21 protein-coding genes (1 of these 21 running past the window's edge) are annotated in these 57,671 nt (G+C 73.0%); 11 read left to right on the plus strand and 10 right to left on the minus strand.

What is annotated here, in order from left to right; all coding sequences use genetic code 11:
- From ACZ601_RS35785 to abc-f, 3 genes are all read left to right on the plus strand, one after another.
- The coding region (locus ACZ601_RS35785) for an adenosylhomocysteinase (protein WP_469545709.1) at window positions 1-381 on the plus strand (381 nt) is incomplete at its 5' end.
- 122 nt (window positions 382-503) lie between these two features.
- Window positions 504-1,325, plus strand: a complete 822-nt coding sequence (locus tag ACZ601_RS35790) for an AfsR/SARP family transcriptional regulator (RefSeq protein ID WP_440578677.1) — start codon at window positions 504-506, stop codon at window positions 1,323-1,325.
- Between the two features lie 207 nt (window positions 1,326-1,532).
- On the plus strand, window positions 1,533-3,188 hold the full coding sequence (gene abc-f / locus ACZ601_RS35795) for a ribosomal protection-like ABC-F family protein (protein ID WP_440578679.1): 1,656 nt from the start codon (window positions 1,533-1,535) through the stop codon (window positions 3,186-3,188).
- Here the strand turns inward: abc-f and ACZ601_RS35800 are convergent.
- The 10 genes from ACZ601_RS35800 to ACZ601_RS35845 all read right to left on the minus strand — a co-directional run bounded on the left by ACZ601_RS35800 (window position 3,178) and on the right by ACZ601_RS35845 (window position 13,256).
- Window positions 3,178-4,170, minus strand: a complete 993-nt coding sequence (locus ACZ601_RS35800; protein WP_469545712.1) for a Gfo/Idh/MocA family protein — start codon at window positions 4,168-4,170, stop codon at window positions 3,178-3,180. The two genes, abc-f and ACZ601_RS35800, sit on opposite strands and share 11 nt — an antisense overlap.
- Window positions 4,171-4,214: 44 nt before the next feature.
- On the minus strand, window positions 4,215-5,648 hold the full coding sequence (locus ACZ601_RS35805; RefSeq protein WP_469545714.1) for an NDP-hexose 2,3-dehydratase family protein: 1,434 nt from the start codon (window positions 5,646-5,648) through the stop codon (window positions 4,215-4,217).
- Window positions 5,638-6,420 carry a thioesterase II family protein gene (locus ACZ601_RS35810; RefSeq protein ID WP_469545717.1) on the minus strand — a complete coding sequence of 261 codons (783 nt, stop codon included), beginning with the start codon at window positions 6,418-6,420 and terminating at the stop codon, window positions 5,638-5,640. The genes ACZ601_RS35805 and ACZ601_RS35810 overlap by 11 nt, the downstream gene beginning before the upstream one ends.
- Window positions 6,417-7,016, minus strand: a complete 600-nt coding sequence (locus tag ACZ601_RS35815; RefSeq protein WP_469545720.1) for a dTDP-4-dehydrorhamnose 3,5-epimerase family protein — start codon at window positions 7,014-7,016, stop codon at window positions 6,417-6,419. Before ACZ601_RS35815 ends, ACZ601_RS35810 begins: the two co-directional genes overlap by 4 nt.
- Window positions 7,000-8,046: a dTDP-glucose 4,6-dehydratase gene (rfbB, locus tag ACZ601_RS35820; RefSeq protein WP_469545722.1), complete on the minus strand. Its 1,047-nt coding sequence runs from the start codon at window positions 8,044-8,046 to the stop codon at window positions 7,000-7,002. The genes ACZ601_RS35815 and rfbB overlap by 17 nt, the downstream gene beginning before the upstream one ends.
- A gap of 46 nt (window positions 8,047-8,092) precedes the next feature.
- Window positions 8,093-8,998 carry a glucose-1-phosphate thymidylyltransferase RfbA gene (gene rfbA, locus ACZ601_RS35825; protein ID WP_469545827.1) on the minus strand — a complete coding sequence of 302 codons (906 nt, stop codon included), beginning with the start codon at window positions 8,996-8,998 and terminating at the stop codon, window positions 8,093-8,095.
- A gap of 55 nt (window positions 8,999-9,053) precedes the next feature.
- Window positions 9,054-10,193 carry a DegT/DnrJ/EryC1/StrS family aminotransferase gene (locus tag ACZ601_RS35830; protein WP_440578796.1) on the minus strand — a complete coding sequence of 380 codons (1,140 nt, stop codon included), beginning with the start codon at window positions 10,191-10,193 and terminating at the stop codon, window positions 9,054-9,056.
- Window positions 10,190-10,636 (minus strand): sugar 3,4-ketoisomerase, encoded by a 447-nt coding sequence (locus tag ACZ601_RS35835; RefSeq protein WP_440578795.1) that lies wholly within the window; start codon window positions 10,634-10,636, stop codon window positions 10,190-10,192. Before ACZ601_RS35835 ends, ACZ601_RS35830 begins: the two co-directional genes overlap by 4 nt.
- Before the next feature lie 53 nt (window positions 10,637-10,689).
- Window positions 10,690-11,952, minus strand: a complete 1,263-nt coding sequence (locus ACZ601_RS35840; RefSeq protein WP_469545727.1) for a cytochrome P450 — start codon at window positions 11,950-11,952, stop codon at window positions 10,690-10,692.
- Between the two features lie 74 nt (window positions 11,953-12,026).
- Entirely contained in the window at window positions 12,027-13,256 is a 1,230-nt protein-coding gene (locus tag ACZ601_RS35845; RefSeq protein ID WP_469545729.1) for a macrolide family glycosyltransferase, read from the minus strand.
- Between the two features lie 346 nt (window positions 13,257-13,602).
- Here ACZ601_RS35845 and ACZ601_RS35850 point away from each other — a divergent pair, with 346 nt between their 5' ends.
- The 8 genes from ACZ601_RS35850 to ACZ601_RS35885 form a co-directional block, all read left to right on the plus strand.
- A complete protein-coding gene (locus tag ACZ601_RS35850; protein ID WP_469545732.1) occupies window positions 13,603-14,814 on the plus strand; it encodes a cytochrome P450 in 1,212 nt (403 codons plus the stop codon).
- 100 nt (window positions 14,815-14,914) lie between these two features.
- Window positions 14,915-27,844: an SDR family NAD(P)-dependent oxidoreductase gene (locus ACZ601_RS35855; RefSeq protein WP_469545734.1), complete on the plus strand. Its 12,930-nt coding sequence runs from the start codon at window positions 14,915-14,917 to the stop codon at window positions 27,842-27,844.
- Window positions 27,841-33,747 (plus strand): type I polyketide synthase, encoded by a 5,907-nt coding sequence (locus ACZ601_RS35860; RefSeq protein ID WP_469545737.1) that lies wholly within the window; start codon window positions 27,841-27,843, stop codon window positions 33,745-33,747. Before ACZ601_RS35855 ends, ACZ601_RS35860 begins: the two co-directional genes overlap by 4 nt.
- A 31-nt stretch (window positions 33,748-33,778) precedes the next feature.
- The gene (locus tag ACZ601_RS35865; RefSeq protein WP_469545740.1) at window positions 33,779-44,881 is read left to right on the plus strand and encodes an SDR family NAD(P)-dependent oxidoreductase; all 11,103 of its coding nucleotides are present in this window, start codon (window positions 33,779-33,781) and stop codon (window positions 44,879-44,881) included.
- A gap of 29 nt (window positions 44,882-44,910) precedes the next feature.
- On the plus strand, window positions 44,911-49,689 hold the full coding sequence (locus ACZ601_RS35870) for a type I polyketide synthase (protein WP_469545743.1): 4,779 nt from the start codon (window positions 44,911-44,913) through the stop codon (window positions 49,687-49,689).
- An 81-nt stretch (window positions 49,690-49,770) separates the two neighbouring features.
- Entirely contained in the window at window positions 49,771-55,335 is a 5,565-nt protein-coding gene (locus ACZ601_RS35875; RefSeq protein ID WP_469545745.1) for an SDR family NAD(P)-dependent oxidoreductase, read from the plus strand.
- A gap of 13 nt (window positions 55,336-55,348) precedes the next feature.
- The gene (locus tag ACZ601_RS35880; RefSeq protein WP_469545747.1) at window positions 55,349-56,551 is read left to right on the plus strand and encodes a cytochrome P450 family protein; all 1,203 of its coding nucleotides are present in this window, start codon (window positions 55,349-55,351) and stop codon (window positions 56,549-56,551) included.
- Window positions 56,552-56,630: 79 nt separating this feature from the next.
- Window positions 56,631-57,671, plus strand: the 5' portion of a protein-coding gene (locus ACZ601_RS35885; RefSeq protein ID WP_469545750.1) for an activator-dependent family glycosyltransferase. It continues 267 nt past the right edge of the window; 1,041 of the gene's 1,308 nt are visible here — the first part of the coding sequence; the start codon lies at window positions 56,631-56,633; its stop codon lies beyond the right edge, outside the window.

Genomic DNA, 57,671 nt, shown 5'->3' on the forward strand with positions numbered 1-57,671 from the left:
ATGGCGGGCCTCGCCGCCATCGACGGCGTCGTCAAGGACGAGGTCAAGCCCCAGGTCCACACCTGGACCTTCCCCGACGGCAAGGTCCTCATCGTCCTCTCCGAGGGCCGCCTGCTGAACCTCGGCAACGCCACCGGCCACCCCTCCTTCGTCATGTCCAACAGCTTCGCCGACCAGACCCTCGCCCAGATCGAACTCTTCACCAAGCCCGAGGACTACCCGACCGACGTCTACGTGCTCCCCAAGCACCTCGACGAGAAGGTCGCCCGCCTCCACCTCGCCGCACTCGGCGTGAAGCTCACCACGCTGCGCCCGGAGCAGGCCGCGTACATCGGCGTCGACGTCGACGGCCCGTACAAGCCCGACCACTACCGCTACTGACCTGGAAATAGAGACCGGCTCGACAGGCGCTGGAGAAATCCGGGTCCGCCCCCGGTGCTTCGTTAGCGTTCGTCGGTGAAGCCAGAAAATCGATGCGAACTCGACCACGTACGGAGGAAACCGTGAGGATTCAGGTTCTGGGTCCGTTGAGTGCCGAGGTCAACGGGGGCTCGATTGTTCCGACGGCAGGGAAGCCGCGCCAGATCCTGGCTCTTCTCGCGTTGTACCCGGGACGGGTGATCCCCGTGCCGACGCTCATGGAGGAGATCTGGGGAACCGGGCTCCCGCAGAGCGCCCTCACCACCCTGCAGACGTACATCCTTCAACTGCGCCGGCGGCTGGGCACGGCCATGGGGCCGGGCGCTCCCGGCGGGGCCAAGGATGTGCTCGCCACCCGCCACGGCGGCTACCTGATGCAGATCGCCCCCGAGACGGTCGACGTGCACGAGTACGAAGGGCTGGTCGCCAAGGGGCAGCGGGCCTTCGAGGACGGCGAGGACCAGCAGGCCGCCGGTCTGCTGCGCAAGGCGCTCGCCCTGTGGCAGGGCCCGGCGCTGGTCGACGTGCGCGTCGGCCCGATCCTGGAGATAGAGGTCATGCGGCTGGAGGAGAGCCGGCTGGTGACGGTGGAGCGCCGGATCGACGCGGACCTCCGCCTGGGCCGGCACACCGAACTCATCGTCGAGCTGGCAGAGCTGATAGCCCGTCACCCGCAGCACGAGGGCCTGCACTCCCAGGCCATGGTGGCGCTCTACCGCTCCGGCCGCCAGGCGTCCGCGCTCGACGTCTACCGGCGTCTGCGCACCCGGCTCATTGAGGACCTCGGCGTCGAGCCCTCACCACAACTCCAGCGCCTGCACCGGGCGATGCTCATGGTGGACCCCGCACTGGACATGGCCTCCGGACCGCGCCGCAGCTCCACGTTCGACCTCTACGCCGCCTAGTACCTGCGCCCGGCACGGCGTGGTCTTGCGGGAGGAGGGCCATGCGGAAGATCCTCGGTGAGTGCGCCGAGGACGGCGCGGGCCCGTACCTACGTCAGGGAGGCACTCGGCCGCAACAACACCGCGACGTTCAACCTCGCCAAGCAGTTCGCGGAGAGTCCGGTCCCCGCTCTCCGACCCCGCACCACCAGGAGTACGCATATGCGCATGTCCTCGCCCACGGCATCACGGGCGCATTCCCAGCTCACGCTGGAGGAGGTCATCAAGCGGTACGACGACCACGTCGTGCTCGACCGGGTGTCCCTCACCGTCAAGCCGGGTGAGAAGGCCGGCGTCATCGGTGACAACGGCTCGGGCAAGTCCACCCTGCTCCGGCTGATCGCCGGGGCCGAGGCCGCGGACAACGGCGAGGTGACGGTCACCGCCCCCGGCGGTGTCGGATACCTGCCGCAGCGCCTGGACATGCCGGCCGGAGCCACCGTCAGAGATGTCCTCGACCGCGCCTTCGCGGACCTGCGTGCCGTGGAGAAGCGCCTCCACGAGGTCGAGGACGCGCTGGTGGACGACGACCCGGAGCTCCTGGCCGAGTACGGGAACCTGCTCGCGGAGTTCGAGGACCGCGGCGGCTACGAGGCCGACGCGCGGGCGGACACGGCCCTGCACGGCCTCGGGCTGCCCGGCCTCGACCGGGACCGCCCGGTGGACACCCTCTCCGGCGGCGAGCGTTCCCGGCTGGCGCTGGCCGCCACCCTGGCCGCCGCCCCCGAGCTGCTGCTCCTCGACGAGCCCACCAACGACCTCGACGACCAGGCCGTGGACTGGCTGGAGAAACGGCTCCAGGACCATCGCGGCACCATCGTCGTCATCACCCACGACCGCGCCTTCCTGGAGGCCGTCACCTCCGCCATCCTGGAGGTCGACCCCGACCGGAAGACCGTCAACCGGTACGGCAACGGCTACCAGGGCTACCTCGCCGCCAAGGCCGCCGCCCGCGCCCGCTGGGAGCGGGAGTACGAGGAGCACCTCGCCGAGATCGAACGGCAGGAGACCCGCGCGGCCACCGCGGGACGGATGCTGGCCTCCATCGCGAAGAAAGGCCCCTGGGCCTTCAGCGGTTCCGAGCACCACCGGGCCAGGTCCTCCTCCTCCTCGACCTCCAGCAAGGCCCGCAACGCCAACGAGCGGCTGAACCGCCTCCACACCGACCCGGTGCCGAAGCCGCCCGAGCCGCTGCGCTTCACCGCCGACATCGTGGTGGGCGACGAGACCGCCGAGGTCCCGGAGGGCCCCCTCACCGAGGTCTCCGGCTTGCGCGTGGACGGCCGGCTCGCACTCGACTCGCTGTCTCTCGCCCATGGCGAGCGGCTGCTGATCACCGGCCCCAACGGTGCGGGCAAGAGCACCCTGCTGCGGGTGCTCGCCGGCGACCTGGAGCCCGACGCGGGTACCGTCCGGCGGGCCGGGCGGATCGGCTGGCTGCGCCAGGACGAACTGCCCAAGGACCCCCGGCGCTCGGTGCTCGCGGAGTTCGCCGACGGACGCCTCGGCCACGCCGACGAGTACACCGAACAGCTGCTCTCCCTCGGCCTGTTCCGGGAGTCCGAGTTCAGCCTTCCGGTCGGCTCCCTGTCCGTGGGCCAGCGCCGCCGCATCGACCTGGCGCGCCTGGTCACCCGGCCCGTGGACCTGCTGCTCCTGGACGAGCCCACCAACCACCTGTCCCCGCTGCTCGTCGAGGAGCTGGAGCAGGCTCTGGTGGACTACACGGGGACCGTGGTGGTCGTCACGCACGACCGGCGGATGCGCCGGGCCTTCCGCGGCTCGCACCTCGAACTGAGCGGGAAAGCCGCCGTCACCGGCTGACGCGGACCGCCGCCGCGCGGATCTCGTCCAGCAGCCCGGCCTGCCGCCGCGACTCCTCACCGAGGAGCGGCAGGCCGGGCCGCTGCGCGTCCGGTGCGCGCACGGACGCGGTGAAGAACCGCAGTACGGCCTCGAAATGGTCCTCGGCGGGCACCCGGATCTCCGTCCGACCGGTGCCGGTGGCCAGCCGGACCACCGGCTCGTGATCGGGCGCCGTCGTGTACACGTGGTCCACGGACAGGGTGCCGGCGCTGCCCTGGATCTCGTACCAGGACCGGTAGTGGTGCTCCATGCCGAACCGGAGCTGCGCCACCGCGCCCCCCGGGGCGGCCAGCAGCACGGCCCCGGACACGTCCACGCCGTGCTCCTCGTCGGTGCGCAGCACCGCGCCGGCCACGGTCAGGCCGCTGCCGAGGAAGCGCAGGGCGGCCCGCAGCGGGTAGACCCCGCTGTCGAGCAGGGCCCCGCCGCCGGTCGCAGGGTCGTAGCGGGTGTCACCCGGCGGGCGCGGCGGGATCGTGAACGCCGCCGAGACAGCGCGCACCTCGCCCAGGACCCCGTCCGCGAGGAGGCCCGCGACCCGCCGCTGGGTGCCGTGGTGGAGGAACATGAAGTTCTCCAGCAGCACCAGGCCGCGCTCCCGCGCCAGCCCGTACAGGGTCTCGGCCTGCGCACCGCAGGTCGCGAGCGGCTTCTCCACCAGGACGTGCTTGCCGGCGCGCAGGGCACGTTCGGCCCACGCGGCGTGGTGCATGGTGGGCAGGCAGAGGTAGACGGCGTCCACCTCTGCCCGCCCGAGCAGGTCCTCGTACGAGGGTGCGGGGGTGCCCCCGAACCGGTCCGCGAAGGCCGCGGCCCGCGCGGGGTCGCGTGCGGCGGTGGCGGCCAGTTCGAGTCCGGGGGTGCGCAGCAGCGCGGGCAGGGTGCGGCGCGCGGCGATGTCGCCGCAGCCGAGGAGTCCCAGGCGCAGGGGAGCGGGCATGACGTCCTCGGTGGGAGGGGCGGTGGCGGTCGCTACGGGGGCGGTCAGTACAGGGTGTGGGCGCAGACGACGAGTGTGCGCAGTTCGACGTTGAGGTAGTTGCCGTGCGCCATCAGCTCGGTGAGCTGGGAGAAGGTCAGCCAGGCGTAGTCGCGCGGCACGTCCTCGCTGAACTCCTCCGGCACCTCCAGGATCGTGTACCTGTTCTCCGCGTGGTAGAAGCGGCCGCCCTCCTCGGACTGCACCGCGTCGTAGCGGATCCGCGCCGTCGGGGCGGCCAGCACGTCGGCGAGGAACGGCGGGTACGGGTCGGTCCCCGGGCCCGTGTGGTCGGCCGGCCGGCAGTGCACGGTGGGCGCCAGCTCGGCCACGTTCAGGTGCCCGACGTCGACCCGGGCCTGCACCAGGGCGTGCAGGGTGCCGTTGATCCGCTTGACGATCAGGGCCATCAGGCCCGGCACCTGAGGCTGGATCAGGGGCTGGGTCCAGGAGGCGACCTCGCGGTTGCTGGCCGAGATGTCGGCCCCGATCACCCGGAACCGGCGTCCGCCGGCGTGCCCGATCTCCTCGTCGGTGAACGTCCAGCCGTCCTCTGCGACCTCGGCGAGCGGCACCCGGCGCTGGACCAGCTCGCGCAGGGCCCGTATGCCGGTGAGCCAGCTGAGCACCTCGCCCGTGTCGTGCACCGAGGGGGCCGACAGACCGTGGAAGGAGCGCAGGACCGGGTCCAGGTCCACGCCGTCCGGTTCGGCGCCCGCGGTGGGCAGGCAGGCAAGGATGGAGCGGGTGTCCATGTTGACCACGTTGTCCAGCCGCAGCAGGCGCAGCAACTGTCCGAAGGTCAGCCAGCGGAAGCCGTCACCGATGTCCCCGGTGCTGGTGTCCTCGTCGATCTCGATGATCATGTTGCGGTTGCGCTTGGCCAGGAACCAGTCGGCCTGCTCGGACTGGAGCACGTCCACGAGGACCCTCGCCCGTCCCCGTTCCAGGAACAGGTCCAGGAACGGGATGCCGAGCCCCTGGTGGACCCCGGTGAAGTTGCTGCGCGTGGCCTGCACGGTGGGGGAGAGCTGGAGGGTGTTGATGTTGCCCGGCTCCATTTTGGCCTGCATCAGGAAGTGCAGGACGCCGTCGATCTCCTTCACGACGATGCCGAGCAGGCCGACCTCCGGCTGCACGATGATCGGCTGCTTCCAGCCCCGCTCCGGCAGCCCGTCCGCGGTGACGTGCAGGCCCTCCACGGCGAAGAAGCGGCCCGACTCGTGGCGCAGGTTGCCGTCACCGTCGAAGTACCAGCCCCGCAGCGCGGCGAACGGCACCCGGGTGACCCGGAAGCTGCCCGCGCGGGCCTGTTCGTCCAGCCAGCCCAGCACCCGGTCCATGGGCGTGACCGCGCTGTCTGGGGTACGGGCCGACACCAGCAGGCGGTGCGCGGTGTCCGTTCGGTCTGCGGTCCGGGCCAGGGTGTCAGCGGACATGGTCCAGCGCCTCCTCGATGATGTGGCAGACGGGTTCCGAGCGGTCGTTGAGGAAGAAGTGCCCGCCCGGAAGCACGCGCAGGTCCACCGGACCCCCGGCCACCTCCGACCAGCGCCGCGCGTCGTCGACGGACACGTTGGGGTCGCTGTCCCCGGTGAGGACCGTCAGCGGCACGGACAGCGGCGCTCCGGCGCGGTGCCGGTAGGCGCCCGCCACCCCGTAGTCGTTGCGGAGCGCCGGCAGCACCATCCGCAGCAGCTCCTCGTCCTGGAGGAGCGCCGGATCGGTGCCCTGCAGCGCGGAGATACGGGAGATCAGGGCCCGGTCGTCCAGCAGGTGCGCGGTGTCCGTGCGCGGCACGGTGGGTGCGCGACGGCCGGATACGAACAGGTGCACGGGCTCCTCGTCCGATCCGGTCAGCCGGCGCGCGGTCTCGTACGCGAGGGTGCCGCCCAGGCTGTGCCCGAACAGGGCGAACGGGCAGCCGGTCCACTCCCGCAGCTCCGGCAGCACCGCCTCCACCAGGGCGTCGACGGACTTGATGAAGGGTTCCCCGCGCCGGTCCTGGCGGCCCGGGTACTGCACCGCCAGCACCTCGACGCCGGAGTCGGCGAGACGGTCGGCGAAGCCCAGGAAGGCGGTGGCCGAGCCGCCGGCGTGCGGGAAGCACACCAGCCGGACGGCCGGGTCCTCGACGGGCCGGTAGCGGCGCAGCCACACGCCGGAGGGGGAGGAGGGGGAAGAGGCGGCGCGGGTGGCGGGAACGGTCATGGCCGGATCAGCTCCCCGCCCGCCGGTACGTACCGCGGCAGCCTGCCGGATGCCACGACCTCCGCGAGGGAGGGTGCGGCCGCGTCCTTGGCGGAGCGCACCGGCGGATCCGCGAGTTCCCACGGCAGGCCCAGCTCGGGGTCGAGCGCGTCGAGGTCGACCATGGCCCCGGGCACGTACTCCGCGGACAACAGGTAGTTGACGCAGGTGCCGTCCTCCAGGGCGAGGAAGGCGTGGCCGATGCCGCCGGACATGTAGAGGGCGATGCCGTCCCCGGCGTCCAGCCGGTTCACGGCGTACCGGCCGAAGGACGGCGAGCCCTGACGGAGATCGACCATCACGTCGAGGATCGAGCCCCGGACACAGGTCACCAGCTTCCCGGCGTCGGCCGGTACGTCGTTGCAGTGCACCCCGCGCAGGACACCGCGCCGCGAGACGGAGTTGTTGACCTGGCGGACCTCGAAGGGCAGCCCGGTCGCCGCCGTCAGCTCACTGGGCCTGGCGGCTTCGTAGAAATGGCCGCGCTCGTCCTCGAACCGCTCCGGCAGCAGCCGGTACGTGCCGGGTATTCCGGTCTCGTCAATGCGCACGGGCACCTGCCGGCTGCTCCGTGCCCCGCCCGGCGGCGGCCGGCCCCGGGAGCGCGGCACGCTCCTTGAGGGGCTCCCACCACGCGCGGTTCTCCCGGTACCAGGTCACCGTGGCCGCCAGGCCCTCGGCGAAGGGCACCCTCGGTTCGTATCCCAGCTCGCGGGAGATCTTCGAGATGTCCACCGAGTACCGGCGGTCGTGCGCGGCCCGGTCGGTGACCCTGCGCACCGCCGACCGGTCCCGGCCGCACAGCTCCAGCAGGTGGTCCGTCAGTTCCAGGTTGGTCAGCTCCGTGCCGCCGCCGATGTTGTAGACCTCGCCGGCCCGGCCCTTCGCCGCGACCAGGGCGATGCCCCGGCAGTGGTCGTCCACGTGCAGCCAGTCGCGGCTGTTGAGGCCGTCGCCGTACAGGGGCACGTCGAGCCCGTCGACCAGGTTGGTGGTGAACAGCGGGATCGCCTTCTCCGGGAACTGGTACGGACCGTAGTTGTTGGAGCAGCGCGTCACGCACACCTCCAGCCCGTGCGTGCGGTGGAAGGCCAGCGCCATCAGGTCCGAGGAGGCCTTGGAGGCCGCGTACGGGGAGTTGGGCAGCAGCGGGTGTTCCTCCGGCCACGAGCCCGAGTCGATCGACCCGTACACCTCGTCCGTGGAGACGTGGACGAACCGCGCGACCTCCGCCTCGACGGCCGCCTGCACGAGGGTCTGGGTGCCGAGCACATTGGTGCGTACGAACGCGGAGGCGTCGGCGATGGAGCGGTCCACGTGCGACTCGGCCGCGAAGTGCACCACCATGCCGGTCCCGGCCATCAGCCGCCCGACCAGCTCCCTGTCGCAGATGTCGCCGTGGACGAACTCCAGCCCCGGGTGGTCGCGGACCGGGTCGAGGTTGGCGGGGTTCCCGGCGTAGGTGAGGGCGTCCAGGACCACCACCCGTGACCCGTCGAGGTCCGGATAGGCCCCGGACAGCAGTTCTCTGACGAAGTGCGAGCCGATGAAGCCCGCACCTCCGGTCACCAGGACTCGCATCGTCAACTGGCCTTTCCGGGGAAGGGGACGGGACGGTGGGTTCGGTGGGTGGTCAGGCAGCCGAGGAGTCGGCGGTCCGGCCCTCCGCGGCGGCCCGGCGGGCGATCTCCCGCACGTAGTCGCCGTAACTGGAAGCCCCCAGGTCGCTGCCGAGGGCGAAGCACTGCTCCGGGCTGATGAAACCCGTCCGCAGGGCGATCTCCTCCACGCAGGCGATCCGCTCGCCCTGGCGCTGCTCCAGCAGCTGTACGTACTGCCCGGCCTGCAGGAGCGAATCGTGGGTCCCCATGTCCAGCCAGGCGAACCCTCGGCCCAGCGGGTTCAGCCGGGCCCGGCCCTGGGCCAGGTACACGCGGTTGACGTCGGTGATCTCCAGCTCGCCGCGTGCCGAGGGCGTCAGCCGGCGGGCGATGTCCACCACGTCGTTGTCGTAGAGGTACAGGCCGGTCACCGCGAGGTTGGAGCGCGGCTTGACCGGCTTCTCCACCAGGGAGAGCAGGGAGCCGTCGGTGTCGATCTCGCCGACCCCGTACCGCTGGGGGTCCTTGACCGGGTAGCCGAACAGCTCACAGCCGTCCAGTCGGGCGGCGGCCTGCGCGATCAGCTGGGAGAAGCCGGGACCGTGGAAGACGTTGTCCCCGAGGATCAGTGCCACCGGGCTGTCGCCGATGTGCTCCTCACCGATGAGGAAGGCCTCCGCGATGCCGTGGGGCTCCTCCTGCTGGGCGTAGCTCAGTCGGATGCCGAGCTGGCTTCCGTCGCCGAGCAGCGCGCGGAACATCTCCAGGTGGTCCTTGGCGGAGATGATCTGGATGTCGCGGATTCCCGCCAGCATCAGTACCGACAGCGGGTAGTAGATCATCGGCTTGTCGTACACCGGCAGCAGCTGCTTGGACAGCGCGCCGGTCAGCGGGCGCAGCCGGGTGCCGCTGCCGCCGGCCAGGACGATGCCCTTCATCGGACGGCGGGAGGCGGGGTCGCCCAGTGCCGAGAGGGCCGGGACCTTCATGACGTCAGACATGGCTGTTCTCCGTGGCGTGACGGACCGCCGCGATGACGGTCTCCGCGTCCCGCGCGATCAGCTGCGGGCCCATGGGCAGGCTCAGCACCTGAGCCGCCAGCCGCTCGGAGCGGGGCAGCGGCTCGGACCGGGTGCCCGCGTAGGCGCCGGATCGGTGGACGGCGATCGGGTAGTGGACCAGGCTCTCCACCCCGGCCCCGGTCAGGGCCTGCCGCAGCTCCTCGCGGTGCGCGGTGCGCAGCACGTACTGGTGCCAGACGGGCTCGGCCCAGGACCGGACGGCCGGCGGGACGACCCCCGGCAGGCCGGAGAGGCCCTCGGTGTAGCGTGCGGCGATCGTGCCCCGGTGCGCGTTCCACGCGTCGAGGTACGGCAGCTTCGCCCGCAGCGCCGCCGCCTGGATCTCGTCCAGGCGGGAGTTGGTGCCGCGCACCTCGTGCCGGTACTTCTCGCGGGAGCCGTAGTTGCGCAGCAGCCGGATCTGCCCGGCGAGCTCCGGATCGGAGGTGACCACGGCGCCGGCGTCGCCCAGCGCGCCCAGGTTCTTGCCCGGGTAGAAGCTGAACGCCGCCGCGTACCGCGAGCCGATCCGCCGGCCCTTGTAGCGGGCCCCGTGTGCCTGGGCCGCGTCCTCCACGACCGGGATGCCCCGGGGCGCGGTGACGGCCTCGATCGCGTCGAGGTCCACCGGGTGCCCGTACAGGTGCACCGGCATGACCGCCCTGGTCCGCGGGGTGATCGCGGCCGCGAGGCGGTCGGGGTCGATCAGGTACGAGCCGGCCTCCGGCTCCACGGGGACCGGGCGGGCCCCCGTGGCGGACACCGCGAGCCAGCTCGCGATGTACGTGTGCCCGGGGACGATCACCTCGTCGCCCTCACCGATGCCCAGCGCCCGCAGCGTCAGCTCCAGGGCGCCCAGTCCGCTGCCGACGCCGACGCAGTGCGCGTTCTCGCAGTACCGGGCGTACTCCTCCTCGAACGCCTCCAGTTCGGGGCCGAGGAGGTAGCGTCCGGAGCGCGACACCCGCAGCACGGCGGCGTCGATCTCCGCCTGCACACCGCCGAGGGCGTGCAGGTCCCGCAGGTCGTGGAAGGGGACGCGTGCCGGGCGGGCCGGCGCCGGGGCCGTCACAGCCCCCTCCTCGCGTCCCGCAGGAACTCCTCGTAGTCGCGGTAGTAGTCCGACTCGTCGTAGTGCCGCGAGGCCAGGACCACGCTGACCGCGTCCTTCGAGAAGTCGCTCAGGTTCCGCCACACCATCGGCCCGATGTACAGGCCCCGGCCGGCGTCGTCGAGACGGTGCTCCGCCTGGTTGACCCCGTCGTCCAAGGTGATCGTGAAACTTCCGTGGACGGCGATGACGAGCTGCTCCAGGGCCCGGTGCGCGTGCCCGCCGCGGGACGAGCCGGTGTCCAGACCGTGCAGGTAGTACACCCGCTCGATCGGGAAGCCCGCCGTCCACTCGGACTCGACGACCGACAGGTTGCCCCGTGCGTCGTTGTGCTGCTCCAACTCGATGAAGGCACAGGGCTTGACCCTGCCCACCTTCGGTTCTGTGATGATGCCCACCGACATGCGATCGCGCTCCCTGGTTGCCCTGTCCGGCCGGTGCCTCAGGCGCGGCTGGATCAGCCGCGGACGACGGAGACGGGGAGGTGACGCGGGGTCAGCTGATCCGCCTCGTAGAACTCCGCCCCGTCCAGGTCGACCTTGAACGACGAGAAGGCGTCGAAGACCAGGTCGAGGAAGACCTTCGCCTCCATCCGGGCCAGGAACGCGCCGAGGCAGTGGTGGATGCCGTGGCCGAAGGCCATGTGCTTGTTCGCGGTCCGGCGGACGTCGAAGACGTCCGGGTCCGGGAACTGCCCGGCATCGCGGTTGGCCGAGGCGCTCCACGCCGTGACCATCTGACCGGCCTTCATCGGGACGCCGAGGATGTCGGTGTCCTCCTTCAGCAGCCGGAAGATGTTGTTGAAGGGGCTGCGGTAGCGCAGCGTCTCCTCCACCGCGCCCGAGATCAGCGAGCGGTCGGCCCGCAGCGCCGCCTGCGCCTCGGGGTGCTGGTCCAGCACGATGAACAGGTTGCCGAGCAGCGTCGCGCTGGAGATGTGGCCCGCCGTGAGCAGCAGCGCCACGATGTTGACGATCTCCTCGTCGGTGAGGCGGCGGCCGTCGACCTCGGACTCGATGAGCCCGCTCATCAGGTCGTCGGACGGCGTGGCCCGCTTCTCGGCGATCTTCGCGTACAGGTACGCGGCCCACTCCTTGATGGCCGGACCCATGGTCTCCGCGAAGTCGGCCGGGAGATTGGGGTACTCCATGCCCTCGTTGTTGAGGATGACGTCGACCCACTCGCGGAACAGGTCCTGGTCGGAGGCCGGGACGCCCAGCAGCTCTGCGATCACCGTCACCGGCAGCGGGTACGCCAGGTCCGTCACCACGTCGATCTCGGTCCGGTCACCGAAGTCGGCGAGGAGCTTGCGGGTGATCTCCGCGATACGGGGCTCCAGCGCGGCCATCCGGCGCGGGGTGAACGCCTGGCTGACCAGCTTGCGCAGCGGGCCGTGCTTCGGCGGGTCGATGCCGCCGAAGGTGCCCGGCCCCATCAGCAGAGCCAGCTCCTCCGGCACCGGGAAGACCGGCGAGAAGTCCGAGGAGAAGATCTGCGGGTTGGTGGAGACGGTGTTGTAGTCCTCGTACGAGAACACCTGCCACGCGAAACGCGTCGAGTCCCAGAACACGGGGGCCTCGGCGCGGCAACGCGCGAACCACTCCAGCAGCCCCTCGGCGTCGGCCTCGGCCGGCTGCGCCAGCGGGTGCGGCGCCTCGGTCTCCGGGATGTCCACGGCCACGGCCACGGCGTCTGTGTCCTCGGCGATCTGTGTCGTCATATCGGCTTCCTCAGCTGGTATTCGGCAAGAAGTCTGGAAAGGGGAGGAGGAGAGGGGGGGCGGGCGGAGTGGGTTCAGCCGACGGCGGGCGCCGGTACCAGGAGCCGCTCGACCGCGTCGGCGGCCGCGGTCGGGCCGCCCGCGGACTTGATCTCCTGCCGCAGCCACGCCACCTTCGCCGCAACGGACTCGTCGGCGGCCAGGGCGAGCACGGTCTCGCGGATCTTCTCCGGGGAGATGTCCTTGCGCAGGATCTTGGCGCCCACGCCCAGCTGCTCCACCCGGGTCGCCGTCGCGTGCAGCTCCGCCATCTGCGGCACCGAGATGACCGGGACGCCCTCGGAGACGGCCTGGAGCACGGTGCTCGTACCGCCGTGATTGATCATCAGGGACGCGTGCTTGAGCACGGCGCCCTGCGGCACGAAGGAGTGCACCTGCACATTCGGCGGCAGCTCGCCGAGACCGCCCTCCGCGACCCCGCCGGCGTGCGCGATCACCACGTCCCAGTCCAGGTCCGCGAAGGCGTCGACGCAGGCGCGGAAGAACTCCGGCTGCTTGTTGTACAGGGTGCCCAGGCTGACCAGCGCGAGCGGGCGGCCCGTGGCGGGCGCCTCCCAGTCGCCGTGGAAGCTGTTGTCGCTGGTGCACGGGCCGACGAAGGCGACCTCCTCACCGAAGGTCTCGCCCGCGTACTGGAAGGAACGCGGCAGGTAGACCAGCGCGGGACCCGAGTGCACGTCCTGCGCGAACTCCCCGATGCTCTTCTCGACGCCGTGCTCCGCCAGCAGGCCGGCGACGGTCTCGAACAGCTCCCCGGTCTCCGGGTCCTGCTGCTGCTCCTCCGCCGTGTCGACCGGCGGGTGCAGGGACCAGTGCTCGTTGGCCACGTACGTCGGGGTGCTGCGGATGACCGGCACGCCCCACTTCGCCGCCAGGACGGCCCCGCTCCAGAAGGAGGACGGGTCGCACACGAACACGTCCGGACGGCCCTCGGACTCGAAGTGCTCCTCGAACCGAGGAAGCGTCTGCCGGGTCAGCTCCAGCATCCACTTCATCATGTTCACGAACTCCTGCTGGTCCGTGTACTCGGCGGAGTCCTGCTGCGGCACCATCGTGGCCAGGAAGCGGTCCTGGTCCATCGGGTAGGGGACGAACTCCGCCCCCGTCGCGAGCACCCGCTCGCCGTAACTCTCGGACAGGGCGTAGGTGACCCGGTGGCCGCGCGCGACGAGTTCCCGTGCGACGGACAGCGTCGGGTTGACGTGACCGGCCGCAGGGAGAATGAAGAAGGCGATATGTGCCATCGGGGCAGCCTTTCGAGGCAAAACGGATACGGCTTTTCGATACGGCTTTTCGGTGCAGCTTTTCGCGCAGGTCTTCGGTGCAGCTCTTCGGTGCAACGGAAAATTACGGCCCCCCACTTGTGCGGCGCAAGGGGAGACCTGACACAGTCGTCTGTGTTTCTCCATTCTGGCCCGGCCGTGTCGCGCCCAGCTCAAATCGCTGTCGCGCTCCGCTTGCACACCGCTAAAATCCGACTCGAATTTCCTGGCCAATTCGCGATGACTTGACACAATCAAAAACGCGCCGGTGGCAACGGTGCGGTGCTGCTGTTCGGTGTCAGGGTCCGCGTACAGAGGAGATTCAGTCATGACCTGCCCTCATGCCGTCGCCGGATCCGTCCGGACCTATCCGTTCGGCGACCGAGTAGATCTCGCGCTCGACCCCGCGTACGCCGAACTCCGGTCCGGTGAGCCCGTGGCACGGGTCCGCATGCCCTACGGCGGCGAGGCGTGGCTCCTGACACGGCACGCGGACATCAAGAAGGCCTCGGCCGACCCCCGGCTGAGCATGCACGCGGGCGCCGACAAGGACGTACCCCGCGCCGCCCCCCGCGGACTCGACTCCGTCGGCCTCATGGGCATGCCCCCCGAGGACCACGCCCGGCTGCGCCGGCTCGTCTCCCGCGCCTTCACCGCCCGCCGCGTGGCAGCGATCCGCCCCCGCATCGCCGAGATCACCCACGCCCTCGTCGACGAACTGGTCGCCGACGGCGGGCCCGCCGACCTCGTCCAGAAGCTCGCACTGCCCCTGCCCACCTCGGTCATCTGCGAAATGCTCGGCATCCCCCACGAGGACCAGCACATCTTCCGGGCCTTCACGGAGGCCCTGATGTCCGCCAGCCGCTACACCGACGAGCAGGTCGGCCAGGCAGCCGAGGAATACGCCGACTACCTGCGCGGATACGTGGTCAAGCGGCGCGCGCAGCCCGAGGACGACCTCCTCAGCGCCCTCGTCCTGGCCCACGACGAGGGCGAACGCCTTTCCGAGAACGAACTGCTCATGCTCACCGGCGGCATGCTCATCGGCGGCCACGAGACCACCGCCAGCCAGATCGCCGGCCACGTCCTGGTCCTCCTGCGGGACCGCAGCCGCTACGAGCGGCTGTGCGCCGACCCCGAACTCGTGCCCGCCGCCGTGGAGGAGCTCCTGCGCGTCGTCCCGCTGTGGAACAGCGTCGGACCCACCCGCGTCGCCACCGAGGACGTCGAGCTCGGCGGCGTGACCATCCGCGCCGGCGAGGCCGTCGTCTACTCCCTCGCCTCCGCCAACCACGACGGGACCGTGTTCGAGGACGCCGCCGGCGTCGTCCTGGACCGTGAGCCCAACCAGCACCTCGCCTTCGGCCAGGGCCCGCACTTCTGCCTCGGCGCCCCGCTGGCCCGCGCCGAACTCCAGTGCGCCCTGGAAGTCCTCACCGGCCGTCTGCCCGGACTGCGCCTCGCCGTGCCCGCCGACGAACTCGCCTGGCACCGGGACATGCTCGTCCGCGGACTCGTGGAGCTCCCCGTCACGTGGTGACGGTGCCCCGGCACCCGGCTTTCCCGGCAGTACCGACCCCTCCGGGTCTTTCGAACCGCTCGTGGATTTCCCGCACCTCATCTCTGGCTATGGAGAATTAATGACCCCCAAGACCGGTGAACAGCTCGTGGGTGACAACGACATAGCCGTCGTGGGCATGGCGTGCCGACTTCCCGGAGCCGATACGCCCGAGGAATTCTGGCAGCTCCTCCGAACCGGAAACCACGGCATCACCCGGCAGGAGGACGGCACCTGGCGGGCCGCCCTGGAGAACCACGGCGAATTCGAAGCGGAATTCTTCGGGATGAGCCCGGCACAGGCCGCCGCCACCGACCCGCAGCAGCGCCTCGTACTCGAACTCGGCTGGGAGGCCCTGGAGCACGCCGGAATCGTCCCCGGCCGGCTCTCCGGCACCCGCACCGCCGTGTACGTCGGCGTCGCCTCCGACGACTACGCGGCCCTCTCCCACGCCCACGCCGAAGCCACCGGCGGCTACAGCGCGGCCGGCCTGCACCGGGCCATGACCGCCAACCGGCTCTCGTACCACCTCGGACTGCGCGGCCCCAGCATGGCCGTCGACACCGCCCAGTCCTCCTCGCTCGTCGCAGTCCACCTCGCCTGCGAGGGACTGCTCCGAGGCGAGAGCGACCTCGCCGTCGTCGCCGGCGTCAACCTCATCCTGTCCGGCCACAGCACCACCACCATGGAGCTGATGGGCGCCCTCTCTCCGGACGGCCGCTGCCACACCTTCGACGCCCGCGCCAATGGTTACGTACGCGGGGAGGGCGGCGTCTGCGTCGTCCTCAAGCCGCTGCGCCAGGCCCTCGCCGACGGCGACCGCGTCCACTGCGTCGTCAAGGGCGGCGCCATCAACAACGACGGCGGCGGCCCCAGCCTGACCACCCCGCACCGGGACGCCCAGGAGGCCGTCCTCCGCGAGGCGTACGAGCGCGCCGGCGTCCGCCCCGAGGACGTCCACTACGTCGAACTCCACGGCACCGGCACCCGCGCCGGCGACCCCGTGGAGGCCGCGGCCCTCGGCGCCGTCCTCGGCACCGCCCGCACCCCCGGCACCCCGCTCGTCGTCGGCTCCGCCAAGACCAACGTCGGCCACCTCGAAGGCGCCGCCGGCATCGTCGGCTTCCTCAAGACCGCGCTCGCCGTCCGAGAGGGCGAACTCCCGCCCAGCCTCAACTACGCGACCCCGAACCCCGACATCCCGCTCGACGAGCTGAACCTCACTGTCCAGACCGACCTGCGGACCTGGCCGACGGACGAGACGGACGGCTCCCGGCCGCGCCGGGCCGGCGTGTCCTCCTTCGGTATGGGCGGCACCAACGCGCACCTGGTGCTGGAGCAGGCCCCGGCCCCGCGCCCGGCCGAGCCCGCCACCCGTACCCTCCCCGTCCTCCCCGTCATCGTCACGGGCCGCACCGCGGAGGGCCTGCGCGACCAGGCCGCCCAGCTCAGCGCCCGCATCGAACACGGCCCGGAGCACGGCCTCCTGGACGTGGCCTGGACCCAGGCCGCCGCCCGCACCGTCTTCGGCCACCGCGCCGTGGTCCTGGCCGGCGACCGCGAGGAACTCCTCACCCGACTGGAGCGCTCCGCCGTCCACGGGGTCGCGGGCGAGACGGGTCGTGGGGTGTTGGTGTTTCCGGGTCAGGGGACGCAGTGGGTGGGGATGGGTGCGGGGCTGTTGGAGTCTTCGCCGGTGTTCGCTGCTCGGTTGCGTGAGTGTGCGGATGCGTTGGCGCCGTTTGTTGATTTTGATGTGGTGGAGGTGGTGGCTGCGGGGGGTTCGCTGGACGATGTGGGTGTGGTGCAGCCGGTGACGTGGGCTGTGATGGTGTCGCTTGCCGAGCTGTGGCGCTCGTTTGGTGTGGTGCCGGATGCGGTGGTGGGGCATTCGCAGGGTGAGATTGCGGCGGCTGCGGTGTCGGGGGCGTTGTCTTTGGAGGACGCGGCTCGTGTGGTGGCGTTGCGGGCGGGGGTGATCAGCCGTGAGCTGGCTGGTTTGGGTGGTATGGCGTCGATCCCGCTGCCGCTGGCCGAGGTTGAGGGACGTCTTGCCGGTGGCGAGTGGAGCGGCCGGTTGAGTGTGGCGGCGGTGAATGGTCCGTCGAGCACGGTGGTGTCGGGTGATGCCGATGCGATTACGGAGATCGTGGCCGCGTATCAGGGTGAGGGGGTGCGGGCTCGTCAGGTTCCGGTCGACTACGCCTCGCACTCCGCGCATGTGGAGCGGATCGAGGCCGAACTTCTTGATGTGCTGGCTCCGGTTACGCCGCGTCGTTCGGAGATTCCGTTCTATTCGACGGTGACGGGTGAGCTGACTGACACGACGGTGCTGGACGCGTCGTACTGGTACCGCAATCTCCGGCAGACGGTTCGTTTCGAGGAGACGGTCCGGCTGCTCCTGGAGCGGGGCTTCGGCACGTTTGTCGAGTCGAGTGCGCATCCGGTGCTTGGTATCGGTGTTCAGGAGTGTGCTGATGCGGCCGGGCTCGATGTGGTTGTCAGCGGTTCGTTGCGGCGGGAGGAGGGTGGCTGGGAGCGGTTCCTGACCTCGGCCGCCGAGTTGTTCGTCCGTGGCATCGACATCGACTGGACGGCTCTCTTCGAGGGCACCGGGGCCAGGATCGTCGACCTGCCCACCTACGCCTTCCAACGCAGCCGCCACTGGATCACCGAGGACGGCTCTGCGGAGCAGGGCCAGACATCCGAGGCCGATGCCGACGAGACCCTGCTCAGCCGCGAGCTGCGCGGTCGTTCCGAGGCCGAACAGCTCGACCACGTGCTGGAGCTGGTGCGCGTCCACGCCGCCGCTGTACGAGGCCGGGCCACCGGCGACTCGATCGCACCCGAGAAGACCTTCAAGCAGCAGGGCTTCGAGTCCGTCAACGGTATCGAGCTGCGCAACCGGCTGCGGGCCGCGACCGGCGTACGTCTGCCCGCCACCCTGATCTACGACTGCCCGACCCCGCTGGCCGTCGCCCAGCTGATTCGCGACGAAGCCGCCGAGGCCGCCACCGCGGCTCCGGCCGAGGTCCCGGCCCGCCGGGAGCAGCCGGCCTCCGGCCAGAACGAGGACGCCATCGCGATCGTGGGGATGGCGTGTCGCTTCCCGGGTGGAGTGGGTTCGCCGGAGGGGTTGTGGGAGTTGGTGTCGTCTGGGGTGGATGCGGTGTCGCCGTTCCCGGGTGACCGTGGTTGGGGTGTGGAGTCGCTGTTCGATCCGGAGCCGGGTGTTGCGGGGCGTTCGTATGTGCGTGAGGGAGGTTTCCTTCACGATGCGGGTGGGTTCGATGCCGGGTTCTTCGGTATTTCGCCGCGTGAGGCGGTGGCGATGGATCCGCAGCAGCGGTTGTTGCTGGAGACGTCGTGGGAGGCGTTGGAGCGGGCGGGTGTCCCGGCCGACTCGCTGAAGGGCTCCCGTACCGGCGTCTTCGTCGGCGCCATGACCCAGGAGTACGGGCCGCGCCTCTACGAGAACGCCCAGGGATCCGAGGGCTACTTGCTCACCGGCAACACGGCCAGCGTCATGTCCGGTCGTATCTCCTATGCGCTGGGTCTCGAAGGCCCGGCGGTGACGGTCGACACGGCTTGCTCCTCCTCGCTTGTGGCGCTCCACCTCGCCGCCCAGTCGCTGCGCTCGGGCGAGTGCGACTTCGCTCTGGCCGGCGGCGCCTCGGTGATGGCGAGTCCTGGCATGTTCGTGGAGTTCTCGCAGCAGCGTGGGTTGGCTTCGGACGGTCGGTGCAAGGCGTTCGCGGAGGGTGCGGACGGTACGGGGTGGGCCGAGGGTGTGGGTGTGCTGTTGGTGGAGCGGCTGTCGGACGCGGTGGCCCGGGGGCATCGTGTGCTGGCTGTGGTGCGGGGTTCGGCGGTGAATCAGGACGGTGCGAGTAATGGTCTGACGGCGCCGAATGGTCCTTCGCAGCAGCGGGTGATCAGGGCGGCTCTGGCCAATGCCGGTCTGGGGGCTGCGGATGTGGATGCGGTGGAGGCGCACGGGACGGGGACCCGGCTCGGTGATCCGATTGAGGCGCAGGCACTGCTGGCCACCTACGGGCGGCGTCCGGCGGAGCAGCCTTTGTGGCTGGGTTCGTTGAAGTCGAACATCGGTCATGCGCAGGCCGCCGCAGGTGTCGGCGGCGTCATCAAGATGGTGATGGCGTTGCAGGAGGGTGTGCTGCCGGCGACGTTGCATGTGGATGCCCCGTCCTCGCAGGTGGACTGGGACGCGGGTGCGGTCGAGCTGCTGACCGAGTCGCGTGCGTGGCCGGAGACCGGGCGTTCGCGTCGTGCGGGGGTGTCCGCGTTCGGTGTGAGCGGGACCAATGCCCACGTGATTCTGGAGCAGGCTCCTGTGCCGGATGTGGTGGCGGAGTCTGTGGTTCGTGAGTTGCCGGTGGTTCCGTTGGTGGTGTCCGCGAAGTCGGCGGCCGCTCTGGAGGCGCAGTCCTCCCGGCTGCGGGCCCGGATGCAGACGGATCCCGTGCTGCGTCCGCTCGATGTGGGTCTGAGTCTTGCTGCCGGGCGTTCGCACCTGGAGCACCGCTCGGTCTCCTTCGGTGATCTGAAGGTCGAGGGTGTGGCCGGGGAACCGGGTCGTGGGGTGTTGGTGTTTCCGGGTCAGGGGACGCAGTGGGTGGGGATGGGTGCGGGGCTGTTGGAGTCCTCGCCGGTGTTTGCTGCCCGGTTGCGTGAGTGTGCGGATGCGTTGGCGCCGTTTGTTGACTTCGACGTGGTTGAGGTGGTGGCTGCGGGGGGTTCGCTGGACGATGTGGGTGTGGTGCAGCCGGTGACGTGGGCTGTGATGGTGTCGCTTGCTGAGTTGTGGGCTTCGTTTGGTGTGGTGCCGGATGCGGTGGTGGGGCATTCGCAGGGGGAGATCGCGGCGGCTGCTGTTTCGGGGGCGCTGTCTTTGGAGGATGCGGCCCGTGTGGTGGCGTTGCGGGCGGGTGTGATCGGCCGTGAGCTGGCTGGGTTGGGGGGTATGGCGTCGATCCCGCTGCCGCTCGTGCAGGTTGAGGAACGCCTTGCCGATGCCGAGTGGACCGGCCGGCTGAGCGTGGCCGCCGTCAACGGGCCTTCCAGCACGGTGGTGTCGGGTGATGCCGACGCGATTACGGAGATTGTGGCCGCGTATCAGGGTGAGGGGGTGCGGGCTCGTCAGGTTCCGGTCGACTACGCCTCGCACTCCGCGCATGTGGAGCGGATCGAGGCCGAGCTTCTTGATGTGCTCGCTCCGGTTACGCCGCGTCGTTCGGAGATTCCGTTCTATTCGACGGTGACCGGTGAGCTGGTTGATACGACGGTGCTGGACGCCTCGTACTGGTACCGCAATCTCCGCCAGACCGTTCGCTTCGAGGAGACCGTCCGGCTGCTCCTGGACCGGGGCTTCGGCACCTTCGTCGAGTCCAGTGCCCACCCTGTGCTGATCATGGGTATCCAGGAGACCGCCGAGGGCAAGGATGTCCTGACCAGTGGTTCGCTGCGGCGTGAGGAGGGCGGCTGGGAGCGGTTCTTGACCTCGGCCGCCGAGTTGTTCGTCCGTGGCATCGACATCGACTGGAGTGCCCTCTTCGAGGACACCGGGGCCAGGATCGTCGACCTGCCCACCTACGCCTTCCAGCACGAGCACTACTGGCTGGAGCCCTCTGCCCAGCCCGTCCCCGCCGCCAAGGCCTCCGGTACGGACTCCTGGCGCTACCGCACCACCTGGAAGGGTCTGAGCGCCAAGAACCCCGCCGCCCGCCTCTCCGGGCGCTGGCTGCTCGTCCTCCCCGAAGGCACCGCTGAACTCGCCGACGCGGCCGAGGCCACCCTCGTCCGGCACGGCGCCCGCACCGAACGCCTGACCCTGGACACCCTCACCGCCACCCGCGAGACCCTGGCCGGCCGGCTGGACTCGTACCGGACCGAGGGCGAAACCTTCGACGGAGTACTGTCCCTCCTCCCGCTGGCAGGAGGCACGGAGGCGGTTCTCGCCTCCCTCGCGCTCCTACAGGCCGCTGCCGACACCGACCTCGCCCCGGCCGGGGTGTGGGCCCTGACCAGGCAGGCCGTGTCCGTCGCCCCCGGCGAGCTGCCCGAGGACTCCGGGGCGCAGGTGTGGGCCCTCGCCCGCGTCGCCGCGCTCGAACTGCCCGCCCTCTGGGGAGGTGTCGTCGACCTGCCCGCGCAGCCCGACGCCCGCGCCTTCGACCGGATGGCCGCCGCGCTGGCCCAGGGCGGCCGCCCCGGCGCCGAGGACCAGGTCGCCGTCCGCGCCTCCGGCTCCTACGGCCGCCGGGTGACCCGTGCGGGTCAGTCCGCCGGGACGGCCGAGGGCGCCCGCTGGACGGCCCGTGGCACTGTCCTGGTGACGGGTGGCACGGGTGCTCTCGGTGCTCATGTGGCCCGGTGGCTCGCCGGGGCCGGGGCGGGGCATCTGGTGCTGACCGGGCGTCGTGGTCCGGATGCTCCGGGGGCTGCCGGGCTGGCCGAGGAACTGCGTGCCCTGGGCGCCGAAGTCACCCTCGCCGCCTGTGACGTCTCCGACCGTGAGGCGCTGGCCGCCCTCCTCGACGCCCACCCGCCCACCGCCGTCTTCCACACCGCAGGCGTGCTCGACGACGGGGTGATCGGTTCCGTTACCGCCGAGGCCTACCGAGGGGTCCGGGCCCCGAAGGCCGAGGCGGCGCACCACCTGCACGAACTCACCCGCGACCGAGGCCTGGAACTGGATGCCTTCGTCCTCTTCTCCTCCGTCACCGGCACCTGGGGCAACGGCGGACAGGCCGCCTACGCCGCGGCCAACGCCTCCCTCGACGTCCTCGCGGAACAGCGCCGCGCCGAGGGCCTGCCCGCCACCTCCATAGCCTGGGGCCTGTGGGGTGGCGGCGGCATGGCCGAGGGCGCCGGCGAGGAGAGCCTGAGCCGCCGAGGCATCAGGGCCATGGACCCCGACGAAGGCATCGAGGCCCTCCACCGCGCTCTCGACCTGGGCGATACCTGCGTCACCGTCCTGGACGTCGACTGGGCCGACTTCGCCCCGCGCACCGCCGCGCTGCGCCCCGGGCCCGTCTTCGACACCGTGCCGGAAGCCCGGCACGCGCTGGAGGAGGCGCGGCAGCAGGCCCCCGCCGGGGCCTCCGTGGGCCCCGCCGACGGACTGGCCCAACGGCTCGCCGCACTCCCCGAGGCCGAACGGACCCGGACGCTGGTCGAGCTCGTGCGCGGCGAGGCCGCAGCGGTGCTGCGGCACCCGAGCACCGACGCCATCCGCGCCGACCGGGCGTTCAAGGACACCGGCTTCGACTCCCTCACCGCGCTGGAGCTGCGCAACCGCATCGCCGGTGCCACCGGTCTGCGGCTGCCCGCCACCGTCGTGTTCGACCGCCCCAACCCGGGCGCACTCGCTGCTTACCTGCTCGGCAAGCTCCTCGGAGACACCCCCGCAGCGGCTCCCGCCCCGGCCCCCGCCGTTCGAGCGGCCGGGGACGCCGAGGACCCGATCGTGATCGTGAGCATGGCCTGCCGCTTCCCCGGCGAGGCCGACACCCCCGAGGCGCTGTGGGACCTGGTCATGGCCGAGCGCGACGTCATCGGCGCCGCGCCCACCGACCGCGGCTGGAACCTCGACGAGGTCTACGAGCCCGACCCGGAGTCGGGCCGCCGCGGCACCACGTATGTCCGCGAGGGCGGGTTCCTCCACGAGGCAGCCGAGTTCGACGCCGAGTTCTTCGGGATCTCGCCGCGCGAGGCCCTGGTGATGGACCCGCAGCAGCGGCTCCTGCTCGAAACCTCCTGGGAGGCCCTGGAGCGGGCCGGCATCGACCCACTGTCCCTGCGCGGCACCCGTACCGGTGTGTACGTGGGCCTCACCCACCAGGAGTACGCCTCCCGGCTGCACGAGGCGTCCGAGGAGCACGAGGGCTACCTGCTCACCGGCAAGTCCGCGAGCGTGGTCTCCGGGCGCATCTCGTACGTGCTCGGCCTCGAAGGCCCCTCCGTCTCCGTGGATACCGCCTGCTCCTCCTCCCTGGTCACCCTGCACATGGCCGCGCAGGCCGTTCGCGCGGGGGAGTGCGACCTCGCTCTCGCCGGCGGTGTGACGGTCATGGCCGCCCCCGGCCTGTTCGTGGAGTTCTCCCGGCAGCGCGGGCTCGCCGTCGACGGCCGCAGCAAGGCCTTCGCCGACGCCGCCGACGGCACCAGCTGGGCCGAGGGCGCGGGCATGGTCGCCGTCGAGCGGCTGTCGGAAGCCGTCCGCCAGGGCCACCGGGTGCTCGCCGTCATCCGCGGCGACGCCGTCAACCAGGACGGCGCCAGCAACGGCCTCACCGCCCCCAACGGCCCCTCCCAGGAGCGGGTCATCCGCCAGGCCCTGGCCAACGCCGGTCTGGGAACCGCGGACGTGGACGTGGTCGAGTCGCACGGTACGGGGACCAGGCTCGGTGACCCGATCGAGGCGCAGGCACTGCTGGCCACCTACGGGCAGCGCCCGGCGGAGCAGCCGCTGTGGCTGGGCTCGTTGAAGTCGAACATCGGCCACCCGCAGGCCGCCGCTGGTGTGGGTGGTGTCATCAAGATGGTGATGGCGCTCCAGGAGGGTGTGCTGCCACGGACGTTGCATGTGGATGCGCCGTCCTCGCAGGTCGACTGGGACGCGGGTGCGGTCGAGCTGCTGACCGAGACCCGACCGTGGCCGGAGACCGGGCGTCCACGTCGTGCGGGCGTGTCCGCGTTCGGTGTGAGCGGGACCAACGCTCACGTCATCCTGGAACAGGCCCCCGTGCCGGATGCGGTGGCGGAGTCCGTGGTTCGTGAGTTGCCGGTGGTTCCGTTGGTGGTGTCCGCGAAGTCGAGGCCGGCGCTCAAGCTCCAGGCTGAGCGGTTGCGGGCCCGTCTTGGGGCGGAGGGTGCGCCGGGTCTGTTGGATGCCGGGTATTCGCTGGTGACGTCGCGGTCGGTGTTCGAGCACCGTCAGGTCGCGCTTGGTGACCGGGTCGTCGAGGACTCGGTGGGTCCGGTGGGCCGTCGGGTGTTGGTGTTTCCGGGTCAGGGGACGCAGTGGGTGGGGATGGGTGCGGGGTTGTTGGAGTCTTCGCCGGTGTTTGCTGCTCGGTTGCGTGAGTGTGCGGATGCGTTGGCGCCGTTTGTTGATTTCGATGTGGTGGAGGTGGTGGCTGCGGGGGGTTCGTTGGACGATGTGGGTGTGGTGCAGCCGGTGACGTGGGCTGTGATGGTGTCGCTTGCTGAGTTGTGGCGTTCGTTTGGTGTGGTGCCGGATGCGGTGGTGGGGCATTCGCAGGGGGAGATTGCGGCGGCTGCTGTGTCGGGGGCGTTGTCTCTGGAGGATGCGGCTCGTGTGGTGGCGTTGCGGGCGGGTGTGATCGGCCGCGAGCTGGCGGGTTTGGGGGGTATGGCGTCGATTCCGTTGCCGTTGCCGGAGGTTGAGGAACGTCTTGCCGGTGGCGAGTGGAGCGGCCGGTTGAGTGTGGCGGCGGTGAATGGTCCGTCGAGCACGGTGGTGTCCGGTGACGCCGATGCGATCACGGAGATCGTGGCCGCGTACCAGGGCGAGGGGGTGCGGGCTCGTCAGGTTCCGGTCGACTACGCCTCGCACTCCGCGCATGTGGAGCGGATCGAGGCCGAACTTCTTGATGTGCTCGCACCGGTCACGCCGCGCCGTTCGGAGATTCCGTTCTATTCGACGGTGACCGGTGAGCTGGTTGATACGACGGTGCTCGACGCCTCGTACTGGTACCGCAATCTCCGCCAGACCGTTCGCTTCGAGGAGACCGTCCGGCTGCTCCTGGAGCGAGGCTTCGGCACCTTCGTCGAATCCAGTGCCCACCCTGTGCTGATCATGGGTATCCAGGAGGCCGCCGAGGGCAAGGATGTCCTGGCCGGTGGTTCGTTGCGGCGTGAGGAGGGTGGCTGGGAGCGGTTCCTGACCTCGGCCGCCGAGCTGTTCGTCCGTGGCATCGACATCGGCTGGACGGCTCTCTTCGACGGCACCGGGGCCAGGACCGTCGACCTGCCCACCTACGCCTTCCAACGCAGCCGCCACTGGGCGCCGACCTCGCCCGCAGGCGTCGGCGATGCCGCGGCCGCCCGCTTCGGCATGGTGTGGGAGACCCACCCGCTGCTCGGCGGCGCGCTGCCGGTCGCCTCGACCGGCGAGACGGTGTTCGCCGGCCGGATCTCGCTCACCGAGCACCCGTGGATCGCTGACCACGCTGTCCGAGGCCGGACCCTGTTGCCCGGCACGGCCTTCGTCGAGCTCGCCCTGCACGCCGCAGCCGCGACCGGCTGCGCCACCGTGGAGGAGCTTTCCCTGGAGGCTCCGCTCGTCCTCGACGGCCACCGCGCCGCGCAGGTCCAGGTGCGCGTGGAGACCGCAGACGAGCAGGGCCGCCGGCGGCTGACCATCCACTCCCGCCCCGAGGACACCGCCGGCACCGAAGAAGCCGCGTGGACCCGGCACGGCGAGAGCCTCGTTGCCCCCGCCGCCCCATCCGCCCCCTCGGCCGCCGTGGACTGGGCCACCTCCTGGCCGCCCACAGGCGCCGAGAAACTCGAACCCGCCGACGTATACGGGCAGTTCTCGGATCTCGGCTACGAGTACGGCGAGGTCTTCGCCGGCATCGAGGCCCTGTGGCGCGGTGACGGCGAGGTGTTCGCGGAGATCCGGCTGCCCGCTCGGGCTCGGGCCGACGCGGCCGGCTACGGCGTGCATCCCGCGCTGCTCGACGCGGCTCTGCAACCCTGGCTGGCCGGTGGGCTGCTCGACGTGCCGGACGGCTCCGTGCTGCTGCCGTTCGCGTGGAAGGGCGTCACCCTGCACGCGGCGGGCGCGGACTCGCTGCGCGTGCGCATCACCCCTGCTGGGGAGGGCGCGGTACGCCTTGAGGCCACGGACCTCACCGCGGCCCCCGTCCTCACCCTGGACGCCCTCGTGATGCGGCCCCTGGCGCAGGACCGCCTGGACGCGCTGCTCGGCGCCGCCGCCGACAGCGGGTTCCCCCTCTACCGCGTGGCCTGGCAGCGGACCGCCGGCCGCCCCTCGGCCGAGTCGCCGGCCCGACTGGCGGTACTCGGCACCGACGGCTTCGGTCTCGCCGCCGCAGGCCTCGCCGGAGCCGGGGTGCACGCGGACGCGGCGGCACTGCGCGCCGCCGTCGACGCGGGCGCCGCCCCGCCGGACGCCGTGGTCGCGCAGTTCCCGGCCGATCCGGAGACCAGGCCAGAAGACGTGCGCGCCCTCACCGCCCGGGGCCTGGCGCTGGTGCAGGACTGGCTCGACCAGGACGGGCCCCTCGCGGAGGTCCCCCTGACCGTGCTGACCGGGCAGGCGCTCGCGGCCACCGCGGACGACACCGTGGACGGACTCGCGGCTGCCGGCCTCTGGGGGCTCGTACGGTCCGCCCAGACCGAACACCCGGGCCGGTTCGTGCTCGTCGACACCGACGGCACGCCCGCCTCGGCGGACGCGCTCGCGGCGATGCCCGCCACCGGCGAGACCCAGTTCGCCCTGCGGTCCGGCGAGGTACTCGTACCGGCCCTCACCCGCGCGACGACCACCGGGACCGAGACCGGGGGCGGGGCCGAGACCGATCACACCGGGGCCGCGTTCGACCCCGAAGGGACCGTGCTGGTCACCGGGGCGACCGGCACCCTGGGCCGGCTGCTCGTTCGCCACCTCGTCATCGCCCACGGCGCCCGCAGACTGCTGCTCGTCAGCCGCAGCGGCCGGAACGCGGCCGGAGCCGCCGAGCTGGAAGAGGAACTGACCGCGCTCGGCGCCCGCGTCGAGATCGCCGCCTGTGACATGGCCGATCGCCCCGCCGTCGCGGCCCTGCTCGCCGCCCTTGACCCGGCGCACCCGCTGACCGCCGTCATCCACGCGGCCGGCGTGCTCGACGACGGGGCGCTCACCGCCCTCGACGCCGAGCGGCTGAACACCGTACTGCGGCCCAAGGCCGATGCCGCTCTGCACCTGCACGAGCTGACCCGCGGCCTGCCGCTGTCCGCCTTCGTGCTGTTCTCCGGCGCCGCCGGCCTCCTCGGCCGCCCCGGCCAGGCCAACTACGCCGCAGCCAACACCTTCCTGGACGCCCTGGCGCAGCACCGCCGCGCGACCGGGCTGCCCGCAGTCTCCCTGGCCTGGGGACTGTGGGGCGAGGCCAGCGGAATGACCGGGCACCTCTCCGAGGCCGACCTGCGCCGTATGCGACGCTCCGGCATCGCCCCCATGACCAACGAGCAAGGTCTCGCCCTCTTCGACCTGGCCTTCGCGAGTCAGGGAGACCCGGACGGCGACGCCCTCCTCGTACCGCTGCGCCTGGACGCTCAGGCCCTGCGGCGTGAGCGGGCCGCGCACGGCCCCGAAGCCGTCCCCGCCCTGCTGCGTGAACTGGTCCCGGCGCCCGCCGCCCCGAGGGGCGCGGCCGTCGCACCGGCAGCCGCGTCGGCCACCGCGGCCGCCACCGGCTCCAGCTCCGGTGAGAGCGCCGCCCAGGCGCTGACCCGGCGCCTCGCGCCGCTCGGCGCCGCCGCCCGGGGCCGGGAGCTGCTGGCCCTGGTCCGGGCCGAGGTGGCCGCCGTACTCGGCTTCGCCGGGCCCGAGGCGGTCGAACCGGCCCGCGCCTTCCGCGAGATCGGCTTCGACTCCCTGACCGCGGTCGAACTCCGCAACCGGCTCAACGCCGCGACCGGACTGCGCCTGGCCGCCTCCCTGGTCTTCGACCACCCCACCGCCCAGGCCGTCGCCACGCACGTCGGCGAGGAGCTGGACACCGCCGCGGGCGGCGGCCGGGAGGCCGGCGAGGCCGCCCTCGCCGGACTGGAGGCACTGGAGGCCGCCGTGACCGGGCTCGCCGAGGACGACATCCGCCGCGAGGTCGTCCACCGTCGGCTGGCCGCCCTGGTCACCGTCCTGGGCGGGCACCCGGCCGGCACGGCCGCCACCCCCGAGCCGGCGCTCGAACTCGCCGACGACGAACTTTTCGCCTTCATCGAGGAGCAGTTGTGACGGGAAGCGCCGCCAACGGCACCAGCACCAGCACCGACGACGCCGGCAGCACCGACAGGATCCGCGACTACCTCAAGCGGGTGACCGCGGAGCTCGTCACCACCCGCACCCGGCTGCGCGCCGCCGAAGAGGCCGCAGAGGCCGCCCGGGAACCGATCGCCATCGTCTCGATGAGCTGCCGCCTCCCCGGCGGCGCCGACACCCCCGAGGCGCTCTGGAAGCTCCTGGAGTCCGGCACCGACGTCGTCTCCGCGCTGCCCGAGGACCGCGGCTGGGATCTGGAGGCGCTCTACGACCCGGACCCGGACGCGCACGGCACCAGCTACGCCCGCGAAGGCGGATTCCTCTACGACTGCGCGGAGTTCGACCCGGAGTTCTTCGGGATCTCCCCGCGCGAGGCCCTCGCCATGGACCCGCAGCAGCGGCTCCTCCTCGAAACCTCCTGGGAGGCCCTGGAGCGGGCAGGGCTCGATCGCGACGCCGTGTGCGACAGCCGTACGGGCGTGTACGCGGGCGTGATGTACGACGACTACGGTGCCCGTGTCCCGCACGTTCCCGGTGGCCGCATACCCGAGGGCCTTGAGGGCTACCTCGTCAACGGCAGTGCCGGCAGCGTCGCCTCCGGCCGGATCTCCTACACCTTCGGACTGCGCGGCCCCGCCGTCACCGTCGACACCGCCTGCTCCTCCTCGCTCGTCGCCGTCCACCTGGCCGCGCAGGCCCTGCGCGCCGGGGAGTGCGACCTCGCGCTGGCGGGCGGCGCGACCGTCCTGTCCACGCCGACGATGTTCATCGACTTCTCCCGGCAGCGCGGGCTCGCCCCGGACGGCCGCTGCAAGGCGTTCGCCGACGGCGCCGACGGCACCGGATTCGGCGAGGGCGCCGGCATGCTGCTGCTCCAACGGCTCTCCGACGCCCGGCGCGAAGGCCGTACCGTCCTGGCCGTCATCCGGGGTTCCGCCGTCAACCAGGACGGCACCGGAGCGGGCCTCACCGCCCCCAACGGTCCCGCCCAGCAGCGGGTCATCCGCGCCGCCCTGGCCAGTGGCCGGCTCACCGCCGACCAGGTCGACGCCGTCGAGGCACACGGCACCGGCACCAGTCTCGGCGATCCCATCGAGGCACAGGCCCTGCTCGCCACGTACGGCCAGGGCCGGCCGGCCTCGTCGCCGCTGCTGCTCGGCTCCCTCAAGTCCAACATCGGGCACACGCAGGCCGCCGCGGGCGTCGCGGGCGTCATCAAGACCGTGCTGGCACTGCGGCACGGCGCCCTGCCCCGGACCCTCCACGCCGAGGCGCCGTCCACCCGGATCGACTGGTCGGCCGGCGCGGTCTCGCTCCTCAGCGAGCACACCCCATGGCCCGAGCGGCCGGGCGAGCCCCGCCGGGCCGGAGTCTCCGCGTTCGGCGCCAGCGGCACCAACGCCCACGTCATCCTGGAGGAGGACCGGGCACCGGCCGAGCCCGCACCGGCTGGGACACCGGTTGTCCCCGCACCGACCGGGGCACCCGCCGAGCCCGCACCGACCGGGACACCGGCCGTCCCCGCACCGGCCGTCCCCGCACCCACCCCCGCCCCCGAGGACGGGGAGGACCCGGCGAACCGCCCGGCCTCCGGCAGCCTCGCCTGGGCTCTTTCCGCCCGCGACGGGGTCGCCCTGCGCGCCCAGGCCCGGCGGCTCGCCGGACACCTCGCCGCCGCCGACCGCGCCGGGAACCCGGCCGACCCGGCCGCCGTGGCCTCCGTACTCGCCCACTCCCGCACCGCGTTCCCCCAGCGCGCCGTGGTGCTCGGGGCGGATACCGGTGAACTACTGTGCGGGGTCGAGTCCCTGGCCGCCGGCGAGGGCCTCGACCCGGCCCGCGTGGTCACCGGCCGCGCAGCCGCCGGCCGCCGCACCGCCTTCCTCTTCACCGGCCAGGGCAGCCAGCGCCCCGGCATGGGACGCGAACTGTACGAGTCCCAGCCGGTGTTCGCCCGCAGCCTCGACGAGATCTGTGCCGCGTTCGACCCACACCTGCGGCGTCCGCTGCGCGAGGTGATGTTCGCCGGGCCCGGCTCCGCCGACGCCGCGCTGCTCGACCGCACCGAGTACACCCAGCCCGCGCTGTTCGCCCTGGAGGCCGCCCTTTACGCCCTTGTCACCTCCCGGGGCCTGCACCCGGAGGCCGTGGCCGGGCACTCCGTCGGCGAGATCACCGCCGCCCATGTCGCCGGCGTGCTCACCCTCGCCGACGCGGCCCGACTGATCGCCGCCCGGGGCCGCCTCATGGACGAGCTGCCCGGCGGCGGCGCCATGGGTGCCATCGCCGCGAGCGCGGAGGAGATCGCGCCCCAACTCGTCGGGCGCGAGGCCGAACTCGACCTCGCCGCCGTCAACGGACCCAACGCCGTCGTCGTCGCCGGGGACGGGGACGCCGTCGGCGAACTGGTCGAGCACTGGAAGAGCCGCGGTCGAGCCGCCAAGCTCCTGAAGGTCAGTCACGCCTTCCACTCGCCGCACATGGACGGCATGTTGACACAGTTCGAAACGATCGCTCGCGGTCTCGAATACAGACTGCCCAAGATTTCTGTCATGTCGAACCTGACCGGAGAGATCGCGGAAGGCGACGTGCTGGGCGCGGACCACTGGGTCCGCCACGCGCGCCGCCCGGTGCGGTTCCTCGACGGTCTGCGCGCCCTGCGCGCCGAAGGCATCGACACCTTCGTCGAACTCGGCCCCGAGGCCGTCCTCACCGCGATGAGCCGCGCCGTCCTCGACACCGACGAGCCGGACCGGCGGCAGGCGGGCCCGGCCCCCGTCAGCTTCTCCGTACTGCGCCGGGGCCGCCCCGAGGCCACCGCCTTCGAGCAGGCCATGGCCACCGCCCACGTGCACGGTCTGCCCGTGGCCACCGCCCCCGCGCCGAGCCCCGGTACCGGTACCGCCCTGGCAGCCCAACTGCCCACGTACGCCTTCCAACGCAGCCGCTACTGGCTCGACGCCCCCGCCCCGCAGGCCCCCCTGTCCGCCGCCGGCCTCTCCCCGGCCGGCCACCCCCTGCTGGCCGCCGTCGTCGCGCTCCCCGACGCCCGGGGCACCGTGTGGACGGCCACCCTGTCCACCCGCACCCACCCGTGGACCGCGGACCACACCCTCGCGGGCCGGCCGGTGCTCCCCGGCACCGCCCTCCTCGAACTCGCCCTGACCGCCGCCGGCGAGGACGGCGTCGCGGAACTCGCCTTCGAGAACCCGCTCGTGCTGCCGGAGGACGCGCCCGTACGGCTGCGCCTGTGGCACGGCCCGGCCTCCGCCGACGGCACCCGGCCGGTCGCCGTCCACTCCGCCCCGGCCGGTGACCGGGCCGAGGACCCCGCCGACGACGGCTGGACCCTGCACGCCACCGGCCGCACCGAGCCCGCCGCCCGGCCCGCCGACGGCCCCGACCTCACGGGCCTGACCGGCACCTGGCCGCCCGAGGGCGCCGAACCCGTCGCACTCGACGGGGAGTACGAGCGGTTCGCCGAGGCCGGCATCGGCTACGGCCTCGCCTTCCAGGGCCTGCGCGCCGCCTGGCGGCTCGGCGAGGACGTCTACGCGTACGCCGCCCTGCCCGAGCCCGAGACGGCCGAGGCGCCCGGATACGGGATCCACCCCGCCCTCCTCGATTCCGCCCTGCACGCCGTCACCGCCACCCGCGAGGACGCCCACGGGCTCGTCCCCTTCGCCTGGACCGGCGTCACCCTGTACGCAGCGGGCGCCGACGCCCTGCGGATCCGGATCTCCCCGGCCGGCCCCGACTCCGTCGCGGTCACCGCCGCCGACCCCGGAGGCCGGGCCGTTTTCGCCGCCCGGTCCCTCGCCATGCGCCGCGTCTCCGCCGACCGCGTCTCCGCCGACCGCGTCGCGGCCGAACTGCTGCTGCGCCCCGACTGGAGCCCACTGCGAGCCGCGCCCGCCACCGGGGCGGCCACCGTCCAGGGCACCGACTGGTACCTCCTGGGCGACCACGACCCGGCTGTGGCCGAGGCCCTGACCGCCGCCGGCACGCGCCCACGGCACTGCGCCGACCTGACGGACCTGGACGGCGTACACGCCGAGGACGGCACACCCGTCCAGGTGCTCGCCGACCTGCGCGGAGCACAGGACCCGCACGAGGCTGGGGCCCGCGCCCTCGCACTCGCCCGGTCCTGGCTCCTGGCCGCACACCTCGCCGGGGCCCGCCTGACCCTGCTCACCCACGGCGCCGTCGACTGCGCCGGTCCCGTCACCGACCCCGCGGCCGCCGCGGCCTGGGGCCTGCTGCGCTCCGCGCGGACCGAACACCCCGGTCGTCTCGCCCTCGTCGACCTCGACACCGCCCCGGCCTCGTACGCCGCCCTGCCCGCCGCCCTCACCCGCGGCGACGCACCCGGCCAGCTCGCCCTGCGCGACGGCACCCCGCACACCCCGACCGCTGTCCGCGCCGAACCCGGCACCGGCACTGGCACTGGCACCGGCCGCGAAACCGGCACCGGCAGCGAACCCGGCACCGGCACCGTCTGGAATCCCGAGGGCACCGTCCTGGTCACCGGCGGCACCGGCGGCCTCGGCTCCGTCGTCGCCCGCCACCTGGTCCACCGGCACGGCGTACGCCGACTGCTGCTGACCAGCAGGCGCGGCCCGGACGCCCCAGAGGCGGCCCGGCTCACCGCCGAACTCACCGAGGCCGGCGCCTCCGTCCGCGTCGCCGCCTGCGACGCCGCCGACCGCGAGGCCCTCGGCGCGCTCCTCGCGGAACTGCCCGCCGCCCACCCCCTGACCGGCGTGGTCCACACCGCGGGCGTCCTCGACGACGGCCTGGTCACCGCCCAGGACGCCGACCGCCTCGCCGCCGTACTGCGGCCCAAGGCCGACGCCGTCCGGGTCCTGCACGAACTCACCCGCGACCGCGACCTCGACGCGTTCGTGCTCTTCTCCTCAGCGGCCGGGTTCCTCGGCAGCGCCGGGCAGGCCACCTACGCCGCCGCCAACGCCTACCTGGACGCCTTCGCCTCCTGGCGGCGCGCCCAGGGCCTGCCCGCCCTATCCCTCGCCTGGGGCCCCTGGGCCGGCGAGGGCATGGCCGGCGAACTCTCCGGGGCCGACGCCGCCCGGCTCCGCCGCAGCGGGCTCGTCCCCCTCTCGCACCCGGAGGCCCTCGCCCTCTTCGACGCGGCCTGCACCCGCGAGGAACCGGTCCTGATGCCCCTGCGCATCGACCCCGCCGCGGCCCGCGACGCGGGCAGCGCACTGCCCGAGGTCCTGCGCACCCTCACCGGATCCACCCCCCGCCGCCCGGCCGCGCGCACCGCGCGGCCGACCGCCGGGACCACGGACACGGAGCGGCCCGCCGGGTTCGCCGACCGGGTCGCGGCACTGCCCCGGGCCGAACGCGCCGCGTTCCTCCTCGATCTCGTACGCACCGAGGTGGCGGCCGTGCTCGGTCATGCCGGCCCGGCCGAAATCGTTCCGAACCGCAGCTTCAACGAAGCCGGCTTCGACTCGCTCACCGCCGTGGAGCTGCGCAACCGGCTCACGGAGGCCACCGGACTGCGGCTGACCGCGACCCTGGTCTTCGACCATCCGACGCCCCTGGCCCTCGCTGAACACCTCGACGGGGAACTGCCGGGCGCAGAGGCCTCCGTACTCGCCCTGCTCGACCAGCTCACCGAGGCCGCGAGCCGGGCCGGCAGTCTGCCGGACCTCGGAGAAGAGGCCCGGCAGACCATGGCCGACCGCCTCGCGGCACTGCTCGCCGACCTCGGCACCGCCGCCGCGGACCCGGCCGGACACACCCCGGATCCGGACGCCCCGGACACCGGCGACGTCACCGAACTACTCCATTCCGCCTCCGACGACGAGCTGTTCCAGCTGTTCGACAATGACTTCCGCACTGCCTGAAGTCCGGCACCGACACCTCCAGGGGAGAGCTGTGTCTGCTAACGACACCCACAACGACGCCACCGGCAGCGAGGGCAGGCTCCGCGACTATCTGCGCCGTGCCATGACCGAGCTGCACGAGACCCGAGAGAAGCTGCGCGCGGTCGAGGAGCGCGGCAGCGAACCCATCGCGATCGTGGGGATGGCGTGTCGCTTCCCGGGTGGAGTGGGCTCGCCCGAGGGGCTGTGGGAGTTGGTGTCGTCCGGAGTGGACGCGGTGTCGCCGTTCCCGGGTGACCGTGGCTGGGATGTGGAGTCGCTGTTCGATCCGGAGCCGGGTGTTGCGGGGCGTTCGTATGTGCGTGAGGGAGGCTTCCTTCACGACGCGGGTGGGTTCGATGCCGGGTTCTTCGGTATTTCGCCGCGTGAGGCGGTGGCGATGGATCCGCAGCAGCGGTTGCTGCTGGAGACGTCGTGGGAGGCGTTGGAGCGGGCGGGTGTCCCGGCCGACTCGCTGAAGGGCTCCCGCACCGGCGTCTTCGTCGGATCGATGTACCACGACTACGGCACCGACCGGGCCGCCCCCGGAGAGGACGCGGGCGGCTTCGGCGGCACCGGCAGCTCCGGCAGTGTGGTCTCCGGTCGTATCTCCTATGCGCTGGGTCTCGAAGGCCCGGCGGTCACGGTCGACACGGCTTGCTCCTCCTCCCTGGTGGCCCTTCATCTCGCCGCCCAGTCGCTGCGCTCGGGCGAGTGCGACCTCGCCCTCGCCGGCGGCGTCACCGTCATGGCCACACCCAGCACCTTCGTGGAGTTCTCGCAGCAGCGGGGGTTGGCTTCGGACGGTCGGTGCAAGGCGTTCGCGGAGGGTGCGGATGGCACGGGGTGGGCCGAGGGTGTGGGTGTGCTGTTGGTGGAGCGGCTGTCGGACGCGGTGGCCCGGGGGCATCGTGTGCTGGCTGTGGTGCGGGGTTCGGCGGTGAATCAGGACGGTGCGAGTAATGGTCTGACGGCGCCGAACGGTCCGTCGCAGCAGCGGGTGATCAGGGCGGCTCTGGCCAATGCCGGTCTGGGGGCTGCGGATGTGGATGCGGTGGAGGCGCACGGGACGGGGACCCGGCTGGGTGATCCGATCGAGGCGCAGGCGTTGCTGGCCACGTATGGGCGGCGTCCGGCGGAGCAGCCTTTGTGGCTGGGTTCGTTGAAGTCGAACATCGGTCATGCGCAGGCCGCTGCTGGTGTGGGTGGTGTCATCAAGATGGTGATGGCGTTGCAGGAGGGTGTGCTGCCGAGGACGTTGCATGTGGATGCGCCGTCCTCGCAGGTGGACTGGGACGCGGGTGCGGTTTCCCTCCTCACCGAGTCGCGTCCGTGGCCGGATACCGGGCGGTCGCGTCGTGCGGGGGTGTCCGCGTTCGGTGTGAGCGGGACCAATGCCCACGTCATCCTGGAACAGGCCCCCGTTAGGGAACCCGCCGAGGACGACACCCTGGTCCGTGAACTGCCGGTGGTTCCGTTGGTGGTGTCCGCGAAGTCGGCGGCCGCTCTGGAGGCGCAGTCCTCCCGGCTGCTGGCCTGGCTGGAGGCCGATCCCGCGCTGCGTCCGCTCGATGTGGGGCTGAGCCTTGCTGCCGGGCGTTCGCACCTGGAGCACCGCTCGGTCTCCTTCGGTGACCTGAAGGTCGAGGGTGTGGCCGGGGCGCCGGGTCGTCGGGTGTTGGTGTTTCCGGGGCAGGGGACGCAGTGGGTGGGGATGGGTGCGGGGTTGTTGGAGTCTTCGCCGGTGTTTGCTGCTCGGTTGCGTGAGTGTGCGGATGCGTTGGCGCCGTTTGTTGATTTTGATGTGGTTGAGGTGGTGGCTGCGGGGGGTTCGTTGGACGGTGTGGGTGTGGTGCAGCCGGTGACGTGGGCTGTGATGGTGTCGCTTGCTGAGTTGTGGGCTTCGTTTGGTGTGGTGCCGGATGCGGTGGTGGGGCATTCGCAGGGGGAGATCGCGGCGGCTGCTGTGTCGGGGGCGTTGTCTTTGGAGGACGCGGCTCGTGTGGTGGCGTTGCGGGCCGGGGTGATCGGCCGCGAGCTCGCCGGGCTCGGTGGCATGGCGTCGATCCCGCTGCCGTTGGCGGAGGTTGAGGAACGCCTCGCTGGTGGCGACTGGACCGGTCGGCTGAGTGTGGCCGCCGTCAATGGGCCTTCCAGCACGGTGGTGTCCGGTGATGCCGATGCGATCACGGAGATCGTGGCCGCGTACCAGAGCGAGGAGGTGCGGGCTCGTCAGGTTCCGGTCGACTACGCCTCGCACTCCGCGCATGTGGAGCGGATCGAGGCCGAACTCCTCGACGTGCTCGCACCGGTCACCCCGAGGAGTTCGGAGATTCCGTTCTATTCCACGGTGACCGGCGAGCTGGTCGATACGACGCTGCTCGATGCCGCGTACTGGTACCGCAATCTCCGCCAGACCGTGCGCTTCGAGGAGACCGTCCGGCTGCTCCTGGACCGGGGCTTCGGCACATTCGTCGAGTCCAGCGCTCATCCGGTGCTTGGTATCGGTGTTCAGGAGTGTGCTGACGCGGCCGGGGTCGATGTCCTGACCAGTGGTTCGTTGCGGCGTGAGGAGGGTGGCTGGGAGCGGTTCTTGACCTCGGCCGCCGAGTTGTTCGTCCGTGGCATCGACATCGACTGGACCGCCCTCTTCGACGGCACCGGGGCCAGGCTCGTCGACCTGCCCACCTACGCCTTCCAGCACGAGCACTACTGGCTGGAGAAGGCGGCCGCTCCCGCAGCAGTCGCCGCCGAGGCCTCCGGTCCCGAAGCCTGGCGCTACCGCACCACCTGGAAGGGTCTGAGCGCCAAGGACCCCGCCGCCCGCCTCTCCGGGCGCTGGCTCCTCGTCCTCCCCGAGACACTGACCGGTTCCGCTGCCGCCGAGTCCGCCCGACAGGCCCTCACCGCCCGGGGCGCCACCGTCGAACCGTTCACCGTGGACCCGGCCACCGCCGACCGGTCCCTGCTGCGGGCCCGGCTCGCCGAGTCCGCCGACCGGGCCGGGGCCGAGCCGCTCACCGGCATTCTGTCCCTCCTCGCCCTCGCGGAGGGCACGCACCCCGACCACCCGGCCGTCCCGCTCGGCCTGGCCGGCACCCTCACCCTCGCCCAGGCCGCCGCCGACGCCGGCACCGAGGCCCGGCTGTGGGCCGTCACCTTCGGTGCCGCGGCCGTGTCCCCCGCCGAGACCCCGTCCCCCGTACAGGCCCAGGTCTGGGGCCTCGGGCGGGTCGCCGCACTCGAACTCCCCGTCTGCTGGGGCGGACTCGCGGACCTGCCGGCCGACGCCGAGGCCCGCGCCTTCCAGCAGCTGGCCGGCATCCTCGCCGCCCCGGGCACCGACGACCAGGTCGCCGTCCGCGGCTCCGGCACGTACGGCCGCCGCCTGATCCAGGCGCCCGCCGCACCGGCCACCGCCGTGACCCGCCCGCGCGGCACCGTCCTCGTCGTCGGCGACATCGCCGCCGTGGCCGGTCCCCTCGCCCGCCGCCTGCTGACCGGCGGCGCCGAGCGGATCGTCCTCGCCGGGCTCACCGGCTCCCTCACGGACGAGATCGCCGGGACCGAAGGGCCGCTCGCCGGACTGGCCGACCGCACCACCGTCGTTCCCTGCGCGCTCGACGACCAGGACGGGCTGCGCGCACTCCTGGCCGCGCACACCCCCACCGCCGTCTACGTTGCCCCGCCGACGACCCCCCTCACCCTCCTCACCGAGACCACGATGGAGGGCTTTGCCGCCTCCGTCGAAGCCAAGACCGACCTCGCCACCCGTCTCGACGCCCTGCTGGCGGACGCGGAACTCGACGCGTTCGTCGTCTTCTCCTCCGTCGCCGGAGTCTGGGGCGGCGCGGGCCAGGGCGGCTACGCGGCCGGTACGGCGTACCTCGACGCCCTCGCAGAGGGCCGCCGCGACCGAGGACTGCCCGCCGCCTCCGTGGCCTGGACCCCCTGGCAGAGCGTCGCCGCGGGGCCCGCCGCCGAGCAGCTGTTCCGTACCGGCCTGTCCTTCCTCGACCCGGAGCGCGCCCTCGACGTGCTCGACGGGATCGTCGGACGCGGCGAGACCGGCATCGCCGTCGCCGACATCGACTGGGAGCGCTTCGAGCCCGCGTACACCGCCGCCCGGCCCTCCGCCCTCCTCGACGAACTCCCCGCCGTCCAGCGGCTCCGGGCCGCGGAGCGGGCCGCCGCGGACGAGCGGGACACCACCGGCACCGGCCTCGCGGCCGCCCTGCGCGACAAGACCGGCCAGGAACGGCAGCGCGAGCTGGTGCGCCTCGTGCGCACCCACGTCGCCGCCGTGCTCGGCCACGCGACCGGCGACGGCATCGCCTCCGAACGGCCCTTCAAGGAACTGGGCTTCAACTCGGTCACCGCCGTCGAACTCCGCAACCGGCTCCGGGAAGCCACCGGCCTGAGCCTGGCCCCCTCGCTCGTCTTCGACCACCCCACCACCGCGGCCGTCGCCCGCCACCTCGGCGAACTGGCCGGCGGGGTCCGGGAACCCGACACCGCGGCCCCGTTCGCCACCGCGCCCGCCGGCGGCGACAGCGAGCCCATCGCCATCGTCTCCATGGCCTGCCGCTTCCCCGGCGGCATCAACACGCCCGACGAACTGTGGCAGCTCGTGACCCACGGCGGCGACGCCATCACCACCTTCCCCACCAACCGGGGCTGGGACCTCGACGGGCTGTACGACCCGGACCCCGAGGCCCAGGGCCGCACCTACGTCCGCGAGGGCGGATTCCTCCACGAGGCCCCCGACTTCGACCCCGAGTTCTTCGGGATCTCCCCGCGCGAGGCCCTCGCCATGGACCCGCAGCAGCGGCTCCTGCTCGAAACCTCCTGGGAGGCCTGCGAGCGCGCCGGATTCGACCCGAACCTCCTGCGCGGTACCCGCACCGGAGTGTTCGTCGGCACCAACGGCCAGCACTACATGCCGCTGCTGCAGAACAGCGAGGAGGACTTCGACGGCTACCTCGGTACCGGCAACTCCGCCAGTGTCATGTCCGGCCGCCTCTCGTACGTCTTCGGCCTCGAAGGCCCCGCCGTCACCGTCGACACCGCCTGCTCCGCCTCGCTGGTCGCCCTGCACCTGGCCGTCCAGTCGCTGCGCCGCGGCGAGTGCGGCATGGCCCTGGTCGGCGGCGCCACCGTCATGTCCACCCCGGAGATGCTGGTCGAGTTCTCCCGCCAGCGCGTCATGTCCCCCTCCGGGCGCTCCCGCGCCTTCGCGGCCGGCGCCGACGGCGTCGCCCTCGGCGAGGGCGCCGGCATGCTCCTCGTCGAACGGCTCTCCGACGCCGAGCGCAACGGGCACCCGGTGCTCGCCGTCATCCCCGGCTCCGCCGTCAACCAGGACGGCGCCAGCAACGGCCTCACCGCCCCCAACGGCCCCTCCCAGCAGCGCGTCATCCGCCAGGCCCTGGCAGATGCCGGACTGCGCCCCGAGGACATCGACGCCGTCGAGGCGCACGGCACCGGAACCGAACTCGGTGACCCCATCGAGGCCCAGGCCGTACTGGCCACCTACGGCGAGGCCCGGCCCGCCGACGCCCCCCTGTGGCTCGGCTCGGTCAAGTCCAACATCGGCCACACCCAGGCCGCCGCAGGTGTGGCCGGCGTCATCAAGATGGTCCTCGCCCTGCGCGGCAGCACACTGCCCCGCACCCTCCACGTGGACGAGCCGACCCCGCGGGTCGACTGGACCACGGGAGCGGTCTCCCTGCTCACCGACGACGTGCCCTGGCCCGAGCGCGCCACCCCGCGCCGCGCCGCCGTCTCCGCCTTCGGCATCAGCGGCACCAACGCCCACGTCATAGTCGAGGAGGCACCGCGCTCCGACACCACGGCCGGCCCCGCCGACGACAGTGCCCAGGACGGCGACCAGGCCACGGACTGGTGGGACGAGGTCACCGTCCCGCTGCTGTTCTCGGCCCGCTCCGACTCGGCCCTGCGCGCCCAGGCCGCCCGGCTGCGCGCCGGGCTCGTCGAGCACCCCGGCCTGCACCCCGCCGACGCCGGCTACACCCTGGTGGCGGCCCGCTCCCGCTTCGAGCACCGGGCGGCCGTCATCGGCGAGAGCCGGGAGGAACTCCTCGACGCCCTCAACTCCCTCGCCCAGGACCGGCCGCACTTGGCCGTGCTCCGGGGCACCGCCGGTCCCGGCGACCGGATCGCGTTCGTCTTCCCCGGCCAGGGCTCCCAGTGGCCCGCCATGGCCGAGGGTCTGCTCGACCGCTCGCCGGCCTTCCTTGAGTCCGCGCAGGCCTGCGACGCCGCCCTGCGTTCGTACCTCGACTGGTCCGTCATGGACGTGCTGCGGCAGGTGCCCGGCGCCCCCGCGCTCAGCCGCGTCGACGTGGTCCAGCCCGTGCTGTTCACGATGATGGTGTCCCTGGCCGAGGCCTGGCGGGCCATCGGGGTGCACCCCGACGCCGTCGTCGGCCACTCCCAGGGCGAGATCGCCGCCGCGTACGTCTCCGGCGGCCTCTCCCTCGACGACGCCGCCCGGATCGTGGCCCTGCGCAGTCAGGCCTGGCTGACCCTGGCCGGCAAGGGCGGCATGCTCGCCGTGTCCCTGCCCGCAGAGCAGATCCGCGTCCGCCTGGCACGGTTCGGCGACCGGCTGTCCGTCGCCGCCGTCAACAGCCCCGGCACCGCCGCCGTCGCGGGCGACCCCGAAGCCCTCCGTGAACTCCTGGAGGAGCTCACCGCGGAGGGGGTCCACGCCCGCGCCATCCCCGGCGTCGACACCGCCGGGCACTCCGCCCAGGTCGACGCCCTCAAGGACCACCTCATGGAGGTCCTTGCACCGGTGTCCCCGAGCACCGGGCAGATCCCCTTCTACTCCACCGTCACCGGCGGACTCCTCGACACCGCCGCCCTCGACAGCGCGTACTGGTACCGCAACATGCGCGAGCCCGTCGAGTTCGAGCTGGCCACCCGCTCCCTGATCGCGGACGGCTACGAGGTCTTCCTGGAGCCCAGCCCGCACCCGATGCTCGCCACCTCCGTGCAGGAGACCGTCGCCGACGTCGGCGGCCGGGCCGCCGTACTCGGCACCCTGCGCCGGGAGAAGGGCGGCGCACGCTGGTTCGGCGCCGCGCTCGGCATGGCCCACATCAGCGGCGTCGAGATCGACGCCGACGCCCTCTTCGGCACCGACTCCCGCCGCGTCGATCTGCCCACCTACCCCTTCCAGCGCCAGCGGTACTGGTACCACGCGCCCGCCCGCCGCGGCGACGCCGCCGGCATCGGCATCCGCGAGGCCGGCCACCCGCTGCTCGGCGCCGGCGTCGAACTCCCCGAGTCCGGCTCGGTCGCCTACACCGCCCGGCTCGGCTCCGACACCCAGCCGTGGCTGGCCGACCACGCCCTCATGGGTACGGCCCTGCTGCCCGGCGCCGCCCTGGTGGACCTCGCCCTGTGGGCGGGCCGCCAGCACGACTGCCACCGCCTCGACGAGCTGATCCTGCAGGCACCCGTGGTCCTCCCCGACAACGGCGCCGTCGAGCTGAGCCTGCTCGTCACCGCCGCCGACGACGACGGCAGGCGCACCCTCACCGTCCACTCCCGCGAGGCCGGCGCGGACCCGGGCTCCCCGTGGCGCCGCCACGCGGAGGCCGTCGTGGCGCCCGCCGAGGACGGGCCCGCCCCCGCAGGCCCGGCCGTATGGCCCCCGGCGGCCGCCCGGCCCGCCGACACCGACCCCGACACCTTCTACGAACGGTTCACCGACCGGGGCTACGACTACGGCCCGCTCTTCCGGGGCTTCCGCACCGGCTGGGCCGAGGACACCACCGTCCACGCGGAGGTCGCCCTCCCGCCGCAGACCGGCGACGCCACCGCCGGCTTCGGACTCCACCCCGCGCTCCTGGACGCCGCCCTGCAGGCCATGAACCTCGGCTCGTTCTTCCCCGAGGACGGCAAGGCCCGCATGCCGTTCGCCGTCCGAGGCGTCCGCCTGTACACCGAGGGCGCCGCCCGGCTCCGCGTCAGCATCTCCCAGGCCGGTGCGGAGGCGGTGCGCCTGCTGTGCACCGACGACTCCGGCCGCCCCGTCCTCTCCGTCGACGAACTCGTCGTACGGACCGTCTCCGACGACCAGTTCGCCGTCGGTCCCGAGGGCCGCGCCAAGCGCAACGGCGCCCTGTACGAGGTCGACTGGCAGCCGCTGCCCGCCGCCCTGACCCTGCCGGTACGCCGGATCGCCGTCGTCGGTGACGACCACGCCAAGGTCGCCTCCGCGCTGGAGACCACCGGCACCTCCTGCGACTGGTACCCCGGCCCGGCCGAACTGTTCGAGGCCGCCGCAGCCGGACAGGCGCCGGACACCGTCGTCGTCTCCTTCCCGCACCTGCCCCGCTCCGACGCCCCATCCGCGCACACCACCGCCCACCGGGCCCTGGACCTCGCCCAGACCTGGCTGGAACACGGCAGCGCCCTCACCGGCACCACCCTCGTCCTGGTGACCCGAGGCGCCGTCGCCGCGGGCGCCGACGACGAACTCGGTGACCCCGCCGCAGCCACCGTCTGGGGACTGATCCGCTCCGCCCAGTCCGAGGAACCCGGCCGCTTCGCCCTGCTCGACGTGGACACCGACTCCGTCAACGGCACCGCCCTGGCCGCCGCCCTCGCCTGCGGCGAACCCCAGGCCGCCGTCCGAGGCACCACCCTCCGCGTCCCCAGGCTCGCCAGGCCCGACACCGACGCCGCCCGGGGCGACAACCTCGTACCGCCCGTCGACACCACCGCCTGGCGGCTCACCACCAGCGGCACCGGAACCATGGAGGGCCTGCGCCTCGCAGAGGCGCCCGACACTCTGGGCGAACTCCAGGACGGCCAGGTACGCGTCTCCGTACGCGCCGCCGGCCTCAACTTCCGCGACACCCTCATCGCCCTCGGCATGTACCCGGGCGAGGGCGTCATGGGAGCCGAGGGCGCCGGCGTCGTCACCGAGGTCGGGCCCGGCGTGACCGGACTCGCCCCCGGCGACCGCGTCCTCGGCATGTGGACCGGCGGCTTCGGCCCGTACACGATCGCCGACCACCGCATGGTCGCCCCGATCCCCTCCGGCTGGACCTACGCCGAGGCCGCGTCCGTGCCCGCCGTGTTCCTCACCGCCCAGTACGCCCTGACCCGCCTCGCCAAGGCCGCACCCGGCCAGAGCGTGCTGATCCACGCGGCCGCCGGCGGCGTCGGCATGGCAGCCCTCCAACTGGCCCGCCACCACGGACTGACCGTGTACGCCACGGCCAGTACCGGCAAGTGGGACACCCTGCGCCGCCTCGGCCTGGGCGACGAGGCCATCTCCGACTCCCGCACCCTGCGGTTCGCCGACGAGTTCCTCGCCCAGACCGGCGGCAAGGGCGTGGACATCGTCCTCAACTCCCTCGCCGGCGAGTTCGTCGACGCCGGCCTGCGGCTGCTCCCCGGAGGCGGCCACTTCCTGGAGCTCGGCAAGGCCGACGTCCGCGACCCCCGGCAGATCGCCGCCGACCACCCCGGCACCGTCTACCAGGCCTTCGACCTGGTGCAGGCCGGTCCGGAGACCGTCGGCGAGATGCTTCACGAACTGCTCGCCCTCTTCGAGGCGGGGGCCCTCGAACCCCTGCCGCTGACGGCCTACGAGATCCGGCACGCCCGCGAGGCGTTCCGCACCCTCAGCCAGGCCCGCCACACCGGAAAACTCGTCCTGACCCTGCCGCCGTCCTTCGGGCCGTACGGCACCGTCCTGGTCACCGGAGGCACCGGCACCCTCGGCAGCATCGTCGCCCGCCACCTGGTCGTCGAGCACGGCGTCCGCCACCTCGTGCTCGCCGGCCGCCAGGGCATCGAGGCCGAGGGCGCCCGCGACCTCGCCGCCGAACTGACCGCCCTGGGCGCCGAGGTCGCCGTACGGGCCTGCGACGCGGCCGACCGCGAACAGCTCGCCGCACTCCTCGCGGACATCCCGCCGGACCAGCCGCTGACCGCTGTGGTCCACACCGCCGGCGTCCTCGCCGACGGCACCCTGCCCACACTCACCCCCGAGGGACTGGACACCGTCCTGCGCCCCAAGGTCGACGCCGTGCTCAACCTGCACGAACTGACCCGCGACCTCGACCTGTCCGCCTTCGTCCTCTACTCGTCCTCCTCCGCGCTCTTCGGCAGCCCCGGCCAGGGCGGCTACGCGGCGGCCAACGCCTTCCTCGACGCCTTCGCCGGCTACCGCCGCTCCCTCGGCCTGCCGGCCGTGTCCCTCGCCTGGGGCCTGTGGTCCAGCAGCAGCCGCATGGCCGGACACCTCGACCAGAGCGGAATGCACCGACGGCTCGCCCGAGGCGGCGTCATGCCCCTCACCGACGCGGAGGGACTCGCGCTCTTCGACGCCGCACAGGCCGTCGACAGCCCCCTCCAAGTACCGATCCGCCTCAACCACGCGGCCCTGCGCGCCGCCGGACCCGTTCCCGCCTTCCTCGGCTCGCTCGTCGGCGGCACGGACGCCCGGACCGACCGGCGCGACCAGGACAGGCCGGAGCAGACCCTCGCCGAGCGGCTCGCCGGCCTGGCCCCCCAGGAGCAGCAGGAACTGGTCCTGGAGACCGTACGCATCCACGCCGCGGCCGTACTCGGCCACGGCGGACCGGAGGGCATCATCGTCGACCGGGCGTTCAAGGTGCTCGGGTTCGACTCCCTCACCGCCGTCGAGATGCGCAACAGGCTGGCAGAGGCCACCGGTCTGCGCCTGGTGGCCACCCTGGTCTTCGACCACCCGACCCCGGCGGCCCTCGCTGCGCACCTGTGCCGCGAACTGGCGCCGGAAGGGACCGCGTCCGGGGCCGCCCCGGCGCCCGACGCGCGCGGCACCTCCGTCATGGCGGAACTCGACCGCCTGGAGGTCCTGTTCGGCGCCCTCGCCGGACAGACCGCCGACGGCACCGCCACCCCCGACGAAACGGCGCACAAGGAGATCGCCAACCGGCTCACGGCCCTCACCGGCCTGTGGGGCGGCATCGGCGGCGGACCCGGCACCACGCATCCCGCGGACCCGAAGGCCGAATCAGTGGCCGAGTCCATCGAGGACGCCGACGACGACGAGATCTTCGCATTCATCGACGAGCGGTTCTGAACCGCACAGCACGTGACGGGTGACGAGACATGGCGAATGAAGAGAAGCTCCGCGAGTACCTGAAGCGGACCACGACCGAACTGCACCGCACCAGCGAGCGCCTCAAGGAACTGGAGGCACGGGCCCACGAGCCGATCGCGATCGTCGGCATGGCCTGCCGCTTCCCCGGCGCAAGCTCCCCCGAGGACCTGTGGGACCTCGTGTCCGGCGGCACCGACGCGGTCTCGCCCTTCCCGGGCGACCGGGGCTGGGACGTCGAGGGGCTTTACGACCCCGACCCGGACGCGGCCGGTCGCTCGTACTGCCGCGAAGGCGGCTTCCTCGGATCCGCCGGGGCCTTCGACCCGGCGTTCTTCGGGATCTCGCCGCGCGAGGCGGTGGCGATGGACCCGCAGCAGCGGCTCCTGCTCGAAACCTCCTGGGAGGCCCTGGAGCGCGCCGGGATCGACCCCCGGTCCCTGGCCGGATCCCGCACCGGCGTGTTCGTCGGCGCCTGGGACGGCGGCTACACCTCCGGAGTGCACGAGCCCTCCGCACAGCTGGAGGGCGACCTGCTCACCGGCGGGGTCGTCAGCTTCACCTCCGGCCGCATCTCCTACACGCTCGGCCTCGAAGGCCCGTCCGTCTCCGTGGACACCGCCTGCTCCTCCTCCCTGGTGGCCCTCCACCAAGCCGCCCAGTCACTGCGCTCGGGCGAGTGCGACCTCGCTCTCACCGGCGGCGTCACCGTCATGTCCACGCCCGCCGTCTTCGTACAGTTCTCCCGCCAGCGCGGCGTGGCCGCCGACGGACGCTGCAAGGCCTTCGCCGAGGCCGCCGACGGGTTCGGCCCCGGAGAAGGCGCCGGCATCCTCCTGGTGGAACGGCTCTCCGACGCCGTGCGCAAGGGACACCGCGTCCTCGCGGTACTGCGAGGCTCGGCCGTCAACCAGGACGGCGCCAGCAACGGCCTCACCGCCCCCAGCGGCGCCGCCCAGCAACGCGTCATCCGCCAGGCCCTGGCCGACGCCCAGGTCACCGCCGGCGACGTGGACGTGGTCGAGGCGCACGGTACGGGCACCAAGCTCGGCGACCCCATCGAGGTGCACGCCCTGATCGACACGTACGGCAGCGCGCACACCCCCGAACGACCGCTGTGGCTGGGCTCGTTGAAGTCGAACATCGGCCACACCCAGGCCGCCGCCGGTGTCGGCGGTGTCATCAAGATGGTGATGGCACTTCAGCAGGGCCTGCTGCCCCGGACGTTGCATGTGGATGCCCCGTCCTCGCAGGTCGACTGGGAGGACGGCGTGGTCTCCCTCCTCACCGAATCGCGTCCATGGCCGGAGACCGGCCGGTCGCGTCGTGCGGGCGTCTCCTCCTTCGGTGTGAGCGGGACCAACGCGCACGTGATTCTGGAGCAGGCTTCTGTGCCGGATGCGGCGGAGGAGTCTGCGGTTCGTGAGTTGCCGGTGGTTCCGTTGGTGGTGTCCGCGAAGTCGAGGCCGGCGCTCAAGCTCCAGGCTGAGCGGTTGCGGGCCCGTCTTGGGGCGAAGGACGCACCGCGTCTGTTGGATGCCGGGTATTCGCTGGTGACGTCGCGGTCGGTGTTCGAGCACCGCCAGGTCGCGCTCGGTGCCTGGGTCGTCGAGGACTCGGTGGGTCCGGTGGGCCGTGGGGTGTTGGTGTTTCCGGGTCAGGGGACGCAGTGGGTGGGGATGGGTGCGGGGCTGTTGGAGTCCTCGCCGGTGTTTGCCGCCCGGTTGCGTGAGTGTGCGGATGCGTTGGCGCCGTTTGTTGACTTCGACGTGGTGGAGGTGGTGGCTGCGGGGGGTTCGCTGGACGATGTGGGTGTGGTGCAGCCGGTGACGTGGGCTGTGATGGTGTCGCTTGCCGAGCTGTGGCGCTCGTTTGGTGTGGTGCCGGATGCGGTGGTGGGGCATTCGCAGGGGGAGATCGCGGCGGCTGCTGTGTCGGGGGCGTTGTCTTTGGAGGACGCGGCTCGTGTGGTGGCGTTGCGGGCGGGTGTGATCGGCCGTGAGCTCGCCGGGCTCGGTGGCATGGCGTCGATTCCGTTGCCGTTGGCGGAGGTTGAGGAGCGTCTTGCCGGTGGCGAGTGGGCGGGTCGGCTGAGTGTGGCCGCCGTCAACGGTCCGTCGAGCACGGTCGTATCCGGTGATGCCGACGCGATCACGGAGATCGTTGCCGCCTACGACGCGGAGGGGGTGCGGGCTCGTCAGGTCCCGGTCGACTACGCCTCGCACTCCGCGCATGTGGAGCGGATCGAGGCCGAGCTTCTCGACGTGCTGGCTCCGGTTACGCCGAGGAGTTCGGAGATTCCGTTCTACTCGACGGTGACCGGCGAGCTGACTGACACGACGCAGCTGGACGCCTCGTACTGGTACCGCAATCTCCGCCAGACGGTCCGTTTCGAGGAGACCGTCCGGCTGCTCCTGGACCGGGGCTTCGGCACCTTCGTCGAGTCCAGTGCCCACCCGGTACTTGGTATCGGTGTCCAGGAGTGTGCTGATGCGGCGGGCCTTGATGTTCTGACCAGTGGTTCGCTGCGGCGTGAGGAGGGTGGCTGGGAGCGGTTCCTGACCTCGGCCGCCGAACTGTTCGTCCGTGGCACCGACATCGACTGGACCGCCCTCTTCGACGGCACCGGGGCCAGGACCGTCGACCTGCCCACCTACGCCTTCCAGCACAAGGACTACTGGCTGGAGCCCTCTGTCCGGTCCTCCGCCCCCGCCGCCGACCCCACCGGCACGGACTCCTGGCGCTACCGCACCACCTGGAAGGGCCTCACAGCGCCGACGTCCGCCACCGCCCCCGACCTCTCCGGGCGCTGGCTGCTCGTCCTCCCCGAAGGCATCGCTGACCTCGCCGACGCGGCCGAGGCCACCCTCGTCCGGCACGGCGCCCGCACCGAACGCCTGACCCTGGACACCCTCACCGCCACCCGCGAGACCTTGGCCGGCCGACTCACCGCGTACGAGACCGGCGAGGGAACCGAGGGGGGCTCCGCCCGGTCCTTCGGCGGCATCCTCTCCCTCCTCGGGACCGACGGGCGACCGCATCCCGAGCGCCCCGAGCTGGCTCTCGCCGTGCTCGGCACCACCCTCCTCGCGCAGGCGGCGGCCGACGCCGGCCTCACCGCGAAGCTGTGGGCAGCGACCCGAGGCGCCGTCGCCGTCTCGCCCGCCGAACGGCCCGGCTCCGAGGGCGCGCAGGTCTGGGGACTCGGCCGTGGCATCGCACTGGAACACCCCCTCCTCTGGGGCGGACTGGTGGACCTGCCCGAGGCCCCCGACGAGCGCGACTGGCAGCGGCTGGCCGCCGCCCTGGCGGGAACCGCCGACGAGGACCAGATCGCCGTCCGCGCCTCCGGCAGCTACGGCCGCCGGCTCGTCCCGGCCGGCGGCGTCCCCGCCCGCCGCACCTACACCCCCCGTGGCACTGTCCTGGTGACGGGTGGCACGGGTGCTCTCGGTGCTCACGTGGCCCGGTGGCTCGCCGGGGCCGGGGCGGGGCATCTGGTGCTGACCGGGCGTCGTGGTCCGGATGCTCCGGGGGCTGCCGGGCTGGCCGAGGAACTGCGTGCCCTGGGCGCCGAAGTCACCCTCGCCGCCTGTGACGTCTCCGACCGTGAGGCGCTGGCCGCCCTCCTCGACGCCCACCCGCCCACCGCCGTCTTCCACACCGCAGGCGTCCCGCACTCGGCCGCCTTCCTCGACACCGATGCCGGCTCCCTCGCCGAGGTGTACGCGGGCAAGGTCGCCGGCGCCCTGCACCTGCACGAGCTGACGCGAACCCGGGAACTCGACGCGTTCGTCCTGTACGCCTCCGGAGCCGGGGTCTGGGGCAGCGGCGGCCAGAGCGCCTACGGCGCGGCGAACGCCGCGCTCGACGCGCTCGCCCAACGGCGCCGCGCCGAGGGGCTGCCCGCCACCTCCGTGGCCTGGGGCCTGTGGGGCGGCGGCGGCATGGGCGAGGGCGCCGGCGAGGAGTTCCTCAGCAGCCGGGGTCTGCGCGCCATGGACCCCGTACGGGCCGTCGAGGCCCTGGCGCGGGCCCTGGACCGCGAGGACACCTGCGTCGCGCTTGCCGACATGGACTGGCCGCTCTTCGCCAAGGGGTTCACGACCTTCCGGCCCAGCCCGCTGATCGGCGGACTGCCCGGCGTGGGCGGGTCCGGCGCCGACGCGACCGCCGGGGCGTCGGGCGAGCAGCCCGACGGAGCGGAGGCGGACGGGCTGCCCGCCCGGCTCGCCGCCGCCGGCCCCGCCGAGCGGTACGAGATCGTGCTCGACGAGGTCCGCGGCAGCGTCGCGGCCGTGCTCGGCCACACCGGACCCGAGGACGTCGACCCCGAAGAGGCTTTCAAGGACCTCGGGTTCAGCTCGCTCACCGCGGGCGAGCTGGCGGGCCGGCTCAGCCGCGCCTGCGGCCGCAAGCTGCCCCCCACCCTGGTCTTCGACCACCCCACGGCCGCCGCCATGGCCGCCCATCTGGCCGAACTCCTCGCCCCGGCCGCCCCGGCGGGCACCGGTACCCCGGAGGAGCAGCGGATCAGGGCCGCCCTGGCCACGATCCCGCTGGGCGTGCTGCGCGAGGCGGAGCTGCTGGACACCCTGCTCGCCCTGGCCTCCGCGGAGCCCGGTACGGCGGCGCCCGAGCGGTTCTCAGGCGGCGGCGGGTTCGATGGGGCGGACCGGTTCGGCGCCGCCCGAGCGATCGGCGAACTCGACGAGATCGCTGCCCTCGACGAACTCGACGAACTCGACGAGGCCGCGCTGATCGAGCTGGCGCTGCGCGACGCGGCCTGAGCCGCGCCCCATCCAGCGGCCGCGCCCCATCCGGCGGCCGCGAGACCGCCGCTCCGCCCGACTCAGAGAGGGGCACCACCGATGGCCATGTCCTCCGAAAAGCTCATGGAGGCGCTCCGGACCTCGCTCAAGGAGACCGAGCGGCTGCGCCGGCGCAACCGGGAGCTGACCGCGGCCGCCCACGAGCCCGTCGCCGTCGTCGGCATGGCCTGCCGGTATCCGGGCGGAGTCGACTCCGCCGAGGCCCTCTGGGAGCTGGTCGCCTCCGGGACGGACGCCGTCGCGCCCTTCCCGGAGGACCGGGGCTGGGACCTCGACGGGCTCTACGACCCGGACCCCGAGTCGCAGGGAACCACCTACTGCAACCAGGGCGGATTCCTCGCCGGAGCCGGCGACTTCGACGCCGCGTTCTTCGGGATCTCGCCGCGCGAGGCCGTCGTCATGGACCCCCAGCAGCGGCTGCTCCTGGAGGTGTCCTGGGAGGCCCTGGAGCGTACCGGCCTCGACCCGCGCACCCTGCGCGGGACCGGTACGGGCGTCTACATCGGCGCCGCCCACGCCGAGTACGCCACCGACCTGGACCGGGTGCCCGCGGGTTCCGAGGGCTACCTCCTGACCGGCAGCGCCGACGCCGTGCTCTCCGGCCGGATCAGCTATGCCCTCGGTCTTGAGGGCCCGGCCCTGACGGTGGAGACGGCCTGCTCCTCCTCGCTGGTCGCCATGCACCTGGCCGTCGCCGCCCTGCGCCGCGGAGAGTGCGGCCTGGCACTGGCGGGCGGCGCGGCCGTCATGCCCGACGCCGCCGCGTTCGTCGAGTTCTCCCGGCAGAAGGGCCTTGCCGCGGACGGCCGTTGCAAGGCCTTCTCCGCGGACGCGGACGGCACCGGCTGGGCCGAGGGCGCCGGCGTGCTCGTACTGGAACGGCTCTCCGACGCCGAGCGCAACGGGCACCCGGTGCTCGCCGTCATCCGTGGCTCCGCCGTCAACCAGGACGGCGCCAGCAACGGCCTCACCGCCCCCAACGGCCCCTCCCAGCAGCGCGTCATCCGCCAGGCCCTCGCCGACGCCGGACTGCGCCCCGAGGAGATCGACGCCGTCGAGGCGCACGGCACCGGAACCCAGCTGGGCGACCCCATCGAGGCCCAGGCCCTGCTCGACGTCTACGGACAGGGCCGCGAGGCGGACCGGCCCCTGTGGCTCGGCTCCCTCAAGTCCAACATCGGCCACTCGCAGGCCGCCGCCGGTGTCGGCGGCGTCATCAAGACCATCCAGGCCATGCGCCACGGGCTGCTGCCCAAGACCCTGCACGCGGACACCCCCACCCCGCACGCCGACTGGTCCTCGGGCCGGGTACGGCTGCTGACCGATCCGGTGGCCTGGCCGGCGGGCCCGCGCCCGCGCCGCGCCGGGATCTCCGCCTTCGGCGTGGGCGGTACGAACGCCCACCTGATCGTGGAGGAAGCGGCCGAGAACGCCGAGATCGCGGACGCGGTCGGTGCCGAGGTCGCGGTCGGTGCCGAAGCCCCGGGCCCGGCTCCCGCAGCCTCCCCCGGGGACGGGCCGGGGGAGGAGCAGCCGACGGCCTGGTTCCTCTCCGGCCGCTCCGCCGAAGCCCTCCAGGCCCAGGCCGGCCGGCTGCACGCCCACCTCGCCGGACCGGCCGCTGCCGGTGCCACCGCACAGGCCGTCGGGCACGCCCTGGCCACCACCCGCACAGCCTTCGAGCACCGGGCCGCCGTCCTCGGCGGCTCGTACGAGGAACTCACCCGCGCCCTCGGAACCCTCGCGGCGGGCGACCCCTCGCCCGCCGTCGTCACGGGAGTGCGCCGCCGCGAGGCCAGGACGGCCTTCCTCTTCACCGGGCAGGGCAGCCAGCGCCCCGGCATGGCCCGCGAACTGCGCGCCGCGCACCCGGTGTTCGCTGATGCCCTGGACGCCGTCGCCGAACGCCTCGACCCGCACCTGGAACGCCCGCTCGCCGCCGTGCTCGACGCCGCCCCCGGCACCCCCGACGAAGCCCTGCTGCACCGGACCCAGTACGCCCAGGCCGCCCTCTTCGCCGTCGAAACGTCCCTGTTCCGGCTGCTGGAGCACTGGGGCATGCGCCCCGACGTCCTCCTCGGCCACTCCGTGGGCGAGATCGCCGCCGCCCACGTGGCAGGCGTCCTCGACCTCGACGACGCCTGCGCCCTCGTCGCCGCACGCGGCCGGCTGATGCAGGACCTCCCGGCCGGCGGCGCGATGCTGTCCGTACGGGCCGGTGAGGACGAGGTCCGCGAGCTCCTGGCCGGCCGCGAGGACGTCCTCGCCGTCGCCGCCGTCAACGGCCCCCGGTCCGTGGTTCTCTCCGGCACCGGGGAGGCCGTCTCACAGGCGGCGGACCTGCTCGACGAACGGGGCCGCAAGACCAAGCGCCTGACGGTCAGCCATGCCTTCCACTCCCCTCTCATGGACCCCATGCTGGAAGAGTTCCGGGCTCTGGCCGACGGGCTTTCCTACCGGGCACCCAGGATCCCCGTCGTCTCCAACGTCACCGGCCGCCGCGCCACCGGCGACGACCTGCGCACGGGCGCCTACTGGGCCGGACACGTCCGCGCGGCGGTCCGCTTCGCAGACGGCGTGCGCACCGCCCGCGAACTGGGCGCGGCCACCTTCGTCGAACTCGGCCCCGACGGCGTTCTCTGCGGCATGGTCCAGGAGGTGCTGTCCGTGGACGACCCCGGTACGGAACCGGCCGCCGTGGTCCCCGTACTGCGCCGCGGCCGCCCCGATTCCGCCACCCTGCTGCGGGCAGTGGCCACCGCCGCGAACCGGGGCGCCGCTCTCGACCGGGGCCGGATCTTCCCCACCGCCCCGGCCCGGCCGGTCCCGCTGCCCGTGTACGCCTGGCAGCACCGCCGGTACTGGATCGCCCCCACGCCCCGTGGCGGCGGACGCGTCCCGGCCGGCGGGCCCCGCCGCCACCACGTCACCTGGAGCCCGCTGCCCGCCCCCACCGGCACCCCTCTGACCGGCACCTGGCTGCTGGTCGAGTCCTCCGGGGCCGCCACCGATCACGCCGATCACGCCGAGCGGGCCCTGCGCGCCCGCGGCGCCCACGTCCGGCGGCTCCCCGTCGACCCCGAGCGGGCCGACCGGGCCACCCTCGCCGCACTGCTCGCCGACGCTCGGAACGACACGGCCGCACCCGTCGAGGGCGTCCTCTCCCTGCTGGGCGCGGAGGATCGGGAGGACCCCGGCACCGGCCTCGTCCCAGCCGCTGTCCGGGCCACTCTCTCCCTTGTCCAGGCGATGGAGGAGACGTCCACGACCGCCCGCCTCTGGTGCGCCACCCGAGGAGCCGTGGCGACGGCCCCCGGCGAGCGGCCTCGGTCGGCGGGGGCCCAGCTCTGGGCACTCGGACGCGTCGCCGCGCTCGAACTCCCCACGCTGTGGGGCGGACTGGTCGACCTGCCGGAAACAGAAGCCGGGACCGAAACCGCGACCGGGATCGAAACCGCGACCGCGACCGGGACCGGGACCAAAACCGGGGACGCAGCCGCAGCCGGATCCGAGGAGGACGCGGCCTGGCGGCTGCTGGCCGGGACCCTCGGCGGTTCCGAGGATCAGGTGGCCGTCCGGGGCTCCGGCACTCTAGGCCGCCGGCTCGACGCGGCCCCCGCGCCGCGCGTCCCCGCCCCGTACCGCCCCCGAGGCACCGTCCTGGTCACCGGCGGCACCGGCGCCCTCGGCGGCCACCTCGCCCGCCGGCTCGCCCGTGAGGGCGCCGAGCACCTGCTGCTCGTCACCCGGCGCGGGGCCGGGGCTCCCGGCGCGGCGGAGCTGGAGGCCGACCTCCTCGCCCTCGGCGCCAAGGCCACCTTCGCGGCCTGCGACGTCGCAGACCGGGACGCGCTCGCCACGCTCCTCGGACGGATCCCCTCCGACACCCCGCTCACCGCCGTCTTCCACGCCGCGGGCGTGCCCCAGGTCAGCCCGCTGACCGAGACCGGCCCCGAACTCGTCTCCGAGGTCTACGCCGGGAAGGTCGCCGGCGCCCTGCACCTCGACGAGCTCACCAGGGGCCTCGGACTCGACGCGTTCGTCCTCTACTCCTCCGGCGCGGGCGTGTGGGGCAGCGCCGGGCAGTGCGCCTACGCCGCCGCGAACGCCGCGCTCGACACGCTCGCCGAACGGCGCCGCGCAGACGGCCTGCCCGCCACCTCCGTGGCCTGGGGCCTGTGGGGCGGCGGCGGCATGGGCGACGGAGAGGGCGCCGCGTACCTGCGCCGCAGGGGAGTGCGCCCGATGGACCCGCAGGACGCCCTCACCGAGCTCTTCCGCGCCGTCGCCGCCGGCGAGGCCCAGATCACCGTCACCGACACCGACTGGGAGCGGTTCGCCCTCGGGTTCACCTCCCACCGGCCCAGCCCGCTCATCTCCGCCCTCGTCGTACCTGCCTCCGCCCCGGCCGCAGGCGACGGGAACCCGGCCGGCCCCCGGCCGCGCGACCCGCGCGCCGAACTCGCCGCCCTCGGCCCCGCCGAGCGCGCCGCGGCCGTCCGGACCCTGGTCCGCACGGAGGCCGCCGCCGTGCTCGGGTACGAGAGCCCCGACGAGATCGCCGCCGACGAGCCCTTCACCCTGGCCGGGTTCGACTCCCTGGCCGTCGCGGAGTTCCGGCGCCGACTCGCCACCGCGGCAGCCACAGAGCTGACACCCGAGGCCTTCTACGACCACAACACCCCGGACGCGCTCGCCGCCCACCTGCTGGACCTCCTGCAGGACCCGGCCGGAGCGGCGGGCCCCCCGGCCGAGGGCCACGGCGCCGGCGACACCACCCTGGTCGCGGTCTACCGCTCCGCGGTCGCCGACAGCCGGGTCGCCGAGGCCGTCGAGGCCCTCGGCGCCGTCTCCGCCCTGCGCCCGGACTTCACCGACCCCGGACAGCAGCCCGTCACCCCCGTCCGGCTGGCCGACGGACCCGCCGGGGACCGGGGACCGCTGCTCTTCGCGGTCACCGGCACCACGGCCGTCTCCGGCCCGGCCGAGTTCGCCGCCCTCGCCGCCGCCCTGGCCGGCCGCCGCACCGTGGCCGCGGTGCCCCAACCCGGCTTCCGGCCCGGCGAACTGCTGCCCGGCACCCTCGAAGCGCTGTGCGCCGCCCACGCCGAGGCCATCGCCCGGTACGCCGCCGGCCGGCCGTACGTCCTGATCGGTCACTCCGCCGGGGCCAACGTCGCCCACGCGCTCACCCGGCACCTGGAGGCCCGAGGCACCGGCCCCGCCGCCCTGGTGCTGGCCGACATCTACACCCCCAGCGCCCCAGGGGCCATGGGCACCTGGCGGAACGTCATGCTCCGCTGGGCCGCGGACCGCGCGGTCGTACCGCTCGACGACACACGGCTCACGGCCATGGGCGCGTTCCACCGGCTGCTCCTGGACTGGGCCCCCCGGCCCACCCGTGCCCCCGTCCTGCACCTGCGGGCCGGCGAACCCATGGCCGCGTGGACCGACCCGCTGACGGACTGGCGGTCCGTCTGGGACGGCGCCCACACCGTCACCGACGTACCCGGCAACCACTTCACGATGATGACCGAGCACGCCCCGGCCATGGCCCGCACCGTCGACGCCTGGCTCGACGCGCTGCCCGGCGGTGACCGATGACGAGGAGTCGCACATGACAGCGGAGCTGCTGACCGACACCCCTGGCCGCGAGACTGCCCTGGCCGCCGCCCGCCGGGCCCGGGGAAACCAACTCGCCCGCGCCGCACAGTGGTTCGCGGGCACCCGGAACGACCCCTACGGACTGATCCTGCGCTCAGGCACCGAGGACCCCCGCCCCTACGAGGAGCGCATCCGTGCCGAGGGGCCGCTGTTCCACAGCGCGCCGCTCGACACCTGGGTGACGGCCGACCGCGCCGTCGCGGAGGAGGTCGTCGCCTGCCCCGCGTTCGACGGCCCCGGCCCCGGCCCGGAGGCCGCCGCCGCGGACGGGCTCCCGTACCGCAGCGCCGCGCTCGCCGTGGACCGCGAGACCGCCGCCCGACTGGCCCCGCTCACCGCCCTCGGCGGCCCCATGCTGTGGGCCCCCGCGGAGGAGTGCGTGGAGAAGCGGACGGTGAAGTTCGCCCGCGCGATCCTTGACGGGCTGGGCGACCGCTTCGACCTCGTCGAGGACTTCGCACGCCGCCTCGTCGGCCAGGTGATCGCCGAACAGCTCGGACTGCCGGAGACCGCCCACACGCGGTTCGTCCGGATCCTGCCCGACTGCCGGCACGCCCTCGACGGACTGCTCTCCCCGCAGCCCCACGCCGTCGTCCGCGCCGCGGAGCGGGCCGAGACCGCCCTCTCCGCGCTGCTCGCCGACGGACTCCACGAGGCCGGGGCCGACCGCGTCCGGGCCGCCCGGACGCTCGCCGTCGGCGCCGCCGAGACCACCGCCGTGCTCGTCGCCAACGCCGTGCGCGGGCTGCTCGCCGAGCCCGGTGCCTGGCAGCGGCTGGCCGCAGACCCCGCCCTGGCCGCCGACGCCGTCGAGGACACCCTGCGCGAGGCCCCGCCCGTCCGGCTGGAGACCCGCACCGCCCGCACCGGCACCGTCCTCGCGGGCACCGAACTGCCCGCCGGCAGCCGCGTCACCCTCCTCGTCGCCGCCATCAACCGCGATCCGAAGGCCCCCTCGGGCACCGCACCCTTCGGCCTCCCCGCCGACCTGCACTTCGCGCTCTCCGGCCGGCTGGTCACGGTGATCGCCCGCGCGGCGCTCGGTGCGCTCGCCGAGGCCCTGCCCGGCCTGCGCACCGACGGCGAGGAGATCGTGCGGCTGCGCTCACCGGTCCTGCGCGCCCCCGCGCGCTTCCCCGTCGCCAAGACCGCCTGATGGTGGGACCCGGCCGTAGCAGCGGCCCCCGCCACCCAAGACCACGACCGCGAAGAGCCGGACAAGGGCGGACGATGCCATGCGCGTACTGATCACGTGCTTCGCGCACAACACGCACTACTACAACCTGGTGCCGCTGGCCTGGGCGCTGCGCGCCGCCGGGCACGACGTCCGGGTGGCCAGCCAGCCGGCGCTCACCGAGGTGATCAACGGCTCCGGACTGACCGCCGTACCCGTCGGCGACCTCGACTCGATCGTCGAGCTGATGACGCAGATCGGCGGCGACCCCACTCCGTACCAGACGGGCTTCGACTTCGCCGATACGGTCACCGAGCCGATCGGCTGGGAACACGCCCTCGGCCAGCAGACCATGATGACGGCCATGTCGTTCGCGCCGCTCAACGGTGACACGACCATCGACGCCATCGTGGAGTTCGCCCGCGCCTGGCGGCCGGAGCTGGTGCTCTGGGAGCCCTTCACGTACGCCGGCCCCGTCGCCGCGCACGTCACGGGCGCGGCCCATGCCCGCCTCCTGTGGGGCCCCGACGTGGTCCTCAACGCGCGCCGTCAGTTCCTCGAACTGCTCGCCGCGCAGCCCGAGGAGCGCCGCGAGGACCCGATGGCCGAATGGCTGACGTGGACCCTCGAACGCTTTGGTATCACCCCCGACGCCGCCGCCGTCGAGGAGGTCGTCCGAGGGCAGGCCACCGTCGACCCGGCCCCCGCCAGCCTGCGCATACCCGTGCCCGGCGAACTCCTGCCGATGCGCTACGTCCCCTACAACGGGCCCGCCGTCGTACCGGACTGGCTGCACGCCACGCCCGCCCGGCCGCGTGTCTGCGTCACCCTCGGCGTCTCCGCCCGCGAGACCTTCGGCCGCGACGCGGTGCCCTTCGAGGAGCTGCTGCACGCCCTCGGCGACATCGACGCCGAGATCGTCGCGACCTTCGACGCGACCCAGCTCAAGGACCGCGAGGCACTCCCCGCCAACATCCGCGTCGTCGACTTCGTCCCGATGGACGCCCTGCTGCCGACCTGCGCCGCGATCGTCCACCACGGCGGCGCCGGCACCGGCTACACCGCCACCCTGCACGGCGTGCCCCAGATCATCGTGGCCTCC

Source organism: Streptomyces sp. NPDC104307 (genome assembly GCF_055584045.1).

Coding starts and splice junctions, on each gene's coding strand:
- ACZ601_RS35840 (WP_469545727.1), bottom strand. CDS start 11,952: ATGACGACACAGATCGCCGAGGACACAGACGCCGTGGCCGTGGCCGTG.
- ACZ601_RS35875 (WP_469545745.1), top strand. CDS start 49,771: ATGGCCATGTCCTCCGAAAAGCTCATGGAGGCGCTCCGGACCTCGCTC.
- ACZ601_RS35850 (WP_469545732.1), top strand. CDS start 13,603: ATGACCTGCCCTCATGCCGTCGCCGGATCCGTCCGGACCTATCCGTTC.
- abc-f (WP_440578679.1), top strand. CDS start 1,533: ATGTCCTCGCCCACGGCATCACGGGCGCATTCCCAGCTCACGCTGGAG.
- rfbA (WP_469545827.1), bottom strand. CDS start 8,998: ATGAAGGGCATCGTCCTGGCCGGCGGCAGCGGCACCCGGCTGCGCCCG.
- ACZ601_RS35805 (WP_469545714.1), bottom strand. CDS start 5,648: ATGTCCGCTGACACCCTGGCCCGGACCGCAGACCGAACGGACACCGCG.
- ACZ601_RS35880 (WP_469545747.1), top strand. CDS start 55,349: ATGACAGCGGAGCTGCTGACCGACACCCCTGGCCGCGAGACTGCCCTG.
- ACZ601_RS35810 (WP_469545717.1), bottom strand. CDS start 6,420: ATGACCGTTCCCGCCACCCGCGCCGCCTCTTCCCCCTCCTCCCCCTCC.
- ACZ601_RS35855 (WP_469545734.1), top strand. CDS start 14,915: ATGACCCCCAAGACCGGTGAACAGCTCGTGGGTGACAACGACATAGCC.
- ACZ601_RS35870 (WP_469545743.1), top strand. CDS start 44,911: ATGGCGAATGAAGAGAAGCTCCGCGAGTACCTGAAGCGGACCACGACC.
- ACZ601_RS35800 (WP_469545712.1), bottom strand. CDS start 4,170: ATGCCCGCTCCCCTGCGCCTGGGACTCCTCGGCTGCGGCGACATCGCC.
- ACZ601_RS35845 (WP_469545729.1), bottom strand. CDS start 13,256: ATGGCACATATCGCCTTCTTCATTCTCCCTGCGGCCGGTCACGTCAAC.
- ACZ601_RS35835 (WP_440578795.1), bottom strand. CDS start 10,636: ATGTCGGTGGGCATCATCACAGAACCGAAGGTGGGCAGGGTCAAGCCC.